The sequence below is a fragment of the Agrobacterium sp. 10MFCol1.1 genome, from assembly GCF_000381165.1.
GTDB classification, from domain to species: Bacteria; Pseudomonadota; Alphaproteobacteria; order Rhizobiales; family Rhizobiaceae; genus Agrobacterium; species Agrobacterium tumefaciens.
This window is the reverse complement of record NZ_KB906082.1, coordinates 172024-229694: the sequence shown is the minus strand read 5'-3', so window position 1 is coordinate 229694 and position 57671 is coordinate 172024. Positions and strand designations below refer to the sequence as shown.

Sequence of the window (57671 nt, the reverse complement as noted above, 5' to 3'; positions counted from 1 at the left end):
AGCGACGAGTTGGGTATATTCCTTGCTGGTTGCCCAGGAGATGAACTTCTCGGCGGCATCCGCCTTCTGCGAGCTCTTCGGGATAGCAAGGTTCCATGACCACAACCAGTTGCCGTGGTTCTTCAGTTCGCCGTGCGTCGGGAAGAGCGCATAACCGACCTTGTCGGCAACGGTCGAATCCTTCGGGTTTGAAACGAAGGAAGCAGCCACCGTGGCATCGATCCACATGCCGCATTTGCCCTGCTGGAACAGCGTCAGGTTTTCGTTGAAGCCGTTGGAGGAAGCACCCGACGGACCGGCATCCTTCATCAGATCGACGTAGAACTGAAGAGCACTCTTCCATTCCGGCTGATCGAACTGCGGCTTCCAGTTCTCATCGAACCAGCGGCCGCCAAAGGAGTTGGTGAGCGCGCTGATGAAGGCCATGTTCTCGCCCCAGCCAGCCTTGCCGCGCAGGCACATGCCGTTGATATCCGTCTTGCGATCGGTAATCTTGCGGGCAGCGTCACCGATGAATTCCCAGGTCGGGTTTTCAGGCATCTTCAGGCCGGCTTTTTCAAACAGGTCCTTGCGATACATGATCATGGCGGATTCGCCGTAGAACGGCGCCGCATAAAGCTTGCCTTCGCTGGAAAGACCACCACGGATCGCCGGCAGAATATCATCCACGTCGTATTTGTCGCCAAGCTTTTCGAGCGGCAGCAGCCAGCCCTGCTTGGCCCAGATCGGCACTTCATAGTTGCCGATGGTCATGATGTCGTATTGACCGCCATTGGTGGCGATATCGGTCGTCACGCGCTCGCGCAGGACGTTTTCTTCAAGCGTGACCCATTCCACCTTGATGTCGGGGTTCTTGGTGGTGAAGTCGGAGGTCAGACCCTGCATGCGGATCATGTCGCCGTTGTTGACGGTGGCGATGGTCAGCGTTTCGGCGGAAGCAAGGGTCGAAAAGGCGAGTGCCGAGCATGCGCCCAGCAAAATGGTCTTCAATGTCATATCTTCCTCCCAGAAGAAATTTATGAGCATTCGCTTTGCTCTGGGGCATTTACTCACCCGCAGCCGAAAAAAGTCAAGCAACATCCTGTGCTGCGGCGCACATGGAAAAATCAAGGCATTGATTTTATTAGATTAATTTTTGCTCAGTGTGTGAGCAAATATTCACTTGTCGCTTCGTCGGTGATGAGGCCGTTCAAAAGACCACCCCTCAGTGCCGCGAGAATCGAGGCATTCTTGCGCGCGCCCTGGGCCATGCCGATGACCGTGCAGGTCTCTCTGGACGGAATGGGAACGGAGGCGACGCGCTCGTTGACGGAATGGTCGAGAATGCGGCCGTTGGCATCATACATCCAGCCGCAGATTTCGCCGATCGCACCGCTTGCCATCAGGGCCTTCATCTCGTCGACACCGAGAAAACCATCAACGCAGAGCGGTGCATTTTCTCCCAGTTCGCCGACGCCGACGAAGGTGACATTGGCGGCTGCACCCAGCGCCAGCGTGGAGCGCACCATGGACTGGTCGTGCAGCAGTTCCCGCTCTTCCGCAGACGAGCAGAGAACCGGCAGCGGCATCGGGAAATGCCGCGCCTTGATGGCATCGGCCATACTGAAGATGACGTTGTAATAGGCGGCCGATCCATCCGGCCCGATATTGCCTGTCAGTGACACGATGCGGTGCTGCGGACATTCCATCGGCGGCAGTTGGTCCACAGCCGCCTTCAGCGTACGGCCGGTGCCGATGGCAAGCACGATGGGATCGGCATTTTTTAGCCAGCGCTCGATTTCCGCCGCGCCGGCCTCGGCAATGCCGACCGTGGAGGAAACGCCAGCGGGATCGCTCGGCACCACCTCGATATATCTAAGGTCGAATTTCTGCTTCAGCCGCTCCGCCTTTTCGAGACAGGCGGCGATGGGATGATCGAGCCGGACCTTGATCAGCCGCTCGGCGACGGCCAGCGATACCAGCCGCTGCGCCGATTGCCGGGATATGCCCATGGCAGCGGCGATCTCGTCCTGCGTGCGGCCCGCGACATAATAAAGCCAGCCAGCACGCGCCGCATCATCCAGCCGTCCATGTGCGTCGTTCCGTCTGGCCATGCCGCCGCCCTCTAAGAATTATGCTCGAGCATTTGCTGGCATTTTTTCAGGCCGCCTGTCAAACGGCGCAGCGACTGAGCGAAGCGTTTGGCGGCACCGGGCACCTCTAAAGAAGATGCAAAACATTTCCTCCGTCATGCTCGGGCCTGTCCCGAGCATCTGCAATGCACCGATTTACGAGACATTGGCAGATCCTCGGCACAAGACCGAGGATGACGTCGTGAACACAGAGGCACCTATCCCTGCGCAGTTTCCTCTATATCAAGCCGCTTCCTGCACCAGATGCCCTGCCGAAACCTCGCGGTAATGGCGTTGCGGCGGAACATAGTTCACAGGACGGATCGGGCTTTTGATCTCGTCCGTTGCCATGTTGCGCCTGATCTGGCGCCGGGCCGGATCCGGCACCGGAACGGCGGACATCAGCTTTTTCGTATAGGGGTGCTGCGGATTATCGAAGACGGCGGCGCGTGGGCCGATTTCGACGATCTCGCCGAGATACATCACCGCGACACGATGGCTGACACGCTCCACCACAGCCATATCGTGGGAAATGAACAGGAAGGCGAGGTTGAGGCTCTGTTGCAGATCGAGCAGCAGGTTACAGACCTGCGCCTTGATGGAGACATCAAGCGCCGACACCGCTTCATCGGCAACGATGACCTTGGGGTCAAGCATCAGCGAACGGGCAATGGCGATGCGCTGGCGCTGGCCGCCGGAAAACTCATGCGGGAAGCGCCGCATCATATCCGGGCTGAGGCCAACCTTCTCCATCAGGTCCGCCGCCTTTTCACGCGCCTGCGCCTTCGGTCCAAGCCGGTGTTCGATGAAGGGCTCCATGATCGCCGTGCCGATGCTCATGCGCGGATCGAGACTGGCGAAGGGGTCCTGAAAGATCATCTGCACGCTGCGGCGCATGGTGCGCAACGTCGTCTTGTCGAGTTTCATCACCTCGTAACCGTCGAGCGTCACGTTACCGGAGGTCGGTTCGATCAGCCGGGTGATCGACCGCCCCGTGGTGGACTTGCCGCAGCCGGATTCACCGACCAGCGATAGTGTCTCGCCCTCAGCCAGATCGAAGGAGACCTTCTCCACCGCATGCACGGCACCGGACTTGCGACCGAGAAGACCGGACCGGATATCGAAGCGGGTCGTCAGGTCCCGGACCGAAAGAATGGGCGTGCGACCACCGGAAACCGTGTTCCTGACCTCTTCAACCGGTTGGCTTTCGCCGGTCTTGATATCGATGATCGGAAAACGGGCGGGCAGTACCCGCTCTTTCATCGAACCGAGCTTCGGCACCGCCGAAAGCAGGGCGCGCGTATAGGGATGGTTCCCGCGATGGAAGATATCGTCCGTTGTGCCGGTTTCCACCACGTCGCCCCGAAACATGACGATGGTGCGGTCCGCCACTTCCGCCACCACGCCCATATCATGGGTGATGAACAGGACCGACATGCCCTCCTCTTCCTGCAATTGCTTGATAAGGTCGAGAATCTGGCCCTGAATGGTCACGTCTAGCGCCGTCGTCGGCTCGTCTGCAATCAGGAGCTTCGGCTTGGAGGCAAGCGCCATGGCAATCATCACGCGCTGGCGCATGCCGCCGGAAAACTGGTGCGGATAGTCGTCGAAACGGTTCTTCGCATTGGGAATGCGGACTTTTTCCAGAAGCCTGACAACCTCGGCCTTGGCAGCAGATGAGGAAATATCCTGGTGCACGGTCAACGCTTCGGCGATCTGCTTGCCGATCGGGAAGATCGGATTGAGGCTGGTCATCGGCTCTTGGAAGATCATCGAAATGTCCTTGCCGCGAACCTTGCGCATCTCCTCTTCCGGAAGTGCCAGCAAATCGCGCCCGCCGAGCATGACCTTGCCCTCGATGCGGCTCGTTTTCTTATCGAGAAGCCGCATGATCGACAGCGACGTCACGCTTTTGCCCGAGCCGCTCTCGCCAACGATCGCCACCGTCTCGCGGGGCGCAATGTCGAAACTCATATTGCGGACCACCGATTTCCAGCCGCCATCAACGCGGAAGGACGTGGTCAGATTTTGAACCGAAAGAACCGGACTTACCGAACCGCCGGTCTGTTCCATGGATGTTGCCGCCAAAAGCATGCCGATCTCCTGAAAAGCGAAAGGCGGCCATGAAGGCCGCCGGATGTCTTACGCAGCAAGCGCGGTTTCGGCCATCGAGACCCAGTAGCTGATGCCGTAAGGCAGGGCCTCGTCGTTGAAGTCATAGGCGGCATTGTGCAGCCCGGCCGTGTCGCCGTTACCGATGAAGATGAAGGCGCCGGGGCGTGCTTCCAGCATGTAGGAAAAATCTTCCGCGCCCATATGCGGGTTGGGATTGGTGTTGACGGCGTTTGCGCCTGCCACACCTGCCGCCACGCTGGTTGCGAATTCGGTTTCGTCATTGTGATTGAAGGTGACGGGATAACCGCGATCGTATCTCACCTCCGCCGTCGCGCCATGCGCCATGGCGGTGGCTGTCGCCACTTCCTTCAACCGTTTTTCGGCGAAATCGCGGGTTTCCGGCAGCAAGGTGCGCACCGTGCCGGTCAGCGTTACCGAACCGGGAATGACATTGCCCGCTGTGCCGCCGTGGGTGGTGGCGACGGTGACGACAAGCGATTTCAACGGGTCCGTTTCCCGCGAGACGATGGATTGCAGGGCGATGATGATATAGGCCGAGGTCAGAACCGGATCGACTGAAAGATGGGGGGCCGCCGCATGGCTGCCCTTGCCGGTAATGACGATCTCGAAACTATCCGCCGCCGCCATCGTCGAACCCTTGCGGATGGCGAAATTGCCGACCGGAATGCCCGGCTCGTTATGCATGCCATAGACCTGAGAAATGCCGAATTTCTCCATCATGCCGTCGTTCAGCATGGCCAGTGCCCCTGCGCCACCCTCTTCAGCCGGCTGGAAGATGACGGCCACGGACCCTTTGAAATTACGGGTCTCGGCCAGATATTGCGCCGCGCCCAAAAGCATGGCTGTGTGCCCGTCATGGCCGCAGGAATGGGCCTTGCCCGGAACCTTGGAAGCCCAGGGCTTGCCGCTGGTTTCGAGGATCGGCAGCGCATCCATATCGGAGCGGAAACCGATGGTCGGGCCGTCTCCGTGCCGCCCCTTGATGATGCCCACCACGCCGGTCTTGCCAATGCCGGTTTCGACGATATCGCATCCGAAGGATTTGAGTTTCTCCGCCACGAATTTCGAGGTTTCGAAGACGTCGTAGAGCAGCTCCGGCGTCTCGTGCAGGTGGCGCCTCCAACCGGCTACTTCTTCCTGCATCTCGGCCACACGGTTCAATATCGGCATTCCCATTTTTCCTTTTTTTGTTCCCCGCCGGGTTGTCGGGAACCATATTGCGTTTGGAATTTCTGCTTTTGCAAGTATGAATTTCGCTAGATGAGTGAAAAATAGGCCCGAAGCCAATCGGCTCAAATTTTGTTCATCAATCAGAGTTTGGGGCTTGCATTTCAAAAAAACTGACAATAGCATCACTGGGAACGGAAGAATATTCGTTAGCAAAGTCAAACACTTAAAACAAAAGACTTGCAAATGACGTTGAGGAAAAGCGTCAAACATTCAAACAGATAAAATCTTCAAAGGGGAAAATCACAATGAAGAAGCGCAGCGTTCTCTTTGCCAGCACGGTGGCGGCCTTGGCCATGGCAGGCTCTGCCGCCCATGCCGAGCGTGGCAGTGACGGCGAACTGAAAATCCTTTTCTGGCAGGCTGTATCGACACTCAACCCATATCTTTCCGCTGGCACGAAGGAAGTCTACAGCTCGTCCATGGTGATCGAGCCGCTGGCGCGCTACGACGAAAAAGGCGAGCTGGTGCCGATGCTGGTGAGCGAAATTCCGACGGTCGACAATGGCGGCATCGCGAAGGATCTGCTCAGCATGACGTGGAAGCTGAAGAGCGACGTCAAATGGTCTGATGGCACGCCCTTTACCGCTGACGACGTCATCTTCACCTGGAAATATTGCATCGCACCGGACGGCGGCTGCGCGCAGGCGGCACAATATGAAGGCGTGAAGAACGTCGAGGCGGTCGACGCCCACACCATCAAGATCACTTTCAACGAACCGAAGCCCTACCCCTATTCCGCATTTGTTGGCGCACAATCGCCTGTCATCCAGAAGAAACAGTTTGAAAAATGCGTCGGCGCTGCGGCTCCCGGCTGCACATCCGCCAATTTCGGCCCCATCGGCACCGGCCCCTTCGTGGTCAAGGATTTCAAGCCGAACGACGTCATCAGCTTCGTGGCCAACCCCAATTATCGCGATCCGGCCAAGCCCGCCTTCGCCACGGCTACCCTGAAGGGCGGCGGCGATGCAGCTTCCGCTGCACGCGCCGTTCTTGAAACCGGCGAATTCGACTACGCCTGGAACATGCAGGTGGAGCCGGAAATTCTGGCCACCATGGTAGCTGCCGGCAAGGGCAAGCTGGAAACTGCCTTCGGCACGCAGGTCGAGCGTATCAATCTCAACTGGTACAACGCCGATCCTGCGCTGGGTGACAAGCGCTCCACCAAGGAAGGCGGCCCGCATCCGGCCCTTTCCGACCCGGCCGTGCGCCGCGCGCTCTCGCTTGCAATCGACCGCGATATTATCGATGAGGCAGGTTATGGCGAGGCAGGCAAGCCGACCTGCAATATCGTGCCGGCCCCGGAAGCCGTCGCTTCGACCAAGAATGACAGCTGGTGCCTGAAACAGGATCTGGAAGGCGCAAACAAGCTGCTGGATGATGCGGGCTGGGTAAAGGGCGCCGATGGCATCCGCGCCAAGAACGGTGTGAAACTGTCCTTCCTCTACCAGACCTCCACAAACTCTGTTCGCCAGGCCACGCAGGAACTGGTGAAGGACATGTGGTCGCAGATTGGCGTTGCTTCCGAACTGCGCAATGTCAGCGCCTCCGTCTTCTTCGGCGGCGATCCGGCAAGCCCCGACACCTTCCAGAAATTTTTCGCCGATGTTGAAATGTACACCAACAATTTCGACGGTACAGACCCGGAAAAATATCTGGCGGAATGGCTATGCGACAAGATCCCGGCTCCGGCTAACGGCTGGCAGGGCCAGAACATTCCGCGTTATTGCAACCCGGAATTCGACAAGCTGGTGGGCGAACTCTCCAAGACCGCAGACCCTGCCAAGCGCGGTGAGATTTCCAAGCAGCTGAACGATATGCTGACCGAAGAAGGCGCGCATATTCCGCTCATCCATCGCGGCAGCGTCTCCTCGCATTCGCTGACACTCGAAGGCGTTCGCATGAACGCCTGGGATTCGGAACTCTGGAACGTCGCGGATTGGTCCCGCAAAAAGTAACCCGCAAATGCGCGGTCGCCCCTGACGGGGGGACCGCGCTCATTTTGCGAGACCCTGACGGTCTGGAGACTTTCCGATGTTTACCTTTACGCTCCGGCGGCTTGCCTTTGCCGTACCGACGTTGCTCGTCATCAGCTTCGTCATCTTCGCCCTGCTCGATCTGGCGCCGAATGATCCGACCGGCGACCTGCCGCTGACCATTCCGCCCGAAGTGCGCGAGCAGATCCGCGCCTCGCTCGGTCTCGACCAGCCCTTCTTCATCCGTTACATGCTGTGGCTGCAGCAATTCTTCATCAATGAACCGCTGAACCTGTTCGAGAAGCTGACAGGCTGGCAGATCGGCGACGGCAGCCGCATGCGTGTGCTGTCCTGGGCAACGCGCAGCCCGGTGGTCGATCTCGTCATCCAGCGCATGCCGCAAACGCTTTGGGTCGTCGGCCTTGCCTATCTCTTCGGCGCGCTTCTGGCGATCCCGATCGGCGTCATTTCCGCCTACAAGCAATATTCGATCTTCGATCAGATCGGCACCTTCGTCTCGATGGTGGGTTATTCGGTTCCCACCTTCTTCACCGGCGTGCTGCTGGTCGTCATCTTCAGCTCCTATCTGCAATGGTTCCCTTCCGTCTACGACACCAATCTGCAGGTGACTGACTGGGGAAGCCTCGTGGCACAGATCAAACAGATGTTCATGCCGGTTCTGGTGCTGACCCTTTACAACGTCTCGCAGATCAGCCGTTTCGTGCGCGCCTCGATGCTGGACAATCTCCATCAGGACTATGTACGCACCGCGCGTGCCAAGGGCGTGAAGGAAAAATCCGTTCTGCTCGTTCACGTCCTGCGCAACAGCCTTATACCCGTCGTCACCGTCATCGCACTCGGCGTGCCGACGATCTTTTCCGGCGCCATCATTACCGAACAGATTTTCCGTGTGAACGGGCTTGGCCAATTGCTGATCACCGCCGTTCAGGGTGCGGATATTCCGCTGGTGCAGACGCTGACCTTCATTTTCGCGGTGCTTATCGTGCTCTTCAACCTGATTGCCGACGTGCTTTACGGCATTCTCGACCCGAGGATCCGCTATGACTGACGCCACCCTCGCAGCACCAGCCGTCGCCGCCACGCCTGTGCAATCGGCACTTGCCGATATCTGGAAACAGTTCCGGGTCCACAAGGGCGGCGTGGCAGGCCTGTTCGTTTTCATCTTTATTTTGCTTGCGGTCTATGTCGGGCCCTATATCCACACTGTCGCGCCCAATGCCATCAATGTGAAGGAACGCAACCAGTGGCCGTCGCTGGCGCATCCCTTCGGCACCGACAATCTGGGCAAGGACATGCTGGCGCAGGTGCTGGCGGGCGGGCGCATCTCGCTTGCCGTCGGCATCACCGCCATGCTGCTGGCGCTGTTTCTCGGCACGCTCGTGGGGGTGCTGTCAGGCTATTTCCGAAGACTTGACGGGCCGCTGATGCGGCTGACGGACCTGTTCCTGGCCCTGCCGCTGCTGCCACTGCTGCTCGTCATTCTCATGCTGTTCCGCGATACGCTGCGTGCCGCTTTCGGGCCGGAAACCGGTATCTTCATCCTCATCGTCTTCGTGATCGGGGTAACCAGCTGGATGCATACCGCACGCATCGTGCGCGGCGACGTGCTGACGATCAAAAGCCAGGAGTTTATCATGGCGGCGAAATCGAGCGGCATGCGCGAATACCGCATTATCCTGCGCCATATCCTGCCGAATGTGTTGAGTTCGATCATGGTCTCAGCCACGCTCGGCATCGCCTCGGCCATCATCACGGAATCGGCGCTGTCCTTCCTCGGCCTCGGTTTTCCGTCCGACTTTCCGACCTGGGGACGGCTGTTGTTCGATGGCGCCAACTTCCTGCAGCTGACGCCCTCGCGCGTGCTGTGGCCTGGACTGGCAATCTCGCTGACGGTTCTGAGCGTCAACTACATCGGCGACGCCGTGCGTGATGCGCTTGATCCAAGGGCGCTTAAGAGCTGAGGCGAAGGGCGCGGTGGCTGCGCCCCTCCCTTTATCTCAGTGATAATTCATCTTTTCCGCGTCGAGAATGCTGTCTGCATCCAGCGCAGCAATCGGAATGTCGCTGCGCGCCGGAATATCGCCGGAAAGCTGCAAGGCCAGATAACGCCCGCAGCAGACTCGTAAAAACGAGGTGAAGTTGCCGAGATCATGCCCGGCATCGATCGATTCATTATAAAGCTTGGCAATGAGCTGCGCGCTGTTCATGCCATCGCGGCGTGAAATCTCGTCCAGAGTCGTCCAGAAGAAGTTTTCAAGTCTGACGCTGGTGACCATGCCATCGATCCGCAAAGACCGGGTATGGCTTTCCCAAAGCGTCGGGTCTGCCTTGATGAAAAGCTTGCACATGGTGTCCTCCCTCAGCAAGCTGCAGAAGATAGACGGGAAACGGGACCGGTAAAAGCCCCATTCCGCCGGCCTTATCTGCCGAGCACCACCATGAATTGCGAAAGCCATGCCGGATGCGCCGGCCATGCGGGCGCCGTCACCAGCTTGCCGTCGGTAACCGCCGCGTCGATGGCGATATCGGCATAGGTACCGCCCGCCAGTTCCACCTCGGGGCGGCAGGCCGGATAGGCCGAGCAGGTGCGGCCCTTGAGGACACCCGCAGCCGCCAGCAATTGGGCACCGTGGCAGACAGCCGCGACCGGCTTGTCAGCCTCGAAGAAATGCTTCACGGCGGCAAGCACATCCGCATTCAGCCGCAGATATTCCGGCGCGCGACCACCCGGAATGACCAGCGCGTCGTAATCCGCGACCATGATATCGGCAAAAGTTGCGTTGAGCGCGAAATTATGGCCGCGTTTTTCTGAATAGGTCTGGTCGCCCTCGAAATCATGGATCGCGGTCGCGATCGTCTGGCCAGCCTTCTTGCCGGGGCAGACGGCATGCACCGTGTGACCAACCGCAAGCAGCGTCTGGAACGGCACCATGGTCTCGTAGTCCTCGGCGAAATCGCCGGTGATCATCAAAATCTTCTTCGGCATGCTTGCTCCTCCCATTTCGAATGCCCGGGGCACCGTAACAGGAGGGGTGGAGAAGCGGGTATTATGGCTATACTACAGGGCCGATAAAGACGGGATCAGCGCGCTTTGGGCGGCTCCGGCCAGCGACGAACACCGCCGCCCCAATCCTCGAAGGCGTTGGAAAGCTTGAGAACGAGCAGATCCGCGTAACGCGGGCCGACGATCTGCAAGCCGATGGGCATCCCGGATTTCGAGAAGCCGCAATTGATCGAGGATGCCGGCTGTTCCGACATGTTCCAAGGGACGGTGAAGGCGATATGTTCGAAGGGTCGCTCGGGGTCGTTGGTGGGCGAGGCCCAGTCGGCCGGATAGGAGACGACGGGATTGACGGGTGAAATCACCACATCAACTGACTGCATCAACCGCCCGCAGGCTTTGCGCATTTCCATGGTCTGGTTGAAACCGAAAACGGCACGCGCGCCGGAAACATCAGCGCCCTTCTGCGCCCATTCGTGAATATAGGGAAGGATCGCCGCGCGTCGTTCGTCACTCAGCGCCGCCATATCGCCCCAGAATTTCGCCCGCCAGAAATCATCCAGCCCATCCAGCATGTCCCGAGACAGCACCGGCTCGACCGGGACCACGATGGCACCTGCATCTTCGAACAGCTTTGCGGACGCCACAACAGCATCCCGCACCTCATCGTCCAGGGCCAAGCCGCAGCCGGCATCCAGCATCAGGCCGATCCTCAGGCCCTTTACGTCGATATCGAGGTCCATCCAGTTGATATCGTTGGGCGGCAGCGCGGTGCCGTCGCGCCAGTCCGGGCGGGAAAGCGTGGCCATGGCATAGGCGGCGTCAACGACGGTGCGGGTCATCGGCCCGGCGCAGCGGCCTGTATAATAGGGATCGACGGGTATGCGGCCCTGGCTGGGCTTGAAGCCGAACAGGCCCGTCCACCCCGCCGGTAGCCGCACCGAGCCGCCAATATCCGTGCCGATATGCAGGGTGCCGTAACCCGCAGCACCGGCAGAAGCCGCACCGGCACTGGAGCCGCCGGGGTTCTGTGTCGGGTCCCACGGGTTGCGGCTGAGCTTGTGAAAACTGGAAAGGCCTGATGACAACATGCCGTAATCCGGGCAGGTGGTCTTGGCGTAAAGGATGGCGCCGTCCTCGCGGCAGCGGGCCGCAACCGGCGCGTCTTCCAGGGCCGGCACCAGTTCCACCGCTTTGGTGCCAAGCGGAACCGGCTGGCCTTTGGTGGCGATCAATTCCTTCAGCGACACCGGAATCCCATCGAGGGCCCCGAGCGTTTCACCTTTTTGCCAGCGCGTCGTTGAGGCCAGCGCCTGCTTGCGGGCATCCTCGGGATCATAGGCGTAAAGCGCGTTCACCGTGGGCTCGAATGCGTCGATACGGGCCTCTACCGCCTGCCAATATTCCGATGGCGACAGCTTCTTTTGCCCGTAAAGCGCCAGGATTTCGAGCGTGTTGAGGTGTATGAGATCGGTCATAAGCTTCGTCTCGTCAGAAAACAGATAATATGGGCGATATCGGCTTGAAGCGGTCAGCTGGTATCGCGTGGGTCCAGCAGGTCGCGCAGGCCATCGCCAAGCAGATTGAGGCCGAAGACCGCGAGCGCAATGGCAAGGCCGGGCATGATGGCAAGCCAGGGTGCAGCACCTAGATAGGTCTGCGCATCGGCCAGCATCCGCCCCCAGGTGGCGGCCGGCGGAGGCATGCCGAGACCGAGGAATGAGAGTCCCGCTTCGGTGAGGATGGCAAGGCCGAGCTGGATGGTCACCTGCACGATGATCTGGTTGGAAATATTCGGCACGATATGAAACAGCGTGATCTTGGCGCGGTTCTGGCCGATGCTGGTGGCGGCGGTGACATATTCCCGCGACCATATCTGCAAGGCCGCACCCAGCGTCAGCCGCGCAAAGACCGGCACCATGAAGGTGGCAATGGCGATGATGGCGGTGAACCGCCCCGTACCGATGAACGCGCCGAGCATCATCGCCGACAAAATCGGCGGTACGGCGAAGATGATATCGCAGGCGCGCATCACCAGGGTTTCAGTGAAACCGCGCAGTGCCGCGACCGATACGCCAAGCGCCGTGCCAATGAGCGCGCCGATCGCAACGGCGGCGATGGAGGTGGAGAGCGAATTCCATGCCCCCGCCATCAGCATGGACAGCACATCGCGGCCAAAATGGTCGGTGCCAAGCCCGCCATAGGCAAAGGGCGATTTCAGCTTCTGGGCAATCTGTATCTTCGTCGGAGAAACCGGCGTCCAGACCAGCGAAAGCAGGGCAACCGCGACAAGAAAGAGAGTGACGGCGATGCCAAGGACGAAAGCGGGGCGGCGGCGGATCAGTCGCATCATCGTGCACCTGCCCGCAGTCTTGGATCGATAAAGAGATAGGCGATATCGACCAGAAAATTCATGACGATGACAAGCGCCGAGAAGAACAGCACGACGGACTGCATGACGACGATATCCCGCTGGGTCAACGCCTGATAGGCAAGCCGCCCGAGGCCCGGCAGGTTGAAGACATTCTCCACCAGCACTGCCCCGGCAATCAGGAAGGTGAATTGCAGGCCGATCATGGTGACAACGGGGATCATGGCGTTCGGCACCGCATGTCGCCACAGCGCTACCCGCTCGCTCAGCCCCTTGGCGCGGGCGGTGCGCACGAAATCCTCGTTCATTACCTCAAGTACTGCCGAGCGGCAGACGCGGGTGAGGACGCCTGCCTGCGACAGCGCAAGTGCAATGGCTGGAAGCACAAGCGCGATAAATCCGGCAGAAAAACTCGGACGCCAGCCGGGAAAACCGCCTGATGGCATCCAGCCGAGCGTGGTGGAAAAGACGATGATGAGCAGCAGCCCAACCCAGAAACCGGGAACGGCAATGCCGACATGGGAAAACAGCCCGGCTGCGAAATCCACCGGCCCGTTTCGGCTTCTCGCTGCCGCGACGCCGAGCGGAATGGCGATGGCGACCGATAGGCAGACCGCGAGCAGCGCAAGCGGCAGGGTGACGGCAAGCCGCTCGACAATAAGCCCCGCTACCGGCACGCCGTAGGTGTAGGATTGTCCGAGATCACCCCGGAATACGCCTGCAAGCCAGTGGATGTAACGCAATGGCAAGGGCTGATCGAGACCCATCTGCTTTTGCAGCGCGAGAAGCGTATCCGGGCTCGCCGACGTACCGAGCATGATGGCCGCCGGATCACCCGGCAACAGCCCCATGATGATGTAGATGATGAGCGACACCGCAAACAGCGTGACGATGAGGCTTGCAAGGCGCCGGACGAGAACGGCTAACATCTGGCATTCTTTCCTTGCGTTGTTTCGTTTCGGGATGTGGCGGATGGATTTATTGTCATCCCCGCTAACTCTTCCCTCACCCCTGTGCTTGTCACTGGGATCCAGCCGAAGCGTGCCTGCGCGGCGGAAAGTTTCCTTTCAGCCCAACGACTTGGGCTGGCTGGATTCCTGTGACAGGCACGGGAATGAGGTGGTGGGTAGGAATGCGCCTCGCCGTTCACAACAAACGTCACTCTTCCCAATGCACATCCGTCAGCACATTGGACGGAATGGGTTCGTTTTCCCACAACCCCTTCAACTTCTTGTCCCAGACGCCGAGTTTCGGCATCACGAACAAGAACAGCGCCGGCACATCTTCGGCGAGGATTTTCTGGGCTTCGCCGTAAAGCTTTTCCTGCTCGGCCTCATCCGCCGTCTTTTCGACATTGGCGATGACCTCGTTGAAGGCAGGGTTCTTATAGTTGAAATAATAGGGATCACGGGAGTAGATATCGATATCCATCGGCTCAGCGTGGGCGACGATGGTCATGTCGTAATCCGCGCCCTTCAAAACATCCGCCACCCATTTTGCCGGAAATTCCGTGGTCTCGATGGTCATGGTGACACCGATTTCGGCCAACATCGCCTGGAGGATTTGCGAGGTCCGCTGGGCATAGGCCATTTGCGGGGCCTTGATCGTGAAGCTGAAACCGTCGGGGTAACCCGCTTCGGCAAGAAGCGCCTTTGCCTTGTCTATATCGTAAGAATGAACACCGGTCGTATCGATGTAACCGCGATCGTTCGGCGTGTAGTGGCTGCCGATGGCCGTGCCGTAACCCGACCATGCGCCTTCAATCACCGTGCCGCGGTCCACCGCCATCATCAGCGCCTGGCGCACGCGCTTGTCGTTGAAGGGTTTGCGGGCATTGTTCATGCCAGCCACGACCTTGAGTTCCGTATTGCCGACGAAGGTACCGAGACGCGCATCGCCGTCGAAGGACGTCATCAGTTCCGGCGCGCCGAATTCCGGGAAGGCATCGATATCGCCGGATTTCAGTGCCGCTGCCTGCGCTTGCGGATCGGAAACGAAGCGGAAGGTGGCCTTTTCAAGCTTCACCGCCACCGCCTTGTCCCAATAGGCCGCGTTCTTCTCCAATTCCACCTTGTCGCCCTTGGCCCAGTTCACGAACTTGAACGGGCCGGTGCCGATGGGCGTGGTACGGTTATTGTCAGCGCTCTTCGGCGCAACCATGACGGAGGCCGGCCAGCCGAGCCAGTAGATCAGGCTGCCCGCCGGCTGCTTCAGCTTCAGTACCAGCGTCGCGGCATCCGGCGTTTCTATGCTCTCAATGGCGGTGAAGAAGCGTTTTTGTGGGTTTACCGACGTTTCACCGCGTGCCCGGTCGAGCGAAAATTTCGCAACGGAGGAATCGAAGGTCTCGCCGTCGTGGAAGGTAACCCCCTGGCGCAGCTTGAACGTATAGGTCTTGCCATCGGCTGAAATTTCCCAGCTTTCGGCAAGCTGCGGTTTCACCTTGCCGTCGTGGTCGATGGTGACGAGACCTTCGAATATGTTCTGCCAGCTGACCTGACCGATGGCGACGGGTGCCGCAATTGTCGGGTCGAGACCCGTCGGCTCCACCGTCATGCCCAACGTCAAGGCGGTCTTCGGCGCGGCCGCGGCGTCCGTCATCGAAAGCGGCATCCAGATCGCCGTCCCCAGTGCAAGCGCAAGCGCGGCGCGCCGCGTAACTTTCAGCGGCTGCGAAAAATAAGTGCGTGGCATCATTGTCCCCTGTCTGGCGGCCGAGGCATTTTTGCCTTTCGAAGACCACCCGTTGCAAAAAGAGTGTCATGTTGCAGGCGCACACACAATCGTGATTTTTGTGTGCTCCGTGTAGCTGAAATGGCTACACGGAAATACGGATGGAAATCAACCGGGATGGACAATTCTCCAGGCTGACGAATTCCCCTACCCCGCTGTCGCCTCGCGCATGAAACGCTCGATGAAATCGGCAAGCTTGGAGGCGGCGAAGGATAGTTGCCGGTCGGGCGCCACGCAGAGATCGATCTGGGTGTGGATGCCCTTCTTGCCGGAAAGCGGAACAGCAACCATCTGGCCGCTGCGGATTTCACGCGCCACCGACAAGGCCGGCAACAGCGTGGCCGCGGCATGGCCCAGAACCAGTTCCTTCAGCATTTCCAGCGAACTGGTGATAAAGACGGGATCAAGCTCGATACCGGCATCGGCAAACAGTGTATCGAAGGCCTGACGCGCCGCGAAGCTCTTGTCCGGCAGGGCAAGCGGCAGGCTGGCTAGTTCCTTCAGCGAGACTTCCGCCTGCGCGGCAAGCGCATGGCCGGTCGGAAAGATAGCATCGTAACTGATACGGGTGCGCGAGCGCACTTTCACGCCGGAGACCTTGGGCGCAAAAAGGCTGACGACCAGATCCGCTTCGGCTGCACCCAGTGCTTCCATCGCCTGGCGCGCGCTGGTGATGTGCACCTCGAAGCGCAACTGCGGATATTTGAGGCTGAACTGCGCCAGCACCGGCGCAAGAAGGTTCGCAACCGTCGCGCCATTGGCATAAACGGTGACCCGGCCGCGCTGAAGCCCCTTCAGGTCATCGATCAGCTGGTGCACATGGTCGAGTTCGCGCAGCGTCTTGCCGGCGCGGGCAGCCAGCAATTCCCCCGCCGCCGTCAGCTTCACGCCCCGGCTGGAACGCTCCACTAAAGGCGAGCCAAAATAATATTCGAGGTTCTCGATCTGGCGGCTGACTGCCGTCGGCGCGACATTCAGATTTTCGGCAGCGGCGCGCATGGAATTGGTGCGGACAAGTTCGTCGAAATACATCAATGCGCGCAATTGCATGGTCGGGATACCCTGTTTTGGCCGGCACTGTCCGTCGTGCCGGGCTTGACCCGACTATAGCGGCAGCTCAAGCGCGCTTGAAGCCCTCGCTCGCCACCAGCAGCTGCCTGGTATAATCCGCAGTAAACTCGCGGCTTTCCAGCGCTTCCGCCTCCAGCATTTCCACCACCTTGCCGCTTTTCATCACCGCAAGGCGATCGCACATGTGGCTGATGACGCCGAGATCGTGGCTGACCATAACGAAGGTGAGGTTGCGGTCCTTGCGGGCCTGTTCCAGCAGATTGAGGATTTCCGCCTGGATGGACGCGTCGAGCGCCGAGGTCGGCTCATCCAGTAGCAGAATCTTCGGCTCGACGATCAGCGCGCGGGCAATGGCAATACGCTGCCGCTGACCGCCGGAAAGCTGGTGCGAATAGCGGAAGCGGAAACCGGTGCCGAGACCCACCTCATCAAGCGCACGCGCGATGCGTTGCTCGCGATTGTCGAGACCATGGATGACGAGTGGTTCCAGCAGCAGCGCATCCACTGTCTGGCGGGGATGCAGGGAGCCGTAAGGGTCCTGAAACACCATCTGCACATCGCTATAGAAGCTCTTGTCGCGGTGCTTGCTCGAATAGGAGCGACCGGCCACCATCAACGAGCCTTCATCGAAATGGTTGAGGCCGGCAATCGCCCGAAGCAGCGTCGACTTGCCGGAACCGGACTCGCCGACGATACCGAAGGACTCACCCTCGGCCACATCGATGCTGACGCTGTCGAGGGCGATATATCCGTCGAAATCGACCACCATGTCTTTGATAGAAAGAACCGTGTTCATGCGCGCCACTCCGCCTTGCGTTCCAGAACCGGCAGCGGATGCCGGTGGCCGCCAATTTCCGGCAGGCAGTTCAAAAGACCCTGCGTATAGGGATGCTTCGCCTCTTTAAGATTGGCAGAAGATAGCTCCTCAACGACCTTGCCCGCATACATGACCAGAACGCGGTCGCAGAAAGACGACACCAGCCGCAGATCGTGGCTGACGAAAATCAGTCCCATGCCGCGGTCGCGAACCAGCTTGTCGAGAATATCGAGCACTTCGAGTTGGACCGTCACGTCGAGCGCGGAAGTCGGCTCATCGGCGATCAGAAGTTCCGGGCCGCAGACCAGCATCATGGCAATCATGACGCGTTGGCCCATTCCGCCGGAAACCTCGTGCGGGTAAAGATCGAACACGCGCTCGGGATCGCGGATCTGCACCGCCTCCAGCATGGCGAGCGTGCGTTGGCGCGCCTCGCCGGAACCGATGCTCTCATGGGTACGCAGCGTTTCCATGATCTGGCGGCCGATGGGCATGACCGGGTTCAACGAATATTTCGGGTCCTGCAGGATCATGGCCAGGCGCTTGCCGCGCATGAGCCGCCGCTCCTTTGCTGAAGCACCGAGAAGATCGACATCTCCGAAGCGCAACACATCGGCCTCGATGCGTGCGCTTTTCGGGGTCAGCCCCATGATGGCGCGGCCGGTCTGCGATTTGCCGGAGCCGGACTCGCCGACGATGCCAAGGCGTTCGCGTCCCAGCGTGAACGAGACGCCACGCACCGCCTCCACCAGCCCGGTGCGGGTGGGGAAGGAAACGCGCAGGTTCTCGACGGACAGAAGCGGCGCGCTCATTGGTTCGCCTCCTTGGGGTCCAGCGCATCGCGCAGGCCATCGCCGAGAAGGTTGAAACCGAGGCTGACGATCAGGATCGCAATGCCCGGCATGGCGGCAACCCACCATTGATCGAGAATGAAACGGCGTCCGGAAGCAATCATCGCGCCCCATTCCGGCAGCGGCGGCTGTGCACCGAGGCCAAGGAAGCCGAGACCGGCCGCGGTGAGGATAATGCCCGCCATATCGAGCGTGACACGCACGATGAGCGACGACATGCAAAGTGGCATGACGTGTTTCAGAACGATGCGGAACGGCGACGCGCCCATGAGCTTGACCGCCGCGATGAAATCGGAATTGCGGAAGGTCATGGTTTCGGCGCGCGCGATGCGCGCATAAGGCGGCCATGAGGTGACCGCGATGGCGAGCACCGCGTTTTCAATGCCCGGTCCAAGTGCGGCCACCAGCGCAAGCGCCAGAACCAGCTTCGGAAAGGCCAGAAAGATATCGGTGATGCGCATCAGAACGGCATCCACCCAGCCGCCGGCATAACCCGAGACGGTGCCGACGATGAGTCCGATGGGTGCGGCGATGATGGCCACCAGCAGCACGACGAATAGGGTCAGCCGCGAACCGTGGATGAGGCGCGAGAGAATATCACGCCCCTGATCGTCAGTGCCGAGCAGGTAACCTTCTGTCCCCGGAGGCAGAAGTCGGGCATTGCGCAGATCGCCCTGCACCGGATCGTGTGGTGCAAGCACATTGGCGAACAGTGCGACAAGCAGTAGCGCAATGATGATGCCGAGGCCAAGCAGCGCCAGCCGGTTTTCCGAAAAGCGCCGCCAGATGACATAGGCACGGCCTAGCCGTGCCTGCCTGCGCGAGGCAGGCCGGTCGGAGAGCAGCCATTCGCGGCTGTAGGGTTTGAGTGTATCGGTCGAAATCGTCATCGGCTGCGCGTCCTTGGGTCGAGCGTCCGGTAAAGCAGATCGGAGAAGAGATTGATGCCGACGAAGATGGCGCCGATCACGATCGTGCCGCCAAGAACGGCATTCATATCCGCATTCTGCAGGGAATTGGTGATGTAGAGGCCAAGCCCCGGCCACGCGAAGATGGTTTCGGTCAGCACCGAACCTTCCAGCAGACCGGCGTAAGATAGCGCAATCACGGTCACCAGCGGCACGGCAGCGTTGCGCAGAGCGTGAAACCAGATGATGCGCGTTTCCGAAAGCCCCTTGGCGCGCGCCGCGACGATATATTCCTGGGCGAGCTCATTCAGCATGAACGAACGCGTCATGCGGCTGATATAGGCCAGCGAAAAATAGCCGAGCAGCGAGGCGGGCAGGATGATGTGGCGGAACAGATCCCACAATACGTCCCATTGCCGTTGCCAGATCGCGTCGATCAGGAAGAAACCCGTGACCGGCGTGAAGGTGAATTCGTAGACGATATCCATCCGGCCGGGATAGGCGACCCATTGCAACCGGGCGTAAAACACCAGGAGCGCCAAGAGGCCAAGCCAGAAAATCGGCACGGAATAGCCGATAAGGCCGATGACGCGCACGACCTGGTCGGCAAAGCTGCCGCGCTTGACCGCGGCAAGCACGCCGAGCGGAATGCCAAAAACGGCGCCGATGATGGTGCCGAGCGTGGCAAGCTCTACGGTTGCCGGGAAAACCCGCTTGATATCCTCCATCACCGGGTTGGTGGTGAGGACTGAGATGCCGAAATCACCCGACAGCGCCTGCTTCAGATAGATGAAGAACTGCTGCCAGAGCGGCAGGTTGAGGCCGAGCTGCTCACGCACGCGCTCGACCACATGCGCAGGCGCGCGGTCGCCGACAATCGCCAGTGCGGGATCGATCGGCACAACGCGGCCAATGAAAAATGTGACCGCCATCAGCCCCAGAAAGGTGGTGATGACGGTGACGGCGAAGCCGAGAATGGCCTTCGCGCGGGCGTTGGCACGGCGTTTGCCCTGCCTCGCCCGGCTGTTTGCTTCAACGATGCTCAAGAGACCGATCCTTCCGGATCATTCCTTGGAGATCGTATAGACATAGTTGGTGTCGAAGCTCGGTCCGAGCTTCAGGCCCTTGAGCTTCGCGGAGTATCCGGCCACTTCCGTCTGCTGGAAGATGATGACGAACGGGCCTTTTTCGAGAACTTCCTTCTGGAGGTTCTGATAGATGGCGGCGCGCTTGGCATTATCCTTTTCCAGAAGTGCCGACTGCGTTTCCTTCGTCAACTCCGGAACGTCCCAGGCGTTACGCCAGGCAAGAGTCTTGTTCTTGCCTTCTTCGGAGTTGTCGTAGTTGATCGTGAAGGTCTCGGCATTCGAGTTCGGGTCGAAATAGTCCGAACCCCACTGGCCGATGTAGATATCGTGCGTGCGGGCGCGATACTTGGTAAGCGTCTGCTTGCCGTCGCCGGGAATGATTTCCAGCTTAATGCCAGCCTGCGCGAGCGTCTGCTGTACGCTTTCGGCAATTCCGGTCACCGGCTGCGTGTTACGCACATCCATGGTCACGGTGAAGCCGTCCTTCAGGCCGGCCTTCGCCAGCAGTTCCTTGGCTTTGGCGACGTCGAGCTTGTATGGGTTCTCGTCAAGCGCGCCAAGCTGGCCCTTTGGCAGGAAGGTCTGATGGATTTCGCCGATGCCCTTGATGATCGTCGCGCCGATCGCGTCGTAGTCGACGAGATATTTAAAGGCCTCGACGACCTCAGGCTTCTTCAGGTTCTCGTTCTTCTGGTTGAGGCTGAAGTAATAAACGGTGCCCTTGGGCGCGGAGGTGACGGCAAGGCCTTCCTTCTTGGAAACGGCTTCCATATCACCCGGCTCGAGGTTGCGGGCAACGTCGATATCACCGTTTTCAAGCGCCAGGCGCTGGCCGGAGCTTTCCTTCATGTGACGATAGACCACGCGCTTCAACTTCGGCTTCTCACCGTAATAGTTGGGGTTGGCCTCCAGAATGACGGCTTCGTTGGCCTTCCAGCCAAGAATCTTGTAGGGGCCGGAACCGGCATAACCTGTTTTCAGGAACGCATTGCCGAAATCGGTGTCGTATTTGTAATCGGCGCTCGGCGTGACGGGCTTGGCCTTTTCGGTCACCAGCTTCTTGTCGACAACTGCGGCAACGGTCGCGGTCAGAACGTTCAGCACGAAGCTTGGTGCGTAGGGCTTGTCGACCGTCAGTACGAAGGTGTTGGCATCCGTCGCTTTCGCCTTCTCAGTGACGTTGTCGCCCTTGAGGCCGAACTGCGTCAGAAGGAATGCTGGCGACTTGTCGAGCTTGATGGCACGTTCAAAGGAAAAGGCAACATCATCTGCCGTCACCGGATTGCCGGAGGCGAATTTCAGGCCGGTCTTCAGCTTGAAGGTATAGGTGAGACCGTCTTCAGAGGTCGTCCAGCTCTCGGCCAGATCGCCGATCACCTTGGAGGTGTCGTTGAGATCGATGGAAACCAGCTTGCTGTAGGTGTTGCCAGTAACTTCAGCTGCCGAAAGCTCGAATGCCTCACCCGGATCGAGCGTGATGATGTCGTCGATGGCGAAACCTTCAACCAGCGTATCGGCCGGCGTGGCGGCAAAAGCGTGCGGCGCAGACAGCATCATCAGCGACAGAGCAGCGCTGGTGCTGAGGATACGCATGGACTTGTTGAGCGATTTGATCATAGGATCTCCCCTTTTGTTATGAGATTGATTAAGTTCGCTTTTATTTGCCTTCAGGCCGGCTCGTGCCAGGCCTGGGATAGGACGCGCAGCCAGTTTTCCCGGCATATTTTAGCAAGTTCTCCATCACCGTAGCCCGCCGATTTCAGCGCCGCAACCAGATTGTGGTTGCCGCTGGCATCGGCAACGCCAACGGGTACCGTCGCGCCGTCGAAATCCGATCCGAGCGCCACGCAATCGACGCCCATACGCTCCACCATGTAGTCGATGTGGCGCACCATGTCGGAAAGCGGCGTGTCGGCAATGTCGCGCGCATCCGCCCGCAACATGGTGACCGCGTAGTTGAGGCCCACCAGACCGCCGCTCTCCTTGATGGCATCCATCTGCCGGTCAGTAAGATTGCGGGCGACGGGGGTGAGCGCATGTGCGTTGGAATGGCTGGCGATCAAAGGCTGGTTCGTGGTCTTCGCCACATCCCAGAAGCCCTTTTCGGTGATGTGGGCGAGATCGATGAGAATGCCGAGCCGGTTGCACTCCTTGACCAGCGCAAAACCGGCATCGGTAAGGCCGGGCGCGGTATCGGGCGACATTGGATAGGAGAAGGGAACGCCGTGACCGAAAATATTGTGCCGGCTCCAGACCGGACCGAGCGAACGCAGGCCGGCGGCATAAAAAACCTCAAGCGCATCGAGATCGGCACCGATCGCCTCACAGCCTTCCATGTGCAGCACGGCCGCGAAAATATCCTCGGCAAAGGCCTTGCGGATATCGGCCGTCGAGCGGCAAAGGCGCCAGGCGCCGGCACGGTCAAGCCTGAGCGCGATCGCAGCCTTTTCCATCGCAATATCGAGCGAGGGCTGGCGTTCGAGCGGCGCCGCAAGTGGTGTATCGTAATGGCCCTGCGCGTCCGGCTCCTGCAGGACCAGATCGCCGGAGGGAATGTAGATGGCGCAGATGCCGCCGCCGAGACCGCCTGCACGTGCACGCGGACCGTCGATATGGCCTTCGCGGGTGCCGTTCTTGAATTCAGCCACCGGATCGCCACCGGCCTTGCTGTTGCGCCACAACCGAAGCAGCACATCATTATGACCGTCGAACACTGCATGCATGTCAAGAAATTCCAGTAAGCGGCAAAACCAAAGGGGGCGGGCAGACGCCGGAATAACACCGCGCGAGAGCAAACCGGCGCATTTTTCGCCGACTGCTATAGTCTGTCAGAAACGATCTTAGGACGATCTCTCACGGCTCCGCAAGACGCAAATTAGGCAACGATGAAATTATCACCACTTGCCTTTTGCCGGGAATTGCGCAACGTCAAGCCCGCCAGCCGCCTTCGGCTTTTTTCAGCAGCGGCGTTGCGAAAACACCCCTCACCCGCTCCGGCCATTCCGGCCCGAAAGCAGCGATTTTTTGCATCCAGCGATCCGATTGCAGCATGGCAGCGCCGATTGCCACCGGCTTGATGCCGGATGAGGCGAGAAGCGAAAGACCTGAAATGATGGAACTGCCGCTGGAGATGACATCGTCCACCAGCACCACCCGTCTGCCCTCGATGAGTGGCAACATGCGCGGATCGATGTAAAGCCGTTTTTCCTGCTTGGTGGTGATGGAGGACATCGGCACCGACAGTTCCTCCAGATACCAGAATTTGCGCGAAGTGCCGAGCGGCACATATCGTGAATGGCCGAGGTGACGGGCAACGGCTGCGGCAAGCGTGAGCCCCAGAGTCGGCAGGCCGATCACGACATCTGGCTTGAGGGGGCGAAGCTTTTCCGCCAGGTCGGCGGCCAGCACTTCCAGCACGTCAAAAGAGGCCTGATTGACGATGAGCGAGGCGAGCGCATGTTCGCCATCCGCCAAGGGCCGGATCGGCAGGCAGATCTGCCGCCCGTCATCCAGCTCAGCCGGAAAGAAAGCCGAATGCGGGCCTGTCGTATCGAATGAACGGGGCGGTAGAACATCCTGCCAGAACTCATGCGGCGCGGCGGGGGATGATGCGGCGGGCGATGCGGATTGCGGCATCGGTTTTCCTTTCAGAAGCGGGACGGCAAAAGCGGAAGCGATTTTCATCCGCGCCATCCCCGTTCGGCATATCAGGCATTTCGACAACCGCAGCATGCGGCGGGTTCATTTCATTGGGTTTTTCAGCTAGAAGGAAACAAAGCAACAGGCATTCGGACAAGCCCACCTATGGCGTGGGTTTTCCCCATATTCAAGGACAAGCTACCCATGAGACTGCTGGACCGCATCGGCGAGGACCTGCCATTCCTGACGGAGCTTCGCCACGATCTCCACGCCCATCCGGAACTGGGCTTTGAAGAGGAGAGAACCAGCGCCATCGTCGCCGATCTTCTCGAAAGGGCGGGGGTGAAGGTGCATCGCGGCCTTGGCGGTACCGGCGTGGTCGGCACGCTGCAGGTGGGCAACGGCACCCGCAGTATCGGTCTTCGCGCCGACATGGATGCACTGGCCATGCCGGAAATTCCCGACCGGCCCTATAAATCGAAGTTCCCCGGCAAGATGCATGCCTGCGGCCATGACGGCCACACCGCCATGCTGCTGGGCGCTGCGCGTTATCTCGCCAGTACCCGCGATTTTTCCGGCACCGTCCATTTCATCTTCCAGCCGGCCGAGGAAGGCCGTGGCGGCGCCAAAAAAATGGTTGAGGACGGGCTTTTCGACCTGTTTCCCTGCGATGCAGTTTATGGCCTGCACAACATGCCGGGGCTTGGCATTGACGAAATGGCCGTGGTGGAAGGACCGCAGCTTGCCTCTTCCGATAGCTGGCGCGTCACCTTCAGGGGCATCGGTACCCACGGCGCCAAGCCGCATCTCGGCCGCGATCCGGTAACGGCGGCGGGCACCTTCCTCGCTTCGCTGCAAAGCATCGTCGGCCGCGTCGTCGATCCGCTGCAACCTGCCGTCGTCAGCGCCTGCTCGGTGCAGGCGGGTGACCCCAAGGCGCTCAACGTCATTCCCGATCTCGTCGAAATCGGCGGCACCGCACGCGCCTACGCGCCTGAGGTGCGCAGCCAGCTTGAAACGGAAATCGGTAGGCTCGCCAAGGGTACGGCGGCGATGTTCGGCATCGAGGCAAGCTATGAATTCATCCGCCGCATTCCGCCCGTCATCAACGATGCCGATGCGACGAAACGGGCGCTGCGAGCCGCCAAGACCGTCTTCGGCAACAAATCCCGCACCGCCTTCCCGCCCTCGACCGCCGGCGACGACTTCGCCTTTTTCGCGGGCGAAGCCCCCGGCTGCTACGTCTGGCTCGGCAACGGCCCCGCGGTGGATGGCGCGCTGCACCACAACACCTCCTACGACTTCAACGACGCGGCAATCGTTCCCGGCGTCGCTTTCTGGGCAACACTGGTGGAGCAGGAACTGGCGGCGGAGTAAAAAAGGCCGGATGCATCGGCGATGGCCGCTCAGACGCGCCGCGCGCTCGGACCGGCAAGGCTGGCGAAAATTCCGGCAAGCGCGCAGCCGGCGGTGATGGCCATGATGCCGGGCCAGCCGGCATGGATCCAGAACCAGCCACCGATCCAGCCGGTGATGCTCGCTCCGCAATAATAAAACAGCAGATAAAGCGCGGAAGCATGGCTTTTGGCGCCTCCCGCATTGGCACCCACACCACTGCTGGCAGCCGAATGCCCAATGAAAAATCCGACGGTTATCGCCGCAATCCCCGCCACGATGAGGATGATGCTTGAGGCGAAGGTCAGCAGGATACCGGCAAGGATGGTGGAAAAGGCAACCACCAGCATGATCCGCCGGCTGAACCGGTCGACCAGAGCACCGCCATAGGAGGAAGCGACGATACCCAGGGCAAAGGTCAGGAAGATCATGCTGACGGCGGTGCGGCCCAATTCGTAAGGCGGCGCGACGAGGCGAAAGGCGCAATAGTTGAAAACGGTGGTGAACACGCTCGTCAGCATCGCGCCAAGGAAATAGAACCGCCGAAGTTCAGGATTTCCAAGATGTTGCGCCCATATTCTCAGATGATTTTTCAGCGGCATGTGCTGCGGCCGGAAATTCCGCGAGGGCGGAAGAAGCAGCAGGAAGCCGATGGCCGCAAGGATGCAGACCGCCCCCAGTGCATACATTGCAACCTGCCAGGACGTATAGGCGGACACCAGCCCCATGCCGACACGCCCGGCCATGGAGCCGAAGGCCGTGCCGCCGACATAAAGCCCCATCGCCTTGCCGAGACTGGAAGGTTCGATCTCCTCGGCAAGATAAGCCATGGCGACGGCGGGAACGCCGCCGAGCACGAACCCTTCCAGCGCGCGGGCGGCAAGCAGCCATGCCCAACCTTCCGTGCTTGCTGCAATGATATTGGCGATAGCGGCCAGCATCATCGAAACGAACATCAGATTTCGGCGGGTGAAGAGCTGGGCAAAAGCACCGCTGAGAAGAATGGCGAAGGCCAGCGTTCCCGTCGTCAGCGACAGGGCGAGCGATGCGGTTGCGGGGTTTATGCCGAATTCCGCCGGAAATTCCGGCAGCAGCGGCTGCACGCAATAAATCAGCGAAAAGCTGGCGAAGCCGGCCAGAAAGAGCGCCCAACTCGCCCGGCGAAACTGGCGGCTTCCCTGCCGGATCCAGAGCACATCCGGCGGCTCCTCCGTCATGACGATCGGCGGGGTGAAATCCTGTTTTTTGAGCTGGCGCATAGGGTTTGTCCTTTTCGCTCCCAGCTATAGCGCAGCTCCGTCTTTCATTCTAATATATGGAAGGCGTTCCTGTCATATCTGGATCTAATATCATGGAACTCAGGCACATCCGCTATTTTCTGGCCATCGCCAATGAAGGCAGCTTCACGCGGGCGGCAGAACATCTGGGAATCGCGCAGCCGCCGCTCAGCCAGCAGATAAAGGTTCTGGAACAGGAAATCGGCGTGCGGCTATTCCGGCGTCTCGCGCATGGCGCGGAACTAACGCCGGCGGGTCATGCGTTTCGCATCGCGGTGACCCATATTCCGCATCAGGTGAGCGAAGGTATCCGGCTTGCACGCAGGGCGGCGGCCGGTGAAACCGGTATCCTGAGAATAGGCGTTACCGGCACGGCGGCGCTCAACCCTCTGGTTCCGGCGTGCATCCGCACTTACAGACGCAAATACCCTGACGTAGAACTTCAGGTGATGGAGGCAGCTGCTCTCGCACTGACGCCGGCCCTACTTGAAGATCGGCTGGACGTGGCGCTGCTGCGCCCCTCACAATCCGACCCTGATACGTTGCTCGAGGAAGTGCTCACTGACGAACCGCTTCTGGTCGCCCTGCCGGCATCCCATCCACTCGCGCGGCGCGGAACCGCCATAGACCTGATGGAACTGCGCGACGACCCTTTCATTCTGACGCCACGCAGCATCGGCACCAGCCTTCACGATGCATCGATAAAAGCCTGCGAGGAGGCTGGATTCACGCCGCGTCTCGGGCCGGCTGCACCGCAAATCGTCTCGATATTGTCGCTGGTCGCGGCCGAACTCGGGGTTTCCCTCGTTCCGGAATCCGTCGCACAAGTCAAAATGCACAACATCGTCCTGCTGCCCTCCAGCGGTCCGCCGCCACAGCTTTCCATATCGCTCGCCTATCGGCGCGGAACGACATCGCCCGTGGTGAAGAATTTCGTGATGGCAGCGCGCATTGCCGCGCGTGAAACACAGACGCCTGACGGGCCCAAGGTGGAATAAATCGCAGCCCGCAGATGCGAACCGCCGCTATTCGAGAACCGCAATCACCGGGCTTTCCATCACCTTGCCCGTAAGCACATCGGCAATGCCCATATCCGTCTGGTGAGGACCGATGTTGCAGGCGAGCGTGGCACCGAAACAGGCCTTGAAAACGAGATAGGGCGGTTGCCATTCGACCACCTTGCCGACAGCGGTGCGTAATTCCTCGAAAGCCTTTGCCACGTCTTCAAGCGGCGCATCGGAAACGAGGCCGGAGAGCGGCAGGGGTAGAAGCGCGGTCACCTTACCCTCGGAGGCGACAGCCATGCCGCCGCCTGTCGCAATCACCGCATTGGCGGCCAGCGCCATGTCTTCGGCATTACCGCCGAAGACAGTGAGGTTGTGGCTGTCATGCGAGACGGTGGTGGCGAAGGCGCCGTTCCAGCGTCCCCAGCCGGTAAGGAAGCCGGTCCTGGTAACTGGCTCGGCCTTGCCGTGGCGGTGGGTGACGGAAATCATCGTGGCGCCTTCGGGGGGAACGACGAAACCATCCTTCACCTCGGCTTCCGCCTCGCCCCATTGCGTGAAGCGTGGGCGGTCGATGGTGGCAAGGCGCACCCTTGCGCCCTCGCAGGCAACCCGGAAATCATCGGCTGCGCGCAGCGGCAACTTCATCGAGCCTTCGAGCGCCGTCGCATCGCAGGCTGGAATGTCGACGAGTATATGCCCGGCTTCCGCAACCGCCCTGCCACCGGCCAAGACATGACGGGGTGAAAAACCACTCAAATCCTCGAAAACGACGATATCGGCACGGCGACCGGCGGCGATGAGGCCGAGATCGGCACGGCCAAGCCTTTGCGCAGCATTCAGTGTTGCGGCGCGCAGCGCCCATTCCGGCTTCAGGCCATAACGGACAAGGCGGCGCACCACATCGTCCAGCCCGCCGCCCCGCAACAGATCGTCCGGGAAAACATCGTCAGTGCAGAGCGTCAGCGTCTGCGGCAGGTGGCCGAGCGCATTCAGCGCCTCCACAAATTCCGGCAGCAGATGATCGTGCGAGCCGCGCAGCTCGATGGTCAACCCCGCCCGAAGCTTCGCCATCAGGTCTTCAGCCGAGACCAGCTCGTGATCGGAAGAAACACCGGCCACCATGAAGGCGTTGAGATCGGCGTCCTTCAGGCCGCGCGCATGGCCACAGATCAGCTTTTCCGAGACAAGACCGGCCTGTACGATGCCGCTCATGCGCGGATCGCGTTCGATGACGCCGCGCATGTTCATGATTTCCGCAACCCCGCCAATCTGCGGCCATGACAGGATATCAGCGAGAATTCCGGCATCGAAATCAGCGCCGCCGCGCTCCAGACCCGGTGCTGATGGCACTGAGGAGGGTGCAAGCAGAATGGCGCGCAGCGGCAGGTTTTCGATGGATTTCGCCGCCCAACGCACCCCTTCGACACCATGGACATTGCCGAATTCATGCGGGTCCCAGACGATAGTCGTGACGCCGCGGGCAACCACTGCTGCCGCATAGGCAGCGGGCGTTATCATCGAACTTTCGATGTGCATATGCGTGTCGATCAGGCCGGGCGAGACAAAGGCGCCCGACGCGTCGACGAGCTGCGCTGCATCGCTGCGGCTTGCCGGTTCGTGAACGCTGGCAATTAGCGGACCGACAATGCCGATATCAGCGGCGCGAAGCTCCCCCGTCACCACATCCACTAGCGTTCCGCCGGTAATGAGAACATCGAAAGCCGCATCGCCGCGCGCAGCGGCAACCGCGCGGGCGCGCAGCGCATCGTCGTTGAGATCGACCGGCTCGCGTATCGGGGATTGTGCACTCATCGGGCAGCCTCGCGGCGCAACGCCTCGAGAACCGCAGCCTTTGCCGCTTCGGCATTCACGGTGTCGGCGAAATGCGCGTTGAAGGCGGCAACCTTGTCGGCACGCGGCTCAACCACCGTTCGCCCGCGCGTTAGCGCCGCGTGAAGCTCGACATCGATCCGCGTATGGCGCCAGCCAAGCAGCTCGGAGGTGAAGCCGACAGCGGCAACGGGATCGTAAAGCGCCATGGCCGGTCTGCCGCGTCTCGTGGCGATGCCGATGAAACCTTCCAACAGGTCGGCAATCAGGCCGGCGTTTTTGCCGCCAGCATTTCGGATCGGCAGCACATCGGCTGGCGAGGCGGTGACCTTGCGGCAGGCGTCCAGATCGACCATGCGCAGCGGCAGGTCATGGGAAAGCACGATGGCCAGCGCTTCCGGATCGGCAAAGGCGTTGAATTCGGCAGATGCGGTGTGGTTGCCGCTCGTCACGCCGCCACCCATCCAGGTCAGATCGGAAATTTTCGCGACAAGATCGGGCCGGGCAAGGCAAAGGGCGGCGATGTTGGTAAGCGGGCCGAGCGCGAGGACACGCTTTTCGCCTGCCCCCTCAAGCCAGCCGCACAGCGCAGTGAAAGCGTCGCTTTGCGGCAGAGCGGGCGCATCCGGCAGGCTACGGCCAACGGTCGGAATGCCGCTGTCACCGAGAATGCATTGTGCGGTTTCGAGCGCGCCAAGGACGGGTTTGGCACGGCCCTGATGGACCGGCATGGACCAGCCGAAGGCGGCGACCGCGCCTGCGGCGTTGCTGCAGACAACATCCAGCGTCGCATTGCCGAAGACCAGCGAAATGCCGTCTATGGCAAGGCCTGCCGATTGCACCACCATGATGGCGGCGATATCGTCAAAGCCCATATCAGTATCGATCCACACACCCATGATCAGCCAAACACCTTGAGGCTTGCCGCCTTTTCGACCGGAAGGTCGAAGGCAAGCGTATCACCAATCGTATGGGCGGTCAGCGCAGCATCGGTCTCCGCCTTGATGGGACCAAGCAGCGTATCCAGCAGGTACTCACGGGTATTTCCGGCAAAGGATGTGCCGCGCACGGTTCCCTGGAAAGGACCTGAACCAAGGGTGACCATGCGCGGCCGCCAGGCCAGTCCAGATGCTGAAGGGACTGGTCCGGTAAGCGGTGTTGTGCCGTTTTCGGTTTTCAACGCGCCGCCTTCCAGCGCGAAGATGTTTTCAAAGCCGACGAAATCCGCCACGAAGGCGGAAACCGGCGCATTATAGATCTCTTCCGGTGTACCGATCTGCTCAATCTTGCCGCCCTTCATGACGACAATACGGTCGGCCAGTGCGAGCGCCTCGATCTGGTCATGGGTGACGAAGATCATCGTCACACCGGTTTCCTTCTGCACGCGCTGCAATTCGGTGCGCATTTCAAGCCTGAGGCGCGCATCAAGGTTGGAGAGCGGCTCATCGAGCAGCAGGACCTTCGGCTCCATGACCATGGAGCGCGCCAGCGCCACGCGCTGTTGCTGGCCGCCGGAAAGCTCGGCCGGCTTGCGCGATGCGAAGTTCGACAATCCCACGGACTTCAGGCCGGAGGCGACCTTGTCATCAAGCGCCTTGCCGTTCATGCCCTTGAGTTTGAGGCCGAAGGCGACGTTTTCGTAAACCGTCAGGTGCGGAAACAGCGCATAGGACTGAAACACCAGCCCGACGGCGCGCTTGTTGGCGGCGACGCGGGTGATATCGGCGCCGTCGAGATCGATGCGCCCGCCCGCCACCGGCATCAGCCCGGCAATGGCGCGCATCGTGGTGGTCTTGCCACAGCCGGAAGGACCGAGCAGTGCGAGAAGTTCACCCTTGCGGATATCGAGGTCGAGATCCTTGACGGCGATGCTGTTGCCGTAGGCGAGCGAGACTTTTTGGAGCGAAAGGTAATTTGCGTCAGACATAACGGGAGAACCCCAGAAAACGTTCGGCCAGGAAGACGATGCCGATGGAAAGGAAGGCGAGCAGCGATGAGAGTGCGGCGACAGACGGATCGAAGACGATCTCCATGTAGCCCAGCATGTCGATGGGCAACGTGCGCACGCCCGGCCCCGACAGGAACAGCGACACGGGCACCTGATTGAAACTCGTCACGAAACCGAGGATGAAGGCCGACAGGATGCCACCGCGAATATTGGGCAGCACCACACGGAAAAATGCGCCAAACCGCGACGAGCCGAGCAGCACCGCCGCCTCCTCGATATCAGAACGCAGATTGTTGAGGCTGGCCGAAACCACCCGTACCGCATAGGGCAGGATGAGCGCCGTGTGCGCGAGAAACAGGGCGAGCGTGATGCCGATGCCGAAGGGCACGACGAAATAGCGCAGCAGCGCCAGACCGACGATGATACCCGGCACGATGATCGGCGCCGAAACGATCGTGCGCACGGTTTCCGCAAAGGGCAGCTTGTAGCGCGACATGGCATAGGACGCGGGAATACCGAGGATGAGCGCCGTGAATGTGCCGCCGATGGCAAGGAACATCGACATCGCGAAGCTTTCACGGAAACTTTCGACGGTGAAGACCTTCGCGATCCATTTCAGTGAAAAGCCCTGCGGCGGAAAGGCGAGCGTGTCGCCGGCCGAAAACGAGGCCGCAACGATGATGAGGAACGGCCCGATCAGGAAGCCGACAACGAGCAGGAGCGTGAGCGGAATGAAGAGCGGCCGGGTCATTTCTTATTCCTTGCGGTGGCGATGCGCTTCAGCAGGATATTGGCGGCAAAGCTCATGACGATCAGGATGAAAGCGATGACGCTGGCGGCGACGAAATTGTTGGAGACCGTCACCTGCTGATAGAGCAGGGTTTCCAGCATCAGCACCTTGGAGCCGCCGAGAATGGCCGGCGTGATATAGGCCGTGAGCGAACCGGTGAAGACCAGCGTGCCGCCGACAACAAGCCCCTCCTTGGTGAGCGGCAGGATGACCTTCCAGAACACCTGCAGCCAGTTTGCGCCGAGAACGCGGGCGGCTGCGATCGTATCCTTGGGCATATTCTCCAGCGCACTGATGAGGGAAATGATCATCAATGGCAGGAACAATTGCAGAAGGCCGATGAAAACAGCCGTTTCGGAAAACAGTATACGGATCGGCGCATCGCTCAGTCCTACCGCCTGAAGCGCCTGGTTGACGATGCCGGTTCTTCCGAGAATGACGATCCAGGCATAGGTTCGGGCAACCGGCGAGATCATCAGCGGCAAGACGACCAGATTGACGACATGTCCTTTCGCGCCCGGCGACAGATTGACGATGGCGAAAGCCGCCGCATAACCCACCACCGCAGATACGATGGTGACGAGTGCGCCAAGCTTCAGGGTGCGCAGGAAAACCGCCCTGTTCAGCGGATCGGAGAAGAAATCGGCGTAAGCGGACAATGTCCAGCCGTCAGTGGTGTGAAAGCCTTCCGACAGGAGCATGAAGACCGGCACAAGAAAGACCGCCGCCGCGAAAATTGCGGCGGGCAAGGCAAGCGCCAGCGCTTCGGCCCGGTTCTGAAACATCGCTTTATTCCCCGAACGGCCCGCGGCCGATTGTTACTGCAAGCAGTCATGGCCAGCTTGCGGAATTGAGAGGTGGAAAAGCGGTCAGGGGACGACCAAACCGCTTTTCCGGGAATGGAGCCGCCCTTTCGGACGTTTTAAATGCCCCATTCCAAACCTTGATAAGGACTTACTGACCGACCTTGGCGTTCCACTCCGACAGCCACTTGTCACGGTTGTCGAGCGTCACGGCGGAAGGAATGAGCTGCAGGCTTTTTGCGGTTTCGTCCCCATAGGTGATATTGTTCGCCACCTCGTCGGACACCTTGACTTCCTTGTTGGTCGGGCTGTCCACGAGCTTTTCGGCCAGCGCCTTCTGAACGTCGGTCGAGAGCCAGAAATCCATGAACTGCAGCGCCAGATCTTCGTTCTTCGTGCCCTTTGGCACCACGAGCACGTTCATGCCGCCGGTCTGGCCTTCCTTGGGGGTTGCCCAGGCAAGCGGCAGATCGAGCTTGGTAAAGGGCGCCCAGGAGAAGCGGCCGATGGGGGCGGCCCAGATTTCTTCCTGCTGCATGAGCTGCACCAGCTGCGACGATTTCACGTAGAACGTGACGATATCGTCCTTCTTTTCGCCCACGGCTTCGATAGCGCCAGCAAGATCAGGCGTATCCTTGCCGATGGCCTTGCCCAGCATGTAAAGCGCCGGCGGGCCCTGATTGGTAGTGACATTCGGGAAAGCGACGTGGTCGACGATGCCGTCCTTCAAAAGATCGGCCCAGCTATCGATCTTCATCTTGTCTGTGCGGTAAACGATTGACGTGGCGTAGAAATTGACGCCGACGCTCATGCCGTCGCCATTCGGATCCTTGGCGATGTCATAGAGCTTGCCGATATTCGGCACCTTGGCGGCATCGATCTTCTGGATCAGGTCCTTGCGGGTGGCGGAAAGCGCATCCGCCATGGAAACAATGGCGAGATCGACCACCGGATTGGCCTTGTTGGCCTCCATCTTGGCGAGGCGCTCAACGCTGTTGCCGGTCTCGACGACCAGCTTGCAGCCGCATTGCTTTTCGAACGGTGTATAGACCAGTTCCTTGAATTCGTCCTGCGCGAAGGCGTAGACCGAGATCGTCAGCGTCTTGTCCTGCGCCTGCGCGGCACCCATCGTCAGCATCAGGGCGGTGCCCGATGCAAGAATGATTTTTTTCATGGTGTGAGTTCTCCTGCTGTCGTGTTTTTGGCTTCAATCGCATCATGCTTTTTTTCGCCGGTGGAGCCGCGCATGATCAGCGCCATCGGTACTTTCGAGATTTCTGCCGTGACCTCGGCAGCTATGCCGTTTTCGAAGCCCGCCTCGCCATCGATCGCGCGCAACAGCGCATCCACGGCCAGATCGGCGATGCGGCGCATATCCATGCGCATCGTCGTCAGCGGCGGCGTCACCACGGCGGAGAAAATCAGATCGTCGAAGCCGGTGACACTCGCCTCTTCCGGCACCTCGATGCCCTCGCGCTGCAATTCAGTGAGCGCGCGCAACGCATGCAGGTCGGATACGGCAGCAAAGGCAGTGAAACCATCCCTCACCTTTTCGGTAAGGCCGAGACGGCAACCCGCACCATCCGCCTTTTCAATGGCGTCTACCCACAGCGTCTCCGTGACGCAGGCCTTGCCCAAACCATCGCGAATGCCGCCGAGTCGGTCGTTCTGCACATTTGAGTCGCGGTTCTTGCCGATCAGCACCACCTTGTCGTGTCCGAGGGCTGCCAAATATTCGCCGATCTGCCGGCCGCCATCCCAGTGGTCAGCGGCTACGGTGTTTCCGGGCGTCGAGGGGCTGTCGATCACCGCCACCGGGCAATCGACATCCGCGATACGCGTGCCGCGGCGGGGAACGACGACCATGCCATCCACTCCACGCTCGATCAGCCGGTTGATGGCGTCCGTCTGCATGGCGATCTCGCCGCGCGAGTCGGCGATCAAAACACCATAACCGGCATTGACGGCTGCCTTTTCGATGGCCTGCGCGATCTGTGGGAAGAGTGGATTGGCGATATCCGGCAGCACCAGCCCGAGAACTCCTGATCTGCCGGTGCGCAGCGCCCTGCCCGCCGAACTCGGCACATAACCAAGTTCGCTTGCGGTCTTGCGGATGCGCTCCACCAGTTCCGGCGAAACACGGCCCTTGCCCGACAGCGCATTGGACACGGTTGCAACCGACACGCCGAGTGCCGCTGCTATCGCGCTCAGATTGGTGGCAGGCCGTGAAGACGCCATGATGGTCCGAAAGGGCTGATTAAACGTTTAATCACGATAATCGACCAAAACCGTCCTGTCGAGTCCGGCCAGAGACAAAACCGGGCAAAAATTGAAGCACTAAGTCTAAATGCCCGAAAAAAGTGCGCTTATTTTTCCAGTGGCAGATTGCCCGCCGCACGATAGGCCTCGACCTGCCGTACCAGCCAGTCGCGAAACAGCACGACTGGAACGTGGTTGGCACGGGATAGCGGCGCGACCGCATAATAGGAACTCGGGCTTTTGGCCTGATGATCGTAGGCTTTCACCAGTTGCCGCGATTTCAGTTCGTTATCGATAAGGAAAAGCGGCATCAAAGCCACGCCAAGTCCGGCGATACAGGCCTGTGCCACGCTGGAAAACTGCTCGAACCGCATGCCCTGCGGCAAGGCAAGCGAATGGCCGAGGCTCTCGAACCAGTGGCTCCAGGCACCCGGCCGCGAGGCCATGTGCAGCAGTGGCAGGCCGGCAATATCCTCACCTTTTTCGACCGGATGCGCCTTCAGGAATTCGGGGCTGCACACCGGCGCAACCATCTCATGCATTAGAAAGGTGCTTTCCGCCCCCGGCCAATCCGCCTGCCCGATGTGGATCGCCATATCCAGTTGCTCACGCTCGAAGTCGAACTGGCCGATGCGGGTGGCGAAATTGATGGTGATTTCCGGATGACTGGAGACGAAATCAGGAATGCGCGGCAGAAGCCAGCGGGTGCCGAATGTCGGCAGCATCGCTAGATTGAGCGTATTGCCATGCGTTTTGGTCATGATCTGCAACGAGGCGGCACGTATCTCGCCAAGGGCTGCGGCAATCGATTTCGCGTAAGCACCACCCTCGGTCGTCAGTGACACACCACGCGCGCCGCGCTCGAACAGGCGCACGCCAAGCTGTTCTTCCAGTGACATAACCTGACGGCTGATCGCCCCTTGCGTCAAGGCAAGTTCATCGGCAGCGGCTGAAAAGCTGCCAAGCCGGGCAACGGAATCAAAGGCGGCAAGCGCACTGGTGGAGGGCAGGAGTTTGCGGCTGAGAGACGTCATGAGCCATTACTATATGTAATGCAAAAATGAGTAAACATGGCTTGTGCCATCAGGGGCTAACACGAATAATCCGGCCAGCAAATCCGGAGGCACACAGTGAGCGAACGCGCAGCATTCAATTGGCAGGACCCTTTTCTGCTGGAAGACCAACTGACCGACGACGAGCGGATGATCCGCGACGCCGCCGCAGCCTTCGGCAAATCGGAACTTATGCCGCGTGTGTCCGAGGCCTATCTTTCTGAGACCACCGAACCGGAACTGTTCCGCCTGATGGGCCGCACCGGCCTTCTGGGCGTCACCCTGCCGGAAGAATATGGCGCCGCAAATGCCAGCTACGTGGCCTATGGTCTCGTGGCCCGCGAGGTGGAGCGGATCGACAGCGGTTATCGCTCGATGATGAGCGTGCAGTCCTCGCTCGTCATCCATCCGATCTTCGCTTATGGCTCGGACGAACAGAAGAAGAAATACCTTCCCGGTCTCGTCTCCGGCGAGCTGATCGGCTGTTTCGGCCTGACCGAACCGGATGCCGGCTCCGATCCGGGCGGAATGAAGACCCGCGCCGAAAAGATCGCCGGCGGATATCGCCTGCGTGGTTCGAAAATGTGGATTTCCAATGCGCCCATCGCCGATGTCTTCGTCGTCTGGGCGAAATCCGAAGCCCACGACAACCAGATTCGCGGCTTCGTGCTGGAAAAAGGCATGAAGGGTCTGTCTGCACCGAAGATCGGCGGCAAGCTTTCGCTGCGCGCCTCCATAACAGGCGAGATCGTCATGGATGGCGTGGAAGTTGGCGAAGATGCGCTGCTTCCGAATGTTTCCGGCCTGAAAGGCCCGTTCGGCTGCCTCAACCGCGCCCGCTACGGCATTTCCTGGGGCGTGATGGGCGCTGCGGAAGATTGCTGGTTCCGCGCCCTGCAATATGGTCTCGACCGCAAGCAGTTCGGCAAGCCGCTGGCCGGCATGCAGCTTTACCAGAAAAAGCTCGCCGACATGCAGACCGAGATCGCTCTCGGCCTCCAGGCATCGCTGCGCGTCGGCCGCCTGATGGACGAGCACAAAATGGCGCCGGAAATGATCTCCATCATCAAGCGCAACAATTGCGGCAAGGCGCTGGATATCGCCCGCCAGGCCCGCGACATGCACGGCGGCAACGGTATCCAGATCGAGTACCACGTGATGCGCCACGCCCAGAACCTCGAAACGGTGAACACCTACGAGGGCACGCACGACGTTCACGCGCTGATCCTCGGCCGGGCGCAGACGGGCATTCAGGCGTTTTTCTAAGACCTTCTCGGCATCATTTCCTTCATGAAAAAAAGGCCTTCGAAAATCACTTCGAAGGCCTTTTTACTTTTCCGGTTCAGGCAATCGCTTAGAACGTGCCTCTGACACCAATGCCGAACATGCGCGGTTCGGTCATGCTGGCCTCGATGCCGCCAATGCCGCGGTTCTGCTGCATATAGGTCGGCGCACGCTCGTCGAAGACGTTCTTCACGTAAGCGTAGACCTCCATCTCCTCCTGGAACTTGTAGCTCGCACGCACATCGGCGATGGTGTAGGGGTCGATCGCATAGGCAGCCGTGTTGGCCGTGTCGGAATAATAACCGTCGATATGACGCACCTGACCCGAGACGGTGAACTTGTCGGTCACATCCCAGCTTGCCCCGATGCTGAACATGTAACCAGGCGATTTCGCGAATTCATTGCCTGCATAGCTGGCATTGCTGGAAATCTGGTCGATTTCGGTCTTCAGCACGCCGGCACTTGCCTTCAGCGTCACATTGTCGAGAACCTGATAGTCGGCGCCGACTTCCAGACCATAGGCATGCGCTTTCTGCGCATTGATGGTGTAGGATTGAGTAATGCCTGACGAGATAACGACCGGAATATTGTACTGGGCGTTCTTGTAATCCATGTAGAACAGGTTGCTGTTGAGCGTCAGCCTGTCATCCAGCAACTTCGCGCGCGTGTAGAGTTCGTAGTTCCAGATGGTTTCCTTCTCGAAGGGCAACCATTGGCCCGACGAGATGTTCAGCGATATGCCGCCGGGATTGTAACCACGGCTGATCATGCCGCCAACGGTCCAGTCATCATTGATCGCATAGGCAAGCGAGGCCTTGGGAAGCAATTCGGAAAAGGTCTCGTCAAAATCAACCGCGACGTTGGAATAGACGGAGCGGCCAGCGCGCTGAATACGATCGGTCTGGTAACGCAGGCCGCCGGTAAGCGTCCACTGGTCGGTCAGACGGTAGCTCAACTCGCTGAAAATGCCGAGATTGTCCTTGGTATCGTCAAATGTCGAAAGGGTTCTTCTGTTTGCCGGGTTCAGAAGATAGAGAATTTCATCGGCCTGCGTATGGGCGTAATAGATGCCCGCGACGCCACTCAGAACGTCTTCCTGGTCACCGAAGGTCACACGGGTCTCGTGGGACACATTCTTCTGATCGATATTGGCGTCGCCATTATTGACCACACCCACCCTGCGGCGCGCGTCTGAGGCGGAAAACTGAGTCTGGTTGAAGAGCTTCACGCCGTTTTCAAAGTCATAGTTGATGTCGAGAATACCGGTGTGGGTATTCTGGCTCCAGCTCGGCATGGTGGTGGTGACGTGGTTGAGATCCTCGAAAGGACGCGACGCCGCTTCCTGGCTCGGCCGGTTGGCGGCGTTATAGGAATAAGTCAGCTTGGTCGTCAGGCCCGGAATTTCCGGCGGTTCCCACAGAAGCTTGAAACGCGCGTTGAATTCCTTGAAATCCTGGTTGGTGCCTGCGTGGGCAAAACCGGAATTGATGTAATCGATAAAGGTATTGCGACCCGAATAATCGATTGCCAGACGCGCCGCCAGCTCGTCTTCGATCAACGGGCCTGAGACCGCAAAGGACGCCCGCTTCTGGTGATAATTCCCGATTTCCGCCTGATAGCTTGCTTCCGGCGTAAACGTCGGGTCCTTGGTATTGACGAGAATGGCGCCGGCAATGGCGTTAGCGCCCTGCGATGTGGTCTGCGGCCCACGGAAGACCTCGATGCTTTCGACATCCCAGATGGACGTCGCGCCATAGATGAACTCGTTATAACCGAGATAGTGACCATCGACATTGATCGTGGCGCGCGGCACGGTGCCGGCGAAGAATGCCGTTGCTCCGGTGTTCGGGCCCTGCGTGTCGAGACCGCGAATGATCGGGGCGCTGACATTGTCGGTATAAACAACGTTTGGAATGTCCTTGATCGCGTCTGAGACGGTTGGATCGCCTGTCTTTTCCTTTTTCAGTTCATCGCTGGATTTGACCGAGACGGAAGACGCCGTGTTCTTCATGTCGCGCGCGACTTTTTCGCCGGTCACCACAATCGGCTTGAGAACGGTCGTTCCCGAGGCCTCGGCCTGTTGCTCCTGGGCGAAAACCGGCGTCACAAACAGGGCGGCCAGCGTCAAAACGCTGACCCCGCCCATCAAACGGCCGCTAGAACGAAACCCCATAACACACCCCTAATAAACATGAGTATCAAAGTCATATTCAAGTAACGGAAGCGTTATCCGTTTCGCAATAGAGAATGCGTTCCGTATTGTGGACGGATAGGGTTCCGTAACGGGATGTGCCATATTTACAACAAAGTTTATCGACTGGCCGTTGTCGTGTAGTTCCCCGCCTCAAGGGGAAGGCTTTGAAATAGCTCAGAAATCGATTCCGATTTCCGGTCGGATGCGCTAGGCATGTTCACGACATAAATCGGGGAGCGGACTTGGACGCCATGGATGACGAGCCGGACAATCTGCCTGAAAACGACGGAGAGAAGCGCTCTGCCCTCATTCAGTCGGTCTCTATTGCTGCCCGTTTTCTCGACCTTCTGGCAAAATCGGACGGGGCGCTTGCACTCGGCGAACTCGCCAAACGCGCCGGCACAGGCCGTTCCACAGCTCATCGTTACCTGCAAAGCCTCGTGCGGGAGGGACTGGTGGCACAGGACCCTGCAACCGGCAGCTACGACCTCGGCCCAACCGCGCTCTCGATAGGCGTCAGCGCGCTCAGACGAATCAATCCGGTCGAAACCGCCGGTCGACAGATGAAAGCACTGGCCTCGCAGATCGGCGCCAGTTGCGGCGTGGCGATCTGGACCGATCGCGGCCCGACCGTGGTGCAATGGCACAGGAGTGCCAGCTTCTCCATCAGCACCGTGGCGCTGGGGGATGTTCTACCGCTGGATAACAGCGCCTGCGGGCTGGTTTTTCAGGCTTATCTGCCACCGGACAGGACAGCGCCGGTGCGCAAGCTGCAGCCACCCGCCTTTCGCGGGTACCGCCCAGACGCTAAAGTCCTGCACGCCATTCGTGAGACGGGCGGCGCGGAACTCAACGAACACCTGTTCTCCGCCCTGACCGGCAAGGCCGCCCCGGTTTTCGACGCACAGGGCGAAATCTGTTGCGTCGTCACCACCGTTTCTTTCCTCGCGACCGCCGAGACCGAGCGGCACTTTCCGCAGCTTCTTGAAGCGGCCGGAAAGGCGACGGCAGAATCCGGCGGCTCGTAAACCTATCCGGCCAGGTGGTCGGCGAAGGTGCTGCCGGAATAGGCGGTGCGGAAGAGCCCGGCATCACCGAGCCTCGGAAGCAGCCGCTCCAGCACCAGCCGCATCGACGCGACCGAACCGCCGGGCACCGCGACAAAGCCGTCTATCGCGCCGGCCGCCACCCATTCGCGGATGCTTTCAAAAGCATCCTCAACCGTGCCGATGATCTGCCAATGGCCCGACCCCATCACTTCCGGACGCCGCAACAATTCGGCAACGCTCAGCGTTTCCCGTTCGATCAGCCGGCGGAGCAGATTGGCATGGGTGCGGCTTCTCGGTGTCTCGGGCGGCGGCGGCAAGTCAGACGGGGTCACGATCCGCGTGAGCGACCAGTCGGAAAGGTCAAGACCCGTCAGATTTTGAATGGATGCAAATACACGGCCATGGTTGGCCCTTGCGTGGGTCTCCGCAAACAGCTCCAGCGCCTCGTTCTTGGTGTCGGCCAGATAAAGACTGAGACCCGGCATCAGCTTCACCACATCTGGTGAGCGCCCATGCCGCTCCGCTCTTTGCCGCAAATCCGCCCGAAGTTCGATTGCCGCCTGCATATCCGGCGTCGAGGCAAAGACCGCATCCGCAACGGAGGCTGCGAAATCGCGGCCTTCGGGGGAAGCCCCAGCCTGCACCAGTGGAATACGGCTGGAATGGGCCGGCAGGTTGAGCGGGCCTTTGACGCTGAAGTGCTCTCCTTCATGCGCGATTGGCTGGACCAGCGACGAATCGGCAAAACGCCCGCTCTCTTTGTCCAGCTTTAGCGCCTCGTTGGGAAAGCTCGCCCAGAGCTGCTGTACTACCTGCGTGAACTCGGCGGCGCGTTCATAACGCTCCTGCGGCGACGGCATTTCTTTCAGACCGAAATTTTCGTGGCCGTCCAGCGCCGTGACGATGTTCCATCCCGCCCGGCCATTGCTCAGCCAGTTCAGCGATTGCAGTTGGCGGGCAACCACATAAGGCGGCAGGAATGTCGTTGAAACCGTGGATAACAGGCCGACATGGCTGGTCTCCCGTGCGATGGCGGCCAGAAGCATGTTCGGGTCCATGCTCGCAAATCCGCCGCCGGCCTCCAGCCCCTCAGTGCGCAGGAACAGCGTGTCGGGCCGGAAGACAAAATCCACATGCGCAGCCTCGGCGCGCTTTGCAAGATCGACGAAATAATCGCTGGAGAAAACCCCGTCTATACCGCTGTCTTGACGCCGCCATGCCTCGCCGCTGAGCCAGGTTGGCGCCAGCGACATGCCGACGTGAAGCTTGAGCGCGACTGACATGAAACACCTCGAATGAAAAAATCATCACGAAAACCGCGATGTGAATCGGCAAATTTCGATTTGTGGAGAATTTTACTATAGTTTAGTGTCGCTTCAAGACCAGCCTGTCGCGCTTGCCGGTACAGAACTCGATTTCCGCAAGTTCGATATGGGAATTCAACAGCTTAGGTAGGACGTGCGTCGAGTCGACGCATGGCCCTATGAATAACAGGAGTTGTAATCCGGTGCTTGATGCCACGGACCTTCATGCGAGTTACGGACACATCCCCGTATTGCAGGGCCTGTCTGCCCGCTTTCAAACCGGCCGCGTCACAGCGCTGGTCGGACCCAACGGCTGTGGCAAGTCGACGCTGTTGAAGACGATCATGGGTTTCGTGCCTTTATCATCAGGCAGGATAAGCCTCGGTGACCGCCTGATCGGCGCGATCGGACGCCGCGAACTCGCCCGCCGCATCTCCTATCTGCCGCAGGAATGCCATTGCCCTGACTATATGACGCTTGGCGAATTGATCGAGCTTGCGGGTTATGCGCGCTACGGGCTTGGCGGCGGTCCATCCGAACGCGACCGGGCGCTTTTTGCCGAAGCGCTGAAGACCGTCGGGCTGGAAGACAAGGCCAGGGCGCAGGTCAACACGCTGTCCGGCGGCCAGCGCCAGCGCGCCTTCATCGCCATGGTGCTCGCTCAGGACACGGAGGTGATCCTGATGGACGAGCCGGTCAACCATCTCGACATGAAATATCAATATGCCGTCCTCAGCCTCGTGCGCGAACTGACGGACAGGCACGGCAAAACTGTTATCGTCGTGCTGCATGATCTCAACCTCGCCTCCACCTTCGCCGATGACGTCATCATGCTGAAAGCCGGACGGGTTCTCGCCTCCGGGCCTGTCGCGAATACGGTCACATCAGCCAATGTTGCCGACGTCTTTGATCTCGAGGCCGACATATTTTCCCGGCAGGGGCGGCTCATCTGCGTGCCGCGGCTTGAGCGGCAGGAACAGGCCATTCCGGCATGACATCTAAAATAATGCTGATCTTTGCCGCCGCGATCTTGCTGGCCGCTGTTCTCGTCATCAACTTCGTGCTGATGACTGGCGACCTGCCACTTGCCGAAATCGCGACGACGCTCGTGCATGGCGAGGCCGAAACCTATGAACAGTCGGTTCTCCTCTATCAGCAAATCCCGCGCTCACTGATTGCGATCTATGTCGGCGCCAGCACGGCCGTCAGTGGCTGCGTGCTGCAGGGGCTTGCCCGCAATCCTCTCGCCTCGCCCTCCACCCTGGGCCTGAATGCCGGTGCGACGCTTTTTGTGGTCGCCGGTGCGCTGGTGTTCGATTTCTCGCCCGAAATACAGGGGCTCATCGCGCTTATCGGCGCCGGCTTCGGCTTTGGCGCCTGCTTCCTCGTCGCCCGGCTGGCCGGGCGGTCAAACGATCCGCGCGGCCTGTCGCTCATCCTGTCCGGTGCGCTTGTCTCCATGCTGCTGATCGGCATCACCAATGCCCTCCTTTTGTCAAACCCCACACGTCGCGCCGAATTCCTGAGCTGGGTCGGCGGCAATATCAACCACGTCTATGCCGAGCGCCTCACCGATTTCTGGTGGATTGGCGCCATTGCGATGGTGATGCTCTGGTCGGTTGCCCGCCCGCTGACGCTGGTACTGCTGGGTGCGGAAAAAGCCGCTTCCGCCGGCGTCAACGTCACGCGCGTTTCCCGGATCGCACTTTTCGCCACAATGCTGGCGTCCGGCTCGGCCGTGGCCATCTGCGGTCCCATCGGCTTCGTCGGCCTCATCGTTCCGCATATGGTCCGGCCGCTGGTCGGGGTGAATTTCACGCTCGCTTTGCCCGCTTCAGCCCTTGTCGGGGCGATTCTGTGCGTGCTGGCCGATCTGGGCGCGCAAACCCTGTTCAGGCCGTATGTGGTCAATACCGGACTGTTCATGGACCTGCTAGGCGGCCTCGTCTTCATCGTCATAGTCAAGCGCTTCTATCTTTCACCTTCGGCCAATAAACTGTCATGAAGAGGGCTGTCATGAAAAGGCAATTGGCCACCGATGGCAAAGCGGTCCTGCGGCTGCCGAGCGGGATGCAGATCGGCATCGGCAACCTAAAGGCCGGCCTTGCACTGATCCTGCTGGCGTTGGTGCTGGCCGCCATTTCCATTAGTCTCGGAAATACACAGACCGGTCTCATTGACCTTCTGCACGGCGTTGCCGGCGGGCATTTGAGCGACGATCAGGCCTATGCGCTGTGGACGGTACGGCTGCCGCGCATCCTGCTTGGTTTCATGGCCGGATGGAGCGTTGCGCTGGCCGGGGCCATGCTGCAATCGGTCGCCCGCAATCCGCTTGCCGATCCCGGCCTGTTCGGTCTGAGCCAGGGATCAATGACCACCATAATGCTGCTTCTGGTGCTGGTGCCGGCGGCGCCCAAGACCATGGTGGCGCTTGCGGCCGTCGGCGGCGGCCTTGCGGTAGCTTTCCTGCTCATCGCGCTCGTGGGGCGCGAACGTTCCAGCGGGCTCGCCATCCTGCTGATGGGCATCGCAATCGAATCCGCCCTTTCATCAGTCTCATCAGTGCTTTTGCTCTACACACCAACGGAAACATCGCTGTCGCTTGCAGACTGGATGGCGGGTTCGCTGTTTCAGGCGAGCTGGCCGATCATCCTCGTGTTCGCGCCTCTTTTCGCGGTCAGCCTTGTGGGCATTTTCCTCATCGGCCGGGCGCTTGCAGTATTTGATCTCGGTAACGAGATGGCCATGGCGCTCGGCGAAACGGTCAAACGTTCGCGCCCGCTCGTCATCGTTTTTGCGGTCATCCTCAGCTCCGCTTCCGTCACCGCTGTCGGCCCCTTGACCTTTCTCGGCGTCATCGCCCCGCATCTCGCCACCTTCCTGTCGCCCGCCGTCGGTCGCGCCAGGCTTTTCCTGTCGGGGCTGACGGGCGGCATTCTGGTGGTGACCGCCGATACGCTTTCGCGTGGGCTGGTGGCCGATACGCCGATGCCGATAGGCCTTGCGCTGACGCTGATCGGCGTGCCGCTTTTCATCCTCACGCTGCGCCTGCAGGCGCTGCGCAGAACTAACCGCCACTGAAGAAATTGAACAAAGGGTATGCCATGCGATTTGCCATCCTCGTAGCAGCACTTCTGACCGCCGGAAGCAGCCTTGCCGCAGAGCGAACCGTCACCGATGCCGCCGGCCGCACGGTCTCCATCCCCGAGCAGCCGCAGCGCATTGTCGTCATGCACGAACCGCTGCTGGGCGTGCCGCTGATGGATCTTGGCGCCAACGTGGTAGGCGCCTATGGCCGCAACAGCGACGGCAAATTCGCCACTGCCGTTGATTTCATCGACACCGTTCTCGGTGAAGGCCGCACGAAACCGAAAGGTTTCGGCGCGGTGGGTCAGATCGATCTGGAAAAGCTGAGAGCGCTGCAACCTGACCTGATCGTCGCCACGGAAATGGACAGCGGCAAGGCCGAGCAGCTTTCCACCGTCGCGCCCGTCTATCTGCAGAAGGTAAGCACTGGCCACACCTATGGCTTCAGCGTCGAAGAGAATCTTTCGGGTCTCGTTGGCAGAAGTGACGCTTTTGCCGAGCGCCGGAAGACCTATGACGAGAAACTCGCCACCGTCAAAAAAGCACTCGGCGAAGACGCAAAAGGCAAGACCTATCTCGCAATTCTGCTGACCGACCAGATCAACGCGGTCGGCGATATGTCCGGTGCGGTGCAGGCGCTCGAGGATCTGGGTTACGCACGGCTGAAAATCGACAACGCCACCTCGTCGGGTGGGCTGGGTTCCACCCTGACGATGCCGCTCAGTGCCGAGGCTTTTGGCAAGCTCAACCCTGATCTGCTGGTGGTGATGAACAGCTATAACAGCCCCGCCCGAGGCGAAGCCGGAACGCGCGCCGCACTCGAAAAAATCATTCCCGGCTGGGAACGCTTCGTCAAACCGGCGCGTGACGGCCGGATCATCTTTCTCGATTCCAGCCGGGTCACGACGCCATCCATCCCAAGCGCGCTGCACACGCTGGACGCGGTGGAAAGCTGGGCAGGCCGCCGTTAAACGCCTTTTCGACAAGCGCAATTCCGGCGCAAACCATGCGCCGGACATAAACTTGAGTTTTTGAAGAAACTTATATTGCGACCGCCGGAACCGCCTGTTATGGTTCGCGCATCTTGACACAACGACGTCGGATCTCCCGCCGGAAAACTCCGGTGCGCGATTGTCCGGCATGCCGATCCGGGACAGCGAACTGCCGATCCCCATCGGCGATATCCCAGGGAAGACAGCAACATGAGCATTGCACAAAGCATTGAAACCGGCGTTCAGGACCGGACCCCCAAACGCCATCGTTACGCCGTCAAGCTACGCTGCCTTGACGTGGCCCGGGTGGAAAAACTCAGCCGGTCCATGGTGCGCATCGTATTGACCGGGCCTGAGCTTGAAGGCTTTGCCAGTCTCGGTTTTGACGACCACGTCAAGATGTTCTTCCCGCTTCCCGGCGAAACCGAACCTAACCTGCCGGTGATCGGCCCGAACGGCCTCGAATTTCCCGAAGGCGCGCCGCGCCCGCTCGCACGCGATTACACGCCGCGCAGCTTCGATGCCGAGAAGGGTGAACTCGCCATCGATTTCGCCACGCACCATGATGGCCCCGCCAGCAACTGGGCAAAATCCGCCAGGGTGGGTGACAAGGCATGGATTGCAGGCCCGCGCGGCTCGTTCACCATTCCCTTCACCTTCGACTGGCATCTGCTGATTGCCGACGATACCGGCCTTCCCGCCCTTGCACGGCGACTGGAAGAAATGCCCAAGGGCACCCGCGTCGTCGCCCTGATCGACGTTGAGACGGAGGCTGATCGCCTGGACCTCGCCACGAAAGCTGACGCGTCGATCATCTGGGTAACGCAGGAGGCCGCGGGCGGCGCCGATCACGACGCCCTGACGGAGGCGCTGCGTACGCTTGAACTGCCTGAGGGCGATTTCTTCAGCTGGGTCGCCTGCGAATCGAAAGCGGCGAAAGACCTGCGCGCAATCCTGATCGGCGAGTACGGCGCGAACCCCAAATGGACGCGCGCTTCCGGCTACTGGCGGCGCGGAGCAAGCGGCGTTCACGATCATTTCGATGAATGAATCGGCAATCGCGGCGGCTGGCAAGCTGGAGGCGGACATGATGACGACGGAACTCAAAGCCCATCTCGCCAAGGTTCTGGACGATGAGGTGGGACATATCGGCCCGAACGCCAACCTGTTCGGCTGCGGACTTCACTCCCTCGCTCTCATGCGCCTGATCCCGCCGCTTTCGCAGCTCGCCGGCACGCGACTTCACTATGACGATCTCGCCCGTCAGCCCACGCTTGCCGCCTGGCAGGCGCTGATCGAGCAGTCGCGCGCGGGCTGCTGATCCCCGCAAGAGGGAACTTTTCCCGCCAAGCGCGACCTACCTCAACATTATACTTCCAAGGAGAGGACCATGGCAGCAGATAATTCGCGCATGCTTGCGCGCCGCATCGAACAAACCTTCGACAATGCGGACGAAGCCCCACGGAGCGGATCGCAGCCAAGCCAATATGAGGAGCGGGTCTGGTTCCAGCAGTTTCAGGACCCCGATCAGGTCTTCCGGCATATTCTCACCTACCGCATCGGCGGCGAGAGCGACCTTCTGCGCCTGACATCGGCACTGGAGACGGTTTGCGAGGCATGGCCCGAACTGCGCGTGCGGTTTTCCTTTGGAGAAGACGGCACCCTGGCCAAAAGCATAGAGGCACCTTCGGCATCTCTCGTGCAACTGTTTCAGACGGCATCGAAAGACGAAGCGGTAGCCCTTCTGCACGACCTTCAGGCAAGCCCGTTCGACGCGGAAATCGATCCGCCGTTTCAGGCCATCGTGCTCTTGAGCGAAGGAGAGGTACTGCTGGCGCTTCTGGTGCATGGCCTGCTTGGTGAATCCCTCTCACCGCAGATTTTGCTGGGCGCTATTGCCGCAGCCTATGCTGGCGAGGCACCAAAGCCGCTTTCGCCACGCATCACCGAAAACGCCATCGTCAATCCAGTTCCGCTCCCCTGGCTGCAAGGACCGGCCTCCAGCACGCCCGTCGTCTCTCTGCGAAATAACGGGACCAAGCCGGCGAGCCACTGCCACAGTGTCGATCTTCCGACTGCCCTTCTCGACCCAAACGGCTCGGCCGCAACGGACTCGCTTCTGGCACGCACCGGTGCCCGTTTCGCGCTTTTTCTGGCGGCCAGTGGCGATCTCGACACTGTTACCCTGCGCCTGCCCCTGCAACCCGGGAACGAGGCCGGCCTGCCGCTTCCGGCAGATGCGGTCGCCCGCGTCTCGATCTCACGTGACCAGTCGCCGCAGGAGGCCGAAAAAGCCGTGCTGGCTGGGTTGGCCCGACATGGCGAACACAACGACGAGGTTGCCACCTTCACGCTTCAGACGCTGCCAACATCGGCTGAAACCTCATCCGTCGAGCGGCTCCGGTTCGAGCGCCTGCCACTCCCCTCTCTCCAGTCCGGCCTTGGCCTGACGCTCGCTGCCGGCAGCACAGTTGATGGCCACATCCGTCTGGAACTGACCGGCGGCAAGGAGGCCTCGCCGCATGCGACGGCATTCCTGCTGGAGCGTTTCATCGCCCATCTCGAAGGCGGTGCGGATTTTTCCGGCGTTACGCATCAAACCTCGTCCGCAGGGCCGGAGGCTGCAGCATCCCTGCCCGCCGCCTCCCGCTCCAGCGACGACGAGACTGCCGCAACGATCCTTGCCGAATTCCGCGAAGCGCTTGCGTCGCCAGACATGGGACCGGATGACGATTTCTTCGATTTTGGCGGCCATTCGCTGATCGCCACCCGCATCATCGGACGCCTTTTGAGCAATCACGGCATCGAGCTGCGTTTCAACGACCTGTTCAGCTATCCCACCGCCGCATCGCTCGCAAAACAGGCGACGCGTCTCGAAACCGCCGCACCGGCACAGGCGGAAGCAACCGCGACCGGCTCCCTGACGGCACCGCTTTCTCTTGCGCAGATGTCGCTCTGGAAAGCCTATGCCGCCTTCGGTTTCGGCGAGATTTTCAACATCCCCTTCGCGCTCGATTTCCTCGATCCGGTGGATGAGAGCGCCTTCGAATGTGCATTCCTCGATATTATCGAGCGTCATCCCGGTCTGCGAACCCATTTCTATGTCGAGGATGGCACGGTTCTGCAAAAGATCGTGCCGATGCACGACCTGCCCGGCTACAAGTGGTTCTGGACGAGCGAGGAAAGCGAAGGCGTGGACCGGCATACGGAAGCGTCCTGGCGGTTCGACCTTGCCCGCGAATTGCCGATGCGGCTGCGTTTCCTGCGCAATCCCCAAACCGGCGGACAGGTGCTCTCTTTCCTCTTCCACCATATCGTGCTGGACGAATGGTCGGTAAACCTGATGATGGACGAGTTGACTGAGGCCTATAGGGCAAGAGCCACCGGCAAGGCTCCCGTCTTTGCGAGCAAGCCCGCACCCTTCCATGAATTCGCCAGAAAACAGGTGGCATCCGGCGTCAACGGCGACCACCTTGTCTACTGGACCGATATGCTGCGGGATGCGCCGAAGGGTCTTGCCCTTACCGGACAGAACAGCACGCCGACAGATGCTTCGCATGACGAGGCGCCGGCGGGCGGCTGGATCGAGTTCAAGCTGGAAAAACACGTCAGCGACGGACTTTACGCCATCGCCAAGCAGAACAGCGCTTCCCTGTTCAACGTCGTTTATGCCGCCATCGCCGCGTCGCTGCGCCATCTGGGCGGGCTGAGCGATCTCGTGGTCGGCACATCGGCGTCCGGGCGCACCGACAGCGGCTATTTCGATACGATCGGCTATTTCACCACGGTCGTTGCCCATCGTGTGCGTTTCCGCGAGGAGATGACGGTCGGCGAACTGATTTCCTCGGTGAAGAACACGGTCAATGGCTCTCTGGAACACAGCGAAATTCCAATCGATCTCGTCGAAGAGGCGCTCGGCATGACGCCCGGCCGCGACCATCTGTTCGAGGTATTCATCCAGATCCACGCCAAGAACAAGCTGAACGGCACGCTTTCAGGGCCGGACGGCAAAACCGTCGAGTTCCGGCAGATCGATCCCGACAAGCACGAATCCATGCTGGGGCTGCAATTCGAGGTAATGGAAGAAACGATTGGCGGCGAACGCTCCATCCGCGTGTTGATGAGCTACCGCTCCGACCGCTACGGCCCCGAGGATGTCGACCGGCTGCGCACGACCACCAGCGGCGTCTTCAGCCGTTTCGCCGAAGCAGGCGCTTCGGGCCGTGTGCTGACCACGCTAGCCTGAGTGCTGGCCAGGCTTCGCAATAAACCCGGCTCCGCATGGCGGCGCCGGGTTTTGCTTTTTAACAAATGTCCGGAAAGCTCTCTTCCGTCATGCTCGGGCCTGTCCCCACTGGATCCTTGGGACAAGCCCAAGGATGACGTTGGGTGGGAGGACAGCATGTCACCCCATCAGGCAGGGTTTTGCATAACGGAGCCGGGTTTATCACATCCGCACCCAGTCACTCCCGACCAAATGCAGAGTGACGGCAGAGAGATTTCCGTCCCCTTCTTGCAGAGCACCCGGCTTCTCAAACCGCCAGACGGAAGGCCGCGGAAACCTCTTCGGCCGGAGCCGCCAGCGCCTCTTCGCGCAGCATGGCATCCAGAAACAGCGGCAACTCCTCACGGTAACGCGCGAAATCGTCGGCTTCGGTCAGTGCGGAATCCGCGTCGATATGCAGGTTCAGATCACTGCCGTCATCCTCGCCACGGAAGGTCAGGTTGAACCCGTCGCCCGGACCATTGGCGAGAATGTGCCTGATAACGGCAAGCCCTGCAAATACCGGCGCGCTGAAGGGCAGGACGTTGATAAGCGGTGAGAAGAAAAACCGCCGGCCCTTTGATATGTTGCGATCGGCGGCGATCTGTTCGATGCGGTAGCGGCCATGCAGGCGCTGCCGGCGCAGATTGGCGGCATTGCGCGCAAGGAAGCTACCAAGGCTCTCCTGCGGTTCTATCGTCAGATGGAAAGGCAGGATATTGACGAGCATGGCGGGCATATGCGCGCCGACACTGCCCCAGCGGCTCATGAAGGGCAGCCACAGCGTCAGCACATCGCGATCCGGGCGCGGCAATACGCGGTGAAGATAAAGGCCTGAAAGCAGCACCAGCAGGTCCGGCCAGCCTATCTCCAGTGCGCCGGATATCTGTTGCAGTCTTGTGCTGAAACCTTCCGGCAATCCCGCATCGGCATGCAGGCCGCCGCCACCGTAATCCTCGCAATCCTTGTCCAGCACCGGCAAATCCACCGGCGGCGCGAGATAGGCCGTCCAGAACTCGCGGTCCTTTTCGAAACGGCGGCTTTGCCGGTAGGCGTCCTCTTCGGCAAGAAAACTGGGGAAAGGATGGAAATCCGGACCCGCCTCGCCCTTGCCGCAATAGTGCCCGTAAAGCTGCCCGCAACGCTGCTCCACCAGCGTGAGACCATAACCGTCGACGACGATATGATGGGCACGGATATACCAGAGGTAGCGATCGTCGGCGATGCGGTAAAGCACCTGGGCGGAGAGCTTGTCGGTTCGAAGATCAAGCCTTGCCTCGACATCCGCGTTCATGCGCCCCAGCGCTTCCTCGAAAGGCGCGGGATGGGCACGGAGATCGACAAGCTCGACCATCGGAGCGTGGAGCGGATCGCAGCGTTGCTGCGGCGTCTCGCCATCCTCACCGACGCGAAAACGGATCGACAGAACTTCCGATTCGCGCACGGTGCGCCTGATTGCCTCAAGCAGAGCGCCCTCGTTCACGGCACCGGAAAGCTCGATGTAATGGGCGACGGTAGAGACCGGTTCGTCGGGATGGAAGGAAAACTCCTCCCAAAAATCGAGTTGCGGCTGGGTCAGGGGAAGCCAGCCGCCGGCAGGATCGATATGCGCCATCTGTTTTTCCTTGAATTATTTCCGTGATTTGGGCCGCAATAACGCGGCTCATGCCGCCGAAGCGGGTAAAAGCGAACTGACCTGTTTGGCGTTTCGGCAACGCAGGAGTTGCTGCGGCGAAAGCTCCACGCCGAAGGCGCTGCGAATTTCGGCCGAGACGGTTTTCAGATGCGAAGGCAAAAGGCCAAGCGCCAGCAAATCGCTGCTCGTGTCCACATTTTCCGGGTTTTTGCCCAGCACGCCGAGATAGATATCCAGCACGCGGCGATCACCCTGATCGGCGACTTTGATTGTTACAGCCGCAGGTGCCTTTGCCGGTTCCGCTGCCGTCAGCAATTCGCGGGCGCGGCGGCGATCCGGCTTGCCATTAGCCGAGAGCGGCAGATCGGCCACATTGAGAAAGCGGCCGGGCACATGCGATTCCGGCAGATGCCTGCGGGCAAAATTGCGCAGATCGGCGGTGGAAAGCTCAAGGCCGGGCATCGGAACATAAAGCACGCCGATAGCGGCCTCCCCCTTTTGCTCGGCACCGTAATCCACCACCAGTACACGCTGGATGGAGGGGTGGCGGATAAGTTCATTTTCCACATCCGGCAGCGAGACCCGTACCCCGCGCACCTTGACGTAACCGTTGACCCGGCTGGCGAACATGATCTTGCCATCCGGCCGGTAACGGCCCCTGTCTCCGGTGCGAAAAGCGCGCACCGCATGTCCATCCGGATCGCTGACCGTCACGAAATCCGTCTGGGTAATGGCGCCATCTTCCAGATAGCCGATCGCCACATTCACGCCCACTGTGTGGATGCGCCCGACAACGCCCGTCGGGCAATGGCCGCCCTGATCATTGAGGATGAAATAGCGATTGCCGGGCAAGGGATGCCCGTAGGGTATCGCCGAGGTATCGGCTGTCACGATCTCGTGCCAGATGCTCCAGATGGTCGTTTCCGTCGGCCCGCCCAGCGATATCAGCCGAAGCTCGGGTTTCAGCCGGCGCAACTCCTCGATGACCACGGGCTTGATGTAATCACCGCCCTGCGCGACGAGCCGGAGCGAGCCGAGCTGGTCGCCACGATGGCAGGATAAGAGCATCTCAAGAATCGCCGGCACCGAGCTCCAAAGCGTAACGCCGTGTTCGGCCACCAGCTCGTTCCAGCGCACTGCATCCTTCTCCTCGCCGGGTTCCGGCAGCACCAGTGTCGCACCGGCGGCAAGCGACCCAAAAATATCGAAGACCGACATGTCGTGGTGCAAGGGCGTGACGGAGATGAAGACGTCATTTTCCGTCACCGCCCATTCCGAAAGCGTACTGCCGATGACATTGGCCGTGGCCCTGTTAGAGAGCACGACGCATTTCGGTTTGCCTGTCGTGCCGGAAGTGTAGAGGTAGTAGGCGGGTGCTTCGCTTGCTGAAAGTGCCGCCAGTTCCGCCGCGTTAACAGGCACGCCGGAGGCGGCTGGCGCTGCGAGAAGCTCCTCGGGACCGACAGCGTCGAATCCTTGCGGAACGGAACGGGCAACGATCATGGCCGGGCGGCAATTGGTCAGCAGATAGTGCAGGCGATCTTCCGGCGAGCTCGCATCGATCGGCACCCAGATGGCGCCGATAAGTGCAGCGGCGAGCGTGACGGCCGTGTGCTCCGGGCTGCGCGGCAGGCACACCGCTACGACATCGCCCCGGCCAATGCCGCGCGTCTTAAGGCCCGCCATCGCCCGCGCCACCGTATCGCCGAGTTCGCCATACGACACGAGCCGTTTGCCGTTAATCAGGGCCGTGCGCGATCCGTCTCCTTCGAAAAGATGCGAGGCGATCCGTTCCAGGAATGGCGGGCAGACGAAGCTCCGCTCGTCGCCATTCAGCCGATAGTGAGACAGGTCGACGATCTCGCGGAAATTCATCGAAAACGTCCCGCTGGCGGTGATCGCGGTAATCGCACGCTCTATGGCGCCGAGAATGTCCGCCACCATTGCGACATCGATCGCCTGCTCCGCATAATCGATAGCAAGGACGAGATCGCCATCCGGGTTTTGCGAAAAACGGAAATCCAACGCCACCTGTGGTGTCTGGGTCAGCCCGTCCGTCCAACGAAGCGTGGAAGCTTGCGAAAGCGTGGGCCATGAGAGGCCGTTGGTGATGACGACAGGCAGGGCGAGCCCGCCGGGATTGGCGTTGAGAAGGATGCGATTGAGATCTACCCCTGAAAAAGCCAGATGATTGAGGCCCTCAAGCACATCGGTTTGCAAAGCTGCGGCCCGCTCCGCAAAATCGCCCCTGGCCGCATCCCATTTGACCGCGATGAAGCTCGAGCGATTGGCAAACGCGCCTTCCACCTGCGGGGCGACGGGAATGCCGACGACGAGGGCACCTTCGTTCAGCCAAAGCGACAGCACATCGAGGATTACCGCCGTCAGCGCCGAATTCTTGAACAGCCGCTCTTTCGCGCCGATCCGTGAAAAGGCGGTAAAGCGTTGTTTTTCCACGGTCAGGATCTGGCGGCTGTAACGCGAAACGGCAATGGTTTCGAGCGGGGCTTTCCACGGCAGTTGCGAGGGCACTTCCGCACCCTCAAGTTTCTCCGCCCAATAGGCGGCATCTTCGGCGCGGGCCGCTGCGATATCCTGCTGCGCGGCGATGTTTGCTACGGTTGATGCGGGCGGCACGACATCGTCGAAGAGTTCCGCCGCAAGGCTGGCTATTCCCCGCCCATCGAGAATGAGGGCGTCGAAGCGCAGGAAGACCGCCACGCTGTCCCCCACCGCAACCTCCGGCAGACGAAACACCGTGACCTGCCAGGGAGAAGCGGCAAGATCGAAATGGGCGTGGGAGAAATCCTGCCGCACGGTGCCGATCCGCTGTTCGGCTTCGGCAGCGGACAGGTCCGAAAGATCAACAATATCAAGGTTTAGCTTCGGCTCATCCGAGACCACCTGCACCAGACGCCGCTCATCGATGTGGGTGCGCAGGCTTTCATGCCGCTCGACCATTGTGGTAAGGCGCGAGCGAAGCAATGCGGGATCGATATTGCCGCGATATTCGCGGAACTCCTGCATCGCCACGCCGCTCAGCGGCAGATGGGTGCCGCGACCGAGCAGATAGGCCTTTTGCAAGGCTGAGAGTGGCCGTTCCATGGATTTTCCTTTTGTCTGCACTGTCGCTTCCGGCGCTTGCAAGCCTAATCGCTCCACGGTCTCGGAAACGAGATCGGGGCTGGCGGCGAGGTGGCGAAGAAGGGCGGTATGGGCGTCGAACAGGGCTCGCAGCCAGCTTTCCGGCAGCGCATCGAGCCGCACATCCCAGTTGATCAAAAGCCCGCCATCGAGCGCTGCGACCTGCGCATCCAGCGCAACTCCAGGCCCCTGCGAAACGGTGTGGATCATCGGGCCGAACACGCGCGCCACATTTTCCGAAAACAACTCGCCCCCGGGCAAATCGACACCCGCGGTAAAGACAACCGGTGAGGTCTGCAAACCGCCGCGCAGGCGGGAAAGGTCGCGCATGACGCTGACCCCGGGATAGGACTGGTGCGCCAGGAGCCCGTTCATCTCTCCGAGCAGCCGTCCAAGCAGTCGCTCAAGGCTCTCCTCAGGCCGGATATCAACGCCAAGAATGAGCACATTGGAGAATTCGCCGACGATGCCATCGACCCCTTCCACCAGCGGCGCGCGCCAGAAAGCCGGCACGGAAAGCCGGAACTTTTCCGTATTCGTCGCTTGCGAAAGCACCACTGTAAAGACACCAAGCAACAGGGTCGACGTGGTCACGCCGCAGCGCCGCGCCACCCGTTCCAGACTGCTGCGTTCAGCCGGAGAAAGTCTTGCTGCAAGGCGATCGGTGTGAACGGCGCGTGACGGGTCCTCGGGCAAAAACGGCAATGGCGGTGCCTCCGGAATATCGGCAATATGTTGCCGCCACCACAGCCGGTCCCTTTCACGCTGGGCTTTGAGTTCCGGATCGGATGCAAGACGTTCCGCCCAGCTGAAAAACGATGGTGGTGTATCCCTCAATGGCTCGAGTTCGTCCGCGTCGGCTTCATAAAAGCGGGCGAGATCTTCCAGCACGATACGCATACTGGCGGGATCGATGGCCAACATGTCGGTATCCACATGCAGCCTGGCGCGACCTGCGGGCAGCAGGCTGAGCGACACTGCCGCCGGCGGGGCAACGCGCAGATCGATCTGGCGATGGCTCCACTCCTCACGTTTGGTGGCAAGACGGTGCGCAAGCGCCTCCTCATTGAGAGACGCCATGTCCTCCACGTCGAGGCGGAGCGGCCGGCCGGCGGGGTCCGCCGTCTGTCGCCCTTCCGCATCAATCCTGAGGCTGAGCATGGGGTGACGCCGGCAAAGCCTTTCGACCGCGACGGCCAGTCTTTCCGCCTCCAGCCCCCTGCCTTCGAACTCGAGATAGAGATGCGGCGTAACTTTTCCGAGTATCCCGTCCGCCTCTCGGCCGACCCAGTAGGCAACCTGCATGGGGGTTAAATTTAGCATGTGAATTTGCACCGATTGACAAAACATGATTATCATAATCAAGTATAAGCCACCGTCAACCACTCGCACAGGAGGCATCCCATGAAAACGGGAGCACTCAGGACGAATGACGTCGATTCCGACGAAATTACTGATTTTGATAGAGAATTTCTGTTCACTTCTGGCTCGGGCGAACTGCGTGCCAGAGGCATTCGCGAAAGGATAACGATTCCTGCCCATGGCGCCGAAGACGCGGGAAGCCCTTTGCAGAAAGCGATGAAGGCCGCTTTTGAGAGGGCGCGCAGGGCCGGACAGGACAATCCCATCGCCATTGGCGCCATCCCCTTCGACGTCAACGAGCCATCCTGCTTGTACATTCCCAACAACCATGAGTGGAATACGAAGGGTATCGCTTCGATCTCGACTGATTCGGCCATGCCAGCGCTTGTCGGCCAGAACAGCCTGCCCGATGAAAATGGTTTCAAGCGCGCCGTCGAGCATGCCATCGTCAATTTCCGCCATTCCGATGTCCGCAAGGCGGTGCTTTCCGTCATGCGTGAACTGACCTTCGCCTCCGAGGTCAATGTCGAAAGATTGCTGGCCAGCCTCGCCAAACAGAACCGCGAGGGTTACCAGTTTCGCATTCCGCTGCCCGATGGCGGCGATCTGATCGGCGTGAGCCCCGAACTCCTCATCCGCAAGCAGGGTGAAAAAGTCATCTCGAACCCGCTCGCGGGCTCGGCAAAACGCATGGCTGACCCGGTGGCGGACAAGGCCAATGCAGACCGGCTTTCGGCTTCGGAAAAAGACCATTACGAGCATAGCCTCGTGATCGAGGATATACGCTCGCTGCTTACGCCTTGCTGCACTGAAATCGACGTTCCCGAAAAACCCTCCCTCATCAACACGGCCGCTCTCTGGCATCTTTCGACGCGCATCGAGGGTCGCCTTGCTGATCCCGAGACCAATGCGCTGCAACTCGCGTGCCTGCTGCATCCCACACCTGCTGTTTGCGGTTTCCCCACCGAGCGTGCCCGCAGGCTTATTCGCTTCGTCGAGCCTTTCGAGCGTGGGCTGTTCACCGGCATGGTCGGCTGGACGGAT

General features: G+C 60.2%; 46 protein-coding genes (2 of these 46 only partly in view). 15 read left to right on the top strand and 31 right to left on the bottom strand.

Annotated features, from left to right (window positions below):
- From F617_RS0123430 to F617_RS0123415, 4 genes are all read right to left on the bottom strand, one after another.
- Positions 1–996 carry the 5' portion of a sugar ABC transporter substrate-binding protein gene (locus tag F617_RS0123430; protein WP_013762306.1) on the bottom strand. The gene continues 318 nt to the left of window position 1, outside the view, so the window shows 996 of its 1314 coding nt (coding positions 1–996); the start codon lies at positions 994–996; its stop codon lies beyond the left edge, outside the window.
- A 143-nt stretch (positions 997–1139) separates the two neighbouring features.
- Complete coding sequence (locus tag F617_RS0123425) at positions 1140–2093, bottom strand: sugar-binding transcriptional regulator (RefSeq protein WP_003518080.1); 954 nt, start codon at positions 2091–2093, stop codon at positions 1140–1142.
- A gap of 261 nt (positions 2094–2354) precedes the next feature.
- Positions 2355–4205, bottom strand: a complete 1851-nt coding sequence (locus tag F617_RS0123420; RefSeq protein WP_013762304.1) for an ABC transporter ATP-binding protein — start codon at positions 4203–4205, stop codon at positions 2355–2357.
- 48 nt (positions 4206–4253) lie between these two features.
- Positions 4254–5417: a M20 aminoacylase family protein gene (locus F617_RS0123415; protein ID WP_003518084.1), complete on the bottom strand. Its 1164-nt coding sequence runs from the start codon at positions 5415–5417 to the stop codon at positions 4254–4256.
- A 305-nt stretch (positions 5418–5722) separates the two neighbouring features.
- On the opposite strand from F617_RS0123415, the gene F617_RS0123410 reads away from it, so the two are divergent.
- The 3 genes from F617_RS0123410 (at position 5723) to F617_RS0123400 (ending at position 9432) form a co-directional block, all read left to right on the top strand.
- On the top strand, positions 5723–7432 hold the full coding sequence (locus tag F617_RS0123410) for a peptide ABC transporter substrate-binding protein (protein ID WP_019566945.1): 1710 nt from the start codon (positions 5723–5725) through the stop codon (positions 7430–7432).
- A gap of 76 nt (positions 7433–7508) precedes the next feature.
- Positions 7509–8519, top strand: coding sequence for an ABC transporter permease (locus F617_RS0123405; protein ID WP_003518086.1), 1011 nt, complete (start codon positions 7509–7511; stop codon positions 8517–8519).
- Entirely contained in the window at positions 8512–9432 is a 921-nt protein-coding gene (locus F617_RS0123400) for an ABC transporter permease (protein WP_013762302.1), read from the top strand. Before F617_RS0123405 ends, F617_RS0123400 begins: the two co-directional genes overlap by 8 nt.
- Positions 9433–9468: 36 nt before the next feature.
- On the opposite strand, the gene F617_RS0123395 is transcribed toward F617_RS0123400, so the two are convergent.
- The 14 genes from F617_RS0123395 to F617_RS0123330 all read right to left on the bottom strand — a co-directional run bounded on the left by F617_RS0123395 (position 9469) and on the right by F617_RS0123330 (position 23947).
- Positions 9469–9819: a ribbon-helix-helix domain-containing protein gene (locus tag F617_RS0123395; protein WP_003518088.1), complete on the bottom strand. Its 351-nt coding sequence runs from the start codon at positions 9817–9819 to the stop codon at positions 9469–9471.
- Between the two features lie 71 nt (positions 9820–9890).
- Positions 9891–10457: a DJ-1/PfpI family protein gene (locus F617_RS0123390; RefSeq protein ID WP_019566944.1), complete on the bottom strand. Its 567-nt coding sequence runs from the start codon at positions 10455–10457 to the stop codon at positions 9891–9893.
- Between the two features lie 95 nt (positions 10458–10552).
- Positions 10553–11950, bottom strand: a complete 1398-nt coding sequence (locus F617_RS0123385; protein WP_019566943.1) for an amidase — start codon at positions 11948–11950, stop codon at positions 10553–10555.
- A 53-nt stretch (positions 11951–12003) separates the two neighbouring features.
- The gene (locus tag F617_RS0123380; RefSeq protein ID WP_013762300.1) at positions 12004–12825 is read right to left on the bottom strand and encodes an ABC transporter permease; all 822 of its coding nucleotides are present in this window, start codon (positions 12823–12825) and stop codon (positions 12004–12006) included.
- Positions 12822–13772 (bottom strand): ABC transporter permease, encoded by a 951-nt coding sequence (locus F617_RS0123375; protein ID WP_003518092.1) that lies wholly within the window; start codon positions 13770–13772, stop codon positions 12822–12824. The genes F617_RS0123380 and F617_RS0123375 overlap by 4 nt, the downstream gene beginning before the upstream one ends.
- Positions 13773–14001: 229 nt before the next feature.
- Entirely contained in the window at positions 14002–15537 is a 1536-nt protein-coding gene (locus F617_RS0123370) for an ABC transporter substrate-binding protein (RefSeq protein WP_080802126.1), read from the bottom strand.
- A gap of 186 nt (positions 15538–15723) precedes the next feature.
- A complete protein-coding gene (locus F617_RS0123365; protein WP_013762298.1) occupies positions 15724–16626 on the bottom strand; it encodes a LysR family transcriptional regulator in 903 nt (300 codons plus the stop codon).
- A 67-nt stretch (positions 16627–16693) separates the two neighbouring features.
- Positions 16694–17443 (bottom strand): ABC transporter ATP-binding protein, encoded by a 750-nt coding sequence (locus tag F617_RS0123360; RefSeq protein ID WP_026331038.1) that lies wholly within the window; start codon positions 17441–17443, stop codon positions 16694–16696.
- A complete protein-coding gene (locus F617_RS0123355; protein ID WP_019566940.1) occupies positions 17440–18276 on the bottom strand; it encodes an ABC transporter ATP-binding protein in 837 nt (278 codons plus the stop codon). The genes F617_RS0123360 and F617_RS0123355 overlap by 4 nt, the downstream gene beginning before the upstream one ends.
- Complete coding sequence (gene nikC, locus F617_RS0123350) at positions 18273–19205, bottom strand: nickel transporter permease (RefSeq protein ID WP_003518097.1); 933 nt, start codon at positions 19203–19205, stop codon at positions 18273–18275. The genes F617_RS0123355 and nikC overlap by 4 nt, the downstream gene beginning before the upstream one ends.
- On the bottom strand, positions 19202–20269 hold the full coding sequence (locus tag F617_RS0123345) for an ABC transporter permease (RefSeq protein ID WP_019566939.1): 1068 nt from the start codon (positions 20267–20269) through the stop codon (positions 19202–19204). Before F617_RS0123345 ends, nikC begins: the two co-directional genes overlap by 4 nt.
- A gap of 18 nt (positions 20270–20287) precedes the next feature.
- Positions 20288–21928, bottom strand: a complete 1641-nt coding sequence (locus tag F617_RS0123340) for an ABC transporter substrate-binding protein (RefSeq protein WP_003518100.1) — start codon at positions 21926–21928, stop codon at positions 20288–20290.
- Between the two features lie 50 nt (positions 21929–21978).
- Positions 21979–23034: a dipeptidase gene (locus tag F617_RS0123335; protein ID WP_003518101.1), complete on the bottom strand. Its 1056-nt coding sequence runs from the start codon at positions 23032–23034 to the stop codon at positions 21979–21981.
- A gap of 205 nt (positions 23035–23239) precedes the next feature.
- The gene (locus F617_RS0123330; RefSeq protein ID WP_026331037.1) at positions 23240–23947 is read right to left on the bottom strand and encodes a phosphoribosyltransferase; all 708 of its coding nucleotides are present in this window, start codon (positions 23945–23947) and stop codon (positions 23240–23242) included.
- A gap of 207 nt (positions 23948–24154) precedes the next feature.
- Between F617_RS0123330 and F617_RS0123325 the strand changes: the two genes are divergently transcribed.
- On the top strand, positions 24155–25327 hold the full coding sequence (locus tag F617_RS0123325; RefSeq protein WP_003518103.1) for a M20 aminoacylase family protein: 1173 nt from the start codon (positions 24155–24157) through the stop codon (positions 25325–25327).
- A 29-nt stretch (positions 25328–25356) separates the two neighbouring features.
- Here F617_RS0123325 and F617_RS0123320 read toward each other — a convergent pair whose 3' ends face one another.
- Entirely contained in the window at positions 25357–26604 is a 1248-nt protein-coding gene (locus F617_RS0123320) for an MFS transporter (protein ID WP_003518104.1), read from the bottom strand.
- A gap of 92 nt (positions 26605–26696) precedes the next feature.
- On the opposite strand from F617_RS0123320, the gene F617_RS0123315 reads away from it, so the two are divergent.
- A complete protein-coding gene (locus tag F617_RS0123315) occupies positions 26697–27620 on the top strand; it encodes a LysR family transcriptional regulator (RefSeq protein ID WP_003504744.1) in 924 nt (307 codons plus the stop codon).
- A 27-nt stretch (positions 27621–27647) separates the two neighbouring features.
- On the opposite strand, the gene F617_RS0123310 is transcribed toward F617_RS0123315, so the two are convergent.
- The 8 genes from F617_RS0123310 to F617_RS0123275 form a co-directional block, all read right to left on the bottom strand.
- On the bottom strand, positions 27648–29441 hold the full coding sequence (locus F617_RS0123310) for an adenine deaminase (RefSeq protein WP_019566936.1): 1794 nt from the start codon (positions 29439–29441) through the stop codon (positions 27648–27650).
- On the bottom strand, positions 29438–30358 hold the full coding sequence (locus tag F617_RS0123305) for a nucleoside hydrolase (protein ID WP_019566935.1): 921 nt from the start codon (positions 30356–30358) through the stop codon (positions 29438–29440). Before F617_RS0123305 ends, F617_RS0123310 begins: the two co-directional genes overlap by 4 nt.
- 2 nt (positions 30359–30360) lie before the next feature.
- Entirely contained in the window at positions 30361–31386 is a 1026-nt protein-coding gene (locus tag F617_RS0123300; protein ID WP_003504741.1) for an ABC transporter ATP-binding protein, read from the bottom strand.
- Entirely contained in the window at positions 31379–32158 is a 780-nt protein-coding gene (locus tag F617_RS0123295; protein ID WP_019566934.1) for an ABC transporter permease, read from the bottom strand. Before F617_RS0123295 ends, F617_RS0123300 begins: the two co-directional genes overlap by 8 nt.
- The gene (locus F617_RS0123290; protein WP_019566933.1) at positions 32155–32982 is read right to left on the bottom strand and encodes an ABC transporter permease; all 828 of its coding nucleotides are present in this window, start codon (positions 32980–32982) and stop codon (positions 32155–32157) included. Before F617_RS0123290 ends, F617_RS0123295 begins: the two co-directional genes overlap by 4 nt.
- Before the next feature lie 169 nt (positions 32983–33151).
- Positions 33152–34174 (bottom strand): ABC transporter substrate-binding protein, encoded by a 1023-nt coding sequence (locus tag F617_RS0123285; protein WP_003504736.1) that lies wholly within the window; start codon positions 34172–34174, stop codon positions 33152–33154.
- The gene (locus tag F617_RS0123280; protein WP_003518110.1) at positions 34171–35238 is read right to left on the bottom strand and encodes a LacI family DNA-binding transcriptional regulator; all 1068 of its coding nucleotides are present in this window, start codon (positions 35236–35238) and stop codon (positions 34171–34173) included. The genes F617_RS0123285 and F617_RS0123280 overlap by 4 nt, the downstream gene beginning before the upstream one ends.
- A gap of 128 nt (positions 35239–35366) precedes the next feature.
- Positions 35367–36293: a LysR family transcriptional regulator gene (locus tag F617_RS0123275; RefSeq protein ID WP_003518111.1), complete on the bottom strand. Its 927-nt coding sequence runs from the start codon at positions 36291–36293 to the stop codon at positions 35367–35369.
- A 96-nt stretch (positions 36294–36389) separates the two neighbouring features.
- Here F617_RS0123275 and F617_RS0123270 point away from each other — a divergent pair, with 96 nt between their 5' ends.
- Positions 36390–37577, top strand: coding sequence for an acyl-CoA dehydrogenase (locus F617_RS0123270; RefSeq protein ID WP_003518112.1), 1188 nt, complete (start codon positions 36390–36392; stop codon positions 37575–37577).
- Between the two features lie 88 nt (positions 37578–37665).
- On the opposite strand, the gene F617_RS0123265 is transcribed toward F617_RS0123270, so the two are convergent.
- Entirely contained in the window at positions 37666–39768 is a 2103-nt protein-coding gene (locus F617_RS0123265; protein WP_019566932.1) for a TonB-dependent receptor, read from the bottom strand.
- 272 nt (positions 39769–40040) lie between these two features.
- Here F617_RS0123265 and F617_RS0123260 point away from each other — a divergent pair, with 272 nt between their 5' ends.
- Entirely contained in the window at positions 40041–40817 is a 777-nt protein-coding gene (locus F617_RS0123260; RefSeq protein ID WP_019566931.1) for an IclR family transcriptional regulator, read from the top strand.
- 2 nt (positions 40818–40819) lie between these two features.
- Here F617_RS0123260 and F617_RS0123255 read toward each other — a convergent pair whose 3' ends face one another.
- Complete coding sequence (locus F617_RS0123255) at positions 40820–42121, bottom strand: NtaA/DmoA family FMN-dependent monooxygenase (RefSeq protein ID WP_019566930.1); 1302 nt, start codon at positions 42119–42121, stop codon at positions 40820–40822.
- A gap of 200 nt (positions 42122–42321) precedes the next feature.
- On the opposite strand from F617_RS0123255, the gene F617_RS0123250 reads away from it, so the two are divergent.
- The 7 genes from F617_RS0123250 (at position 42322) to F617_RS0123220 (ending at position 50467) form a co-directional block, all read left to right on the top strand.
- Complete coding sequence (locus F617_RS0123250; protein WP_034502490.1) at positions 42322–43137, top strand: ABC transporter ATP-binding protein; 816 nt, start codon at positions 42322–42324, stop codon at positions 43135–43137.
- Entirely contained in the window at positions 43134–44147 is a 1014-nt protein-coding gene (locus F617_RS0123245) for an iron ABC transporter permease (RefSeq protein ID WP_026331036.1), read from the top strand. The genes F617_RS0123250 and F617_RS0123245 overlap by 4 nt, the downstream gene beginning before the upstream one ends.
- An 11-nt stretch (positions 44148–44158) precedes the next feature.
- On the top strand, positions 44159–45223 hold the full coding sequence (locus F617_RS0123240) for an iron ABC transporter permease (protein WP_019566927.1): 1065 nt from the start codon (positions 44159–44161) through the stop codon (positions 45221–45223).
- A 23-nt stretch (positions 45224–45246) separates the two neighbouring features.
- Positions 45247–46200 carry an ABC transporter substrate-binding protein gene (locus F617_RS0123235; RefSeq protein WP_019566926.1) on the top strand — a complete coding sequence of 318 codons (954 nt, stop codon included), beginning with the start codon at positions 45247–45249 and terminating at the stop codon, positions 46198–46200.
- Positions 46201–46431: 231 nt separating this feature from the next.
- Positions 46432–47271, top strand: coding sequence for a siderophore-interacting protein (locus F617_RS0123230; protein ID WP_019566925.1), 840 nt, complete (start codon positions 46432–46434; stop codon positions 47269–47271).
- Positions 47264–47542 carry a phosphopantetheine-binding protein gene (locus tag F617_RS0123225; protein ID WP_019566924.1) on the top strand — a complete coding sequence of 93 codons (279 nt, stop codon included), beginning with the start codon at positions 47264–47266 and terminating at the stop codon, positions 47540–47542. Before F617_RS0123230 ends, F617_RS0123225 begins: the two co-directional genes overlap by 8 nt.
- Positions 47543–47611: 69 nt before the next feature.
- Positions 47612–50467 (top strand): condensation domain-containing protein, encoded by a 2856-nt coding sequence (locus F617_RS0123220; protein ID WP_019566923.1) that lies wholly within the window; start codon positions 47612–47614, stop codon positions 50465–50467.
- Between the two features lie 286 nt (positions 50468–50753).
- On the opposite strand, the gene F617_RS0123215 is transcribed toward F617_RS0123220, so the two are convergent.
- On the bottom strand, positions 50754–52100 hold the full coding sequence (locus tag F617_RS0123215) for a condensation domain-containing protein (protein WP_019566922.1): 1347 nt from the start codon (positions 52098–52100) through the stop codon (positions 50754–50756).
- Positions 52101–52148: 48 nt separating this feature from the next.
- Complete coding sequence (locus tag F617_RS0123210; protein ID WP_080801810.1) at positions 52149–56588, bottom strand: non-ribosomal peptide synthetase; 4440 nt, start codon at positions 56586–56588, stop codon at positions 52149–52151.
- An 81-nt stretch (positions 56589–56669) separates the two neighbouring features.
- On the opposite strand from F617_RS0123210, the gene F617_RS0123205 reads away from it, so the two are divergent.
- Positions 56670–57671: the 5' portion of an isochorismate synthase MenF gene (locus F617_RS0123205; RefSeq protein ID WP_019566920.1), read on the top strand. It continues 174 nt past the right edge of the window; only the first 1002 of its 1176 coding nucleotides appear in the window; the start codon lies at positions 56670–56672; its stop codon lies beyond the right edge, outside the window.

Bases quoted from the DNA above. Each gene is read 5' to 3' on its own strand.
- F617_RS0123425 (WP_003518080.1), bottom strand. From the start codon at position 2,093: ATGGCCAGACGGAACGACGCACATGGACGGCTGGATGATGCGGCGCGT.
- F617_RS0123420 (WP_013762304.1), bottom strand. From the start codon at position 4,205: ATGCTTTTGGCGGCAACATCCATGGAACAGACCGGCGGTTCGGTAAGT.
- F617_RS0123415 (WP_003518084.1), bottom strand. From the start codon at position 5,417: ATGCCGATATTGAACCGTGTGGCCGAGATGCAGGAAGAAGTAGCCGGT.
- F617_RS0123410 (WP_019566945.1), top strand. From the start codon at position 5,723: ATGAAGAAGCGCAGCGTTCTCTTTGCCAGCACGGTGGCGGCCTTGGCC.
- F617_RS0123405 (WP_003518086.1), top strand. From the start codon at position 7,509: ATGTTTACCTTTACGCTCCGGCGGCTTGCCTTTGCCGTACCGACGTTG.
- F617_RS0123400 (WP_013762302.1), top strand. From the start codon at position 8,512: ATGACTGACGCCACCCTCGCAGCACCAGCCGTCGCCGCCACGCCTGTG.
- F617_RS0123395 (WP_003518088.1), bottom strand. From the start codon at position 9,819: ATGTGCAAGCTTTTCATCAAGGCAGACCCGACGCTTTGGGAAAGCCAT.
- F617_RS0123390 (WP_019566944.1), bottom strand. From the start codon at position 10,457: ATGCCGAAGAAGATTTTGATGATCACCGGCGATTTCGCCGAGGACTAC.
- F617_RS0123385 (WP_019566943.1), bottom strand. From the start codon at position 11,950: ATGACCGATCTCATACACCTCAACACGCTCGAAATCCTGGCGCTTTAC.
- F617_RS0123380 (WP_013762300.1), bottom strand. From the start codon at position 12,825: ATGATGCGACTGATCCGCCGCCGCCCCGCTTTCGTCCTTGGCATCGCC.
- F617_RS0123375 (WP_003518092.1), bottom strand. From the start codon at position 13,772: ATGTTAGCCGTTCTCGTCCGGCGCCTTGCAAGCCTCATCGTCACGCTG.
- F617_RS0123370 (WP_080802126.1), bottom strand. From the start codon at position 15,537: ATGCCACGCACTTATTTTTCGCAGCCGCTGAAAGTTACGCGGCGCGCC.
- F617_RS0123365 (WP_013762298.1), bottom strand. From the start codon at position 16,626: ATGCAATTGCGCGCATTGATGTATTTCGACGAACTTGTCCGCACCAAT.
- F617_RS0123360 (WP_026331038.1), bottom strand. From the start codon at position 17,443: ATGAACACGGTTCTTTCTATCAAAGACATGGTGGTCGATTTCGACGGA.
- F617_RS0123355 (WP_019566940.1), bottom strand. From the start codon at position 18,276: ATGAGCGCGCCGCTTCTGTCCGTCGAGAACCTGCGCGTTTCCTTCCCC.
- nikC (WP_003518097.1), bottom strand. From the start codon at position 19,205: ATGACGATTTCGACCGATACACTCAAACCCTACAGCCGCGAATGGCTG.
- F617_RS0123340 (WP_003518100.1), bottom strand. From the start codon at position 21,928: ATGATCAAATCGCTCAACAAGTCCATGCGTATCCTCAGCACCAGCGCT.
- F617_RS0123335 (WP_003518101.1), bottom strand. From the start codon at position 23,034: ATGCATGCAGTGTTCGACGGTCATAATGATGTGCTGCTTCGGTTGTGG.
- F617_RS0123330 (WP_026331037.1), bottom strand. From the start codon at position 23,947: ATGCCGCAATCCGCATCGCCCGCCGCATCATCCCCCGCCGCGCCGCAT.
- F617_RS0123325 (WP_003518103.1), top strand. From the start codon at position 24,155: ATGAGACTGCTGGACCGCATCGGCGAGGACCTGCCATTCCTGACGGAG.
- F617_RS0123320 (WP_003518104.1), bottom strand. From the start codon at position 26,604: ATGCGCCAGCTCAAAAAACAGGATTTCACCCCGCCGATCGTCATGACG.
- F617_RS0123315 (WP_003504744.1), top strand. From the start codon at position 26,697: ATGGAACTCAGGCACATCCGCTATTTTCTGGCCATCGCCAATGAAGGC.
- F617_RS0123310 (WP_019566936.1), bottom strand. From the start codon at position 29,441: ATGAGTGCACAATCCCCGATACGCGAGCCGGTCGATCTCAACGACGAT.
- F617_RS0123305 (WP_019566935.1), bottom strand. From the start codon at position 30,358: ATGGGTGTGTGGATCGATACTGATATGGGCTTTGACGATATCGCCGCC.
- F617_RS0123300 (WP_003504741.1), bottom strand. From the start codon at position 31,386: ATGTCTGACGCAAATTACCTTTCGCTCCAAAAAGTCTCGCTCGCCTAC.
- F617_RS0123295 (WP_019566934.1), bottom strand. From the start codon at position 32,158: ATGACCCGGCCGCTCTTCATTCCGCTCACGCTCCTGCTCGTTGTCGGC.
- F617_RS0123290 (WP_019566933.1), bottom strand. From the start codon at position 32,982: ATGTTTCAGAACCGGGCCGAAGCGCTGGCGCTTGCCTTGCCCGCCGCA.
- F617_RS0123285 (WP_003504736.1), bottom strand. From the start codon at position 34,174: ATGAAAAAAATCATTCTTGCATCGGGCACCGCCCTGATGCTGACGATG.
- F617_RS0123280 (WP_003518110.1), bottom strand. From the start codon at position 35,238: ATGGCGTCTTCACGGCCTGCCACCAATCTGAGCGCGATAGCAGCGGCA.
- F617_RS0123275 (WP_003518111.1), bottom strand. From the start codon at position 36,293: ATGACGTCTCTCAGCCGCAAACTCCTGCCCTCCACCAGTGCGCTTGCC.
- F617_RS0123265 (WP_019566932.1), bottom strand. From the start codon at position 39,768: ATGGGGTTTCGTTCTAGCGGCCGTTTGATGGGCGGGGTCAGCGTTTTG.
- F617_RS0123260 (WP_019566931.1), top strand. From the start codon at position 40,041: ATGGATGACGAGCCGGACAATCTGCCTGAAAACGACGGAGAGAAGCGC.
- F617_RS0123255 (WP_019566930.1), bottom strand. From the start codon at position 42,121: ATGTCAGTCGCGCTCAAGCTTCACGTCGGCATGTCGCTGGCGCCAACC.
- F617_RS0123250 (WP_034502490.1), top strand. From the start codon at position 42,322: ATGAATAACAGGAGTTGTAATCCGGTGCTTGATGCCACGGACCTTCAT.
- F617_RS0123245 (WP_026331036.1), top strand. From the start codon at position 43,134: ATGACATCTAAAATAATGCTGATCTTTGCCGCCGCGATCTTGCTGGCC.
- F617_RS0123240 (WP_019566927.1), top strand. From the start codon at position 44,159: ATGAAAAGGCAATTGGCCACCGATGGCAAAGCGGTCCTGCGGCTGCCG.
- F617_RS0123235 (WP_019566926.1), top strand. From the start codon at position 45,247: ATGCGATTTGCCATCCTCGTAGCAGCACTTCTGACCGCCGGAAGCAGC.
- F617_RS0123230 (WP_019566925.1), top strand. From the start codon at position 46,432: ATGAGCATTGCACAAAGCATTGAAACCGGCGTTCAGGACCGGACCCCC.
- F617_RS0123225 (WP_019566924.1), top strand. From the start codon at position 47,264: ATGAATGAATCGGCAATCGCGGCGGCTGGCAAGCTGGAGGCGGACATG.
- F617_RS0123220 (WP_019566923.1), top strand. From the start codon at position 47,612: ATGGCAGCAGATAATTCGCGCATGCTTGCGCGCCGCATCGAACAAACC.
- F617_RS0123215 (WP_019566922.1), bottom strand. From the start codon at position 52,100: ATGGCGCATATCGATCCTGCCGGCGGCTGGCTTCCCCTGACCCAGCCG.
- F617_RS0123210 (WP_080801810.1), bottom strand. From the start codon at position 56,588: ATGCTAAATTTAACCCCCATGCAGGTTGCCTACTGGGTCGGCCGAGAG.